We start from the raw sequence: 43,118 nt of genomic DNA, 5'->3' as shown, positions 1-43,118 counted from the left end.
GCGAACACTTTGGTGGTGTCCATCAGCCAGTCGGGGGAGACCATGGACACCCTGATGGCTGTCCGCTACGCCCGGGAACAGGGCGCGAAAACCATCTCCATCTGCAACACCAACGGCTCCACCATCCCGCGTGAATCCGATGCCGTGCTTTACACCCATGCGGGCCCGGAGATCGCGGTGGCCTCCACCAAGGCGTTCCTGGCCCAGATCACCGCCGCGTACCTGCTGGGCCTGTATTTGGCACAGCTGCGCGGAAACATCTTTGAAGGGGAGATCAAGGACGTCCTCGCGGACCTGAACAAGATCCCGGCGAAAATCCAGAAGATCCTGGACAACGCCGGACCCTTGCGCGAACTGGCCCGGTCCATGGCCAACGAGAAGTCAGTGCTGTTCCTGGGCCGCCACGTGGGCTACCCGGTGGCGCTGGAGGGTGCACTGAAGCTGAAGGAAATCGCCTACATCCACGCCGAGGGCTTCGCCGCCGGTGAGCTCAAGCACGGCCCGATCGCGCTGATCGATGATGGCCAGCCGGTGTTCGTGGTGGTCCCGTCCCCGCGCGGTAGGGATTCCCTGCACGCCAAGGTGGTCTCCAACATCCAGGAAGTCCGCGCCCGCGGCGCCCGGACCCTGGTCATCGCCGAGGAAGGCGACGAAGCCGTGAAGGCCTACGCCGAGTACGTCTTCTACGTCCCCGAAACCCCCACGCTGCTCATGCCCCTGCTGACCACCGTCCCGCTGCAGATCTTCGCCGCGGAACTGGCCCAGGCAAAGGGCTACGACGTGGACCAGCCCCGCAACCTCGCCAAGAGCGTCACCGTCGAGTAACGGCCTGACCGGGTTCCTAGTCGTCCGAGAATTGCTAATGCCCATCGGTACAATCGAGACCAGAGGGGACGAATTGCTCGCTAGAGGTGCGGAAAAATTGTCGGAATGGTTCGAAGTCTCCTGTTGAGTATTGCCAAGATCATTGAAGGTAGGTTTTGTAGCATCGGGCATGGCAAATATCGGGGTACTTACGGCGTTCATCATCACGGCAGGAATTGCGCCAGCGAGAGCTTTGGTTTACTTTCCTACGTTCTGCTGACTCTACTTGCTGCGGCAACTGTAGTCGTCATGCTCATGGCACTGATTTGATAAAGCGTAGCCTCGCCCGATCCCTGCATTGGGCAGTGCCTTGGTAAACAAGGCGATCAACACCCGGCAATTCCAGCCGCTCGTTCGGCTTGTAGGAGCCTGCCTTTTCGCCAATGTCCCGAGTCCTATTTGAACATGAAGGGAACGTTGCGGACGCGTCCAACGGAAAAGACCAAATGTAATCCCTGGCGTGACTTGATCCCGCTCTCCAGGTATGCAACATGGCAAGGAAGTACCCTTACTTCCTTGTGTTCCCGCGGAATGCCGCTTATGGCACGCTGGCCGGAAGGGAACGAAGAGCTGGTCGGGCTTTTGGCCCTGCTTGTCAATACGTTGACGGGCGGGTAGCGTCCGAAGGGATCTGACATGGGGGATCACTGCTCACCACCGGAGGTCTGTTGTGGCTCTAACCGACTATGTCTTGGCGCTTTGCATGCTGCTGGGCACCCTGCTGCTTCCTTTTGCCGTCCTATATCAGATGCTCCGGCTCAAGCGCCGCGCCATCCGAGTTTCGGCCACCGCCGCTCCACGAGGTGGCGTCCGCTAGCTATGCCGTACGTTGACATCAATCCCCACAAAGGCCGTCCCAAGTGGCAAGGCTACGCCGTCCTAGGGATTCTCCTGATCCTCACCGCAGCCGTAGTGGCTGCCGCGCTCACCCGCACCTGAGCCGGAATTCTCGCCTCACCCCCTAAACTTATTGTTGAATCAGTGCCGCAAAACCTTTTGTCGAGACGTCCTGGGGGACAGACATGCCCGATCCGGCGGATCAAAACGAACGCGCCCAAGCAGAGAATGCAGGGCAGCCGCAGCCTCGCCGTCGCCGCGACTTACGTCGCACCGACGGCGAGCTCACGGAGGCCCGGACAGGAACCATGCCAGTAGTTACGACCACCCCTTCCGGCCAACCTGAATCCGGCGCAACGCTGACGCGGTGGACTTCTTGGGCTGAGGCGGCCGCAGCTGCCGACGCAGCAAAGCCCACCCACGTACAGGGGCCCACCCGGGGGTCTGTATCCCGGCAGTCGGCTGCGGAAGACCCTGTTACCTCCGTCCCGCATGCAATTGCTGTGGAAGTCCCGTTAGCGCCTATGGCCTCTCCTTCTGAAACTTCAGCCTTCCGCCGTGCCCGGCCCACCACAGCGGATGTCATCGCCGATACGCCTATGCCGGACTTCATCAGCTCCCCAGGTCTCTTCGTGAAGGAACAGAAGCCTAGGCCGGTCGGGGGTTTTCGCGGCGCTATCTACAACCTGACTGGCGGGGCCTGGAATGTGGGGCCCGGCGCCAAGCAGCGCCAGGAGGAAGAATTGGGGCGCCGTATCTCACGCCAACTGCAGGGCAGCTACAACACCGCTGTGTTGAGCCTCAAAGGTGGAATCGGCAAGACCTCGACCACTGTTGGGGTGGGCCTCACGCTCGCAGAGTACCGAGGCGACGCGCCCTGCGCCATCGACGCGAACCCGGATTCTGGAGACCTGGTGGAGCGGGCACTGGGGGAAGGCATCTACCAGCAGTCCAGCCCGCGCACCATCTCGGACCTGCTCCGGAACATCGACTCTATTGACTCCCTCACTGCACTCGCACGTTACATGCATCATGCCGGCCGGCTGCACCTTATCGCAGGGGAGCAGGACCCGGAGGTTTCTGACTCTCTGACCGCTGAGGAATACCTCCGGATCCGCAGACTCATTTCCGCCTACTACTCCGTGGCCCTGACGGACTGCGGGACTGGGGTTACACACAACGCTATGCGCGGGATTCTGCAGTCCGCGGACAACCTGGTAATCGCCGCTGGCTACGCAGTCAGCGGAGCTAAGCGTGCGCGCAGCACGCTGCACTGGCTGGCCAGCCATGGATACGAGGAACTGGCCCGGAACGCGATTGTAGTCATCACGGACAAGGATGAAGTCTCCTCACGGGTGGACAAGGACGCGATCGAGGAGCACCTCGCTGGCATCTGCCGTGAACTCATCGCCGTGCCCCACGACCGCGGTGTGGCCGACGGTGACCTAGTAACGTTGGACGTGCTCAAGTCTGAAACTCGCCGCGCCTACAAAGAGATCGCAGCTGCGATTGTGGACGGGTACCGGTAGAACCCCTAGCCAAGAGTGGGTCCTACTCTCGCAGTGTCGAACAGCCAGTGGTAGCTCGGGTCTGCCAAAGGACGTTCCTTAATGTGTCTAAACCAAGGCCGAGGGAATCTCCGTATTAGCAGGACATATGAGCAGAGATCGCTGATTGAACTGGCAGGTGCAATACCTATGTGGGAGTTTTTTACTTGCAGGGTTTCACCTAGCTACTTGGTGAGCGGAGGTTCGCCAATTGCACCAGGCCGCAACTCCGCCTCTAGACTATGAGCGACTCTTTCTATTTCATTTGGGGGAAAGCCGTGCCCGGCGTAACTGCGCAATCCAAGAAGGCAGATAAGAAGCCTCAAGGCCCAGATCATTTCCGATTCGACATCCAGGGTCTGCGCGCTATAGCTGTCGGTATCGTCGTGCTGTACCACGCCGGCGTGCCTTGGCTGCCTGGCGGATTCGTAGGCGTTGACGTGTTCTTCGTAATCTCCGGATTCTTGATCACGTCAGGCTTGGTGCGCGAGCTGCGTAATAAAGGCCGCATCTCTCTGATGGACTTCTACGCCCGTCGGGCCGCTAGAATCCTGCCCGCGGCAACGGTGGCCATCTTAGGCACTCTCGGGCTCGTCTTTACCCTTCTGCCCCCGACCCGCTGGGTTCAAGCTGGCAATGATGCTGCTGCAAGTGCGCTCTACTACGTTAACTGGCTTTTTGCTAATAGTGCTGTGGACTACCTTGCAAGAGACCAGGCGCCGAGCCCGTTCCAGCACTTCTGGTCATTGGCAGTGGAAGAGCAGTTCTACATAGTCTGGCCGCTGCTGCTCGTACTGGTCGGTTGGCTTGCCTACAGGTACGGGAAGAGCCGTCAGAAGGCGGTGATCATAGCCTTCGCGGTAATCGCGTTGCCATCGTTCGTCTGGTCGATCTACATGACGGCGACCAATCCCGGAGGAGCTTACTTCGCAACAACGTCGCGCATGTGGGAGCTGGCCATCGGAGCGGGGCTGGCTATTGGCGCCACAACCTTCGCGTCAGCACCGAAAGCGGTTGCTGCAGTACTAGGTTGGGCAGGCCTCGGAGCTATCGCTGCGGCGGCCATAACCTTTAATCACACAACACCCTTTCCGAGCTACACCGCTTTGCTCCCGACCCTTGGCGCGGCTGCGATCATCTGGGCCGGGCAACGGGGAGGAAGCCTAGGCCCCGCCGCCCTTCTCCAGGTCAGGCCAATGGTGTGGGTCGGAGAGTTGTCTTACTCCTTGTACCTGTGGCACTGGCCACTGCTAGTGATTGCTGCTGCAGTCATTGGCCCATTGTCTCTTTGGGGAGGCCTCGCAGTTGCTGCCCTGTCCCTGGTCCCTGCGTGGCTCAGCCTCCGATTCATTGAAAAGCCCGTTCTGGTGTGGGTTAAGGATCAGCACATGGAGGGCGCAGCGCTGAAAATTGGCGGGCTACTTTCATTGTCCGGCGTAACCGCGGCCACTCTGCTGATCGCCATAGTCCCGCCAACTCCGCCGGCCTCCAGCATCCAATTCGTGCCGAAAACCATCCAATCTGAGGGCGCGGTCGCCCCGCCCGTGGGCGCCGAAGTGCTCTTCCGTTCGCCAGGCACACCGACAGCAGTGGACTCCTTCGCCTCGATCACACCTTCCGCGTTGACGGCGTCAAAAGACGTGGCGGCCGCCAACAACTCCGACTGCACACAATCAGAACTTGGCGTCGAAGCCTTAAAATGCTCGTATGGCGACTTCAACAGCACGAAGGTTCTCGCGCTGGTAGGCGACTCGCATGCTGCAATGCTCGTTCCCGGGCTGGAGCGAGTCGCCAAGGACAACGGGTGGCGCATTGACGCATACACCAAAGGTTCCTGCCCCTTCACGAAAGCAACAGTAGTTCTGGACGGTCGTCCTTACAGCAGTTGCCGAGAATGGGCAGACAACGTTACTGTCGCGCTCGAACAGTCGCCGCCGCAGATGATTGTCTCGGCCATGAGCCGTCGATACGCGGTTGTCGATGCTAACGGCCGCATGCTCGGGACGGACGCAAGCGTCAACCCGCTTGCGGCAGGACTCAGCGAGGCCTGGCAGCCCCTCTTGGACAAAGGGGTGACGGTTGTCAGCATTAGAGACATTCCTCGACCTGACGTTCTTGTTCCCGACTGCGTCGCACAAAATGAGAGGAACCTGACCAAGTGTTCATGGAAGAAGTCGGACATACTTCCCGAGGAGTCAGCCGAGACAGTGGCCGTCACCAACACAGGCGGAGCCCACCTACTGGACCTGACGAACGCGGTATGTCCAGAGGACGTTTGTCCCGCCGTTGTAGGTGGAGTCCTTATCTACAGGGACGGAAACCATCTGACGGCCACTTACGCAGAGACGATGCACGAGCACATGGCTGCGAGCTTGATCCCACTGCTCGCCTGACCTGGGCCAGGGCGCCTCTCCCAACTCAGTCAGAGGAGAGGCGCCCTTGAGCGTTGTTTACCGAAGCCGTCCTGCATTGGGGGCCGGCTTGTCAACATAATTGAGCAGGACACGCCGGAACGGACGTCATGATGTCCGGGTGTAACCGAGGAGGTCGCGGTCAACTGCATCGAATGAGCGCCGGACAGGCCGTCTTCCGGGATGGTTGCAACTCTTCCCGTCGTTGCGACGCCGCTGCTGGCGGAAACCCAAAACTTGCCGGGCGGTGACTAAAAAGGATGATCCAGCAGGTAGGACTCCTGGCCGAACGCGTCACGCGGGAGTACCCCAGAAACGTTTAGGTCATGGGCTAGCGAGGGATCGAAGGATACTGTGCATACCTGGGGTACAGGATCTACTCGCACAAGCACCACTCATCCAGCGCCGCCCTGTTGAACGGAAGAGCAAGACTTTCGGCCTGTAATTGCGGAGTTCCGACGCAGGCGTAGATCACCGCGTATCCAGATCTTCAAACACCAGGAACGTCTGGGTATCCAGCACGCCCGGCATGGACTGGAGCTGGTCGAAGATGACACGGCGCAGGTCGATGTTGTCCACGGCGCGGACCAGCAGGATCACGTCGAAGTCGCCGCCCACCAGGGCCACGTGGTGCACCTCCGGGATGGCGCCCAGCTGGTCACGCAGTTCGCGCCACGCGTCCTGCTTCAGCTTCAGGGTCACGTAGGCGGAGGAACGCAGCCCGGCCTTGATCGGGTCCACCAGCGCGGTGAACTTTGACAGCACGCCCTCGCCCGTCAGCCGGGCGATCCGAGTGTAGGCGTGCGCCCGGGAGATGTGGACGTTCTCGGCCACCTGCGTCACGGACATGCGGCCGTCCCGGGTCAGCTCCGCAATGATCCTGCGGTCAATGTCGTCCAACGGGACAGGCTCAGTCCCGGCATCCCTCGCTGCCACGTTGCCCAAGGCCCCCGTCAGTAAGCTGGCTCACATTTACAATTCGTCTCCCAGTGTAGGGCGAATTGTCCAGCTTTTGAGCGGTTCGGGCAGCTGTGGGATACGAAACCTGACCGGAGATGCAGCTAAGAGGACGTGTGGCTCTTGGCGTCCTGAAGTTCTGCTGCCCTGCGGATGAAGTCGCAGTCGCCGGGGGAGAGGGTACTTTCACCGTGCCTGTCCTGCTCCAGCTCGGTGCCGGTGGCCTTGGCAATTGATGCCACCACCGTCCGGGGAAGGATCCTGCAGCCGGGGTTCTCCACCAGCCACTGCCGCGTCTCTGGCTCCAGCCGGTCCCACAAGTTCTCAATGCCCATCACAGCTGCCCCACCCTTTGAAATTTCCGCATGCATGGATTGGCGCCCCCGAGGAACGGGCGGCGCGTGGTTCTCCGGTCCGCGGCAGCCGCAGGAAGGCCGGCCATGGAAAATGATTCAGGGGCGGAGGGAACCGCACTGTCCCCTCCGCGTCCATCGCCGCACCATGCGCCCCCAACACGGGAAAACCCTGCCACCTGGTACGGAGTCTTCTCCCCGCCTGAGGCGTGGAAAAGATCCCTTGTGATGCAACGGAGAGACCTTTCCGTCAATCGCGTCCCCCCGAGTGTGGTCCCCATGCGGATAGGGGTCAAGGGCCTTCCGTCCCTAGCCGATCAGCCAATTTGTCCACCGTACCTATCCGTAATCTGGCTTACACTGTCAAATCGTCTTCCAAAAGCGGCGTTACTGAGCAGCTTCTCCACGATTCCCTCAGGTGGTGGATACGAAACCGGCCACAGGACGATACTGGGAAGGAATAGTGGCAACAGAAGGACGGAACAATGACGATCTCCGCAGACCACACCGCGCACCCGGAGCCAGCCAGCCAGGCGCCCGCCGAGGACGCCCTCTCCGAGGCAGCGAAGAAGTTCGGCATCACCGCCGAGGACTACATGCTCCCCGCCCGGCACCAGATCGAGATGGTGGACCCGGACGGCCGGCTCAAGCCCCAGGGTGAGCAGGGCACCGAACCCGGCCACGAATACCCCCTGCCCGGTGATGAGGAACTGCTGGCCGCGTACGAGCAGCTCGTCGTCGGACGCCGCGTCAATGACCAGAACTCCGCCCTGGTCCGGCAGGGCCGCATGGCCGTGTACCCCTCCAGCCACGGCCAGGAGGCCTGCCAGGTGGCCGCCGCCCTGTGCCTCTCCGAAGGCGACTGGATGTTCCCCACCTACCGCGACGCCGTCGCCGTGATGACGCGCGGCGTGGACCCCGTGCAGGTGATGACCATTTTCCGCGGCGACTGGCACGGCGGGTTCGATCCCCTCCAGCACAAGGTGGGCATCCAGTGCACCCCGCTCACCACCCAGCTGCTGCACGCCGTGGGCGTGGCGCACGCCGCCAAGCTCCGCGGCGAGGACACCGTGGTGCTGGCCATGTGCGGCGACGGCGCCACCAGCGAAGGCGACTTCCACGAGGCCCTGAACTTCGCCGCCGTCTTCCACCTGCCCGTGATCTTCTTCGTCCAGAACAACAAGTACGCCATCTCGGTGCCGCTGGCACACCAGTCCGTGGCGCCGTCGCTCGCGCACAAGGCCGTGGGCTACGGCATGGCCGGCGAACGCGTGGACGGCAACGACGTCGTGGCCCTCCTCGCCGTCCTGGACCGCGCCGTGAAACTCGCCAGGGAAGGCTCCGGCCCCCTGCTGGTGGAAGCCAACACCTACCGCATGCAGGCCCACACCAACGCCGACGACGACACGCGGTACCGGGAAAGCTCTGAGGTTGCGGAGTGGCGGGCGAAGGACCCGGTGAACCGGATGCGGACCTATCTCACGGACCGCGGTTTATTGGACGACGACGGCGAGGCGCGGATCCGCGAGAAGGCGGAAGCGGTTGCCACGCAGCTGCGCGACGGGCTCAGCGAGGACGTGCCCGTGGACCCGCAGGAGCTCTTCCGGCACGTGTTCGAAAAGACCACGCCGCAGCTGAAGGAACAGTCCGCCCTGCTCGCCGACGAACTCGCCCGCGACGCAGCATCCACCTCTGATTCGAAGGAGGCCGGCAAGTGAGCCCCACCATCACCACCTCCTCCGAGGCCAACGGCAACGTTTCCGCTGCCACCGCCCGGGCGGCAGCCTCCGCCGCTGCCTTGTCTGAGGCTGCAGGCCCGCAGCCGGTCACCATGGCCAAGGCCCTGAACACTGCTTTGGCCGATGCCATGCACGCCGACCCCTCCGTCCTGGTGTTCGGCGAGGACGTCGGGATGCTCGGCGGCGTGTTCCGCATCACCGACGGACTTACCGCCACGTTCGGGGAGCAGCGCTGCTTCGACACCCCGCTGGCCGAGTCCGGCATTGTGGGCATGGCCGTGGGCATGGCCATCAACGGCATGCGCCCGGTGATCGAGATGCAGTTCGACGCGTTCGCCTACCCCGCGTTCGAGCAGATCATCAGCCACGTGGCCAAGATGCACAACCGCACCAAGGGCGCCGTGAAGCTGCCCATGGTGATCCGGGTCCCCTACGGCGGCGGAATCGGGGGAGTGGAGCACCACTGCGACTCCTCCGAGTCCTACTACGCCCACACCGCCGGCCTGAAGGTGTTCACCCCCGCCACCGTGGCGGACGGGTACCGGATGCTCCGCGAAGCCATCGACTCGGACGATCCCGTCATCTTCATGGAGCCCAAGAAGCTCTACTGGTCCAAGGACCAGGTGGACCTTGCCGAGCTGCGGAATGCCCACTCTGCTGCTGCTTCGGCGGGGCAGTCTTCTGAGGGGCGTGCCGCCGTCGCCCGCCCCGGCACCGACGCCACGCTCATCGCCTACGGCCCGTCCGTCCCCACCGCGCTCGCCGCCGCCGAGGCCGCCGCGCTGGAAGGGCGCTCGCTGGAAGTCATCGACGTGCGCACCATTGTCCCGTTCGACGACGCCACGGTGTGCGAGTCCGTGCGGAAGACCGGCCGGGCCGTGGTGATCGCCGAAGCCCACGGCTTCGCCTCCGTGTCCTCCGAGATCGTGGCCCGGGTCCAGGAGCGCTGCTTCCACCACCTGGCCGCCCCCATCCGCCGCGTCACCGGGTTCGACATCCCCTACCCGGCGCCCAAGCTTGAGAAGTACTACCTGCCCGGCGTGGACCGCATCCTCGACGCCGTTGACGACCTTCAGTGGGAGAACTGACCATGAGTGAAACACGCGTGTTTTTGTTGCCGGACCTGGGCGAGGGCCTCACCGAAGCCGAACTGGTGTCCTGGCACGTTGCCGTGGGCGACACGATCTCCGTGGACCAGCCCATCGCCGAGGTGGAGACCGCCAAGTCCACCGTGGAGGTGCCTTCTCCCTACGCCGGGATCGTGGCCGAGCTGCACGGGCAGCCGGGCGAGACCCTGGATGTGGGGAAGCCGCTGATTTCGGTGACGCCTGTTTCTGTTGGTGGGCCTGCCGCGGATGCTGCCGCCCCTGCCGAGCCGGAGACGGAGCCTGCCGAGACCGAACTGGGCGACGCCTTAGATGAGCCCGCCGGCACCCCTGCCCAGGCCGAAGCGGAGGCCTACCGCGAAGAAGAGAAGGCCGGGTCCGGCAACGTCCTGATCGGGTACGGCACTCCGGGCGGCCACGGCGTTGCTCGGCGCACCCGGGCGCGGAAGTCTCCTGCAGCCTCCGGCTCCGGGTCCGTCAGCACCCTTCCGCTGGAGGATGGGGCGGCCGACGTCGGCACTGCAGCGGATGCCGACGTGGACCTTTCGCTCCTGCGCACCAGGGTCCCCGGGCGGCTCGGCGCGGTGATCTCTCCGCTGGTCCGGCGCATGGCCCGGGAGCACGGCGTGGACCTCGGCGAACTCCCCGGCTCCGGCGAGGGCGGCCTGATCATGCGCCGCGACGTGGAAGCCGCCATCAGCACCCCGCAGGTGGAGGCCCGGACAATAGCTGAGCCCCGTCCTGTGGCTGCGCCGGCCCCTGTGGCTGAACCGGCCGAACCCCGTCCGTCTGAAGCCCAGGGCATCGACGCCCGGACGGGATTGCCGATCTCCGCCCGGACCCCGGTCAAGGGCGTGCGGAAGGTTGTTGCCACCACCATGGCCCGCAGCCGCTCCGAAATACCGGAGGCAACGGTCTGGGTGGATGTGGACGCCACCGGGCTGATGGAACTGCGTGGGGAACTCAAGTCCGGCGGCGCCCAGGTGCCGGGCCTGCTCGCGTTCATCGCACGATTTGTCACAGCCGGGCTAAAAAAATACCCGGAGCTGAACACGCGCATCGAAACCGCGGAGGACGGCTCGCAGGAGATCGTCTCGTTCGACGGCATCAACCTCGGGATCGCCGCCCAGACCGACCGCGGCCTCGTGGTCCCGTCCGTCCGCGCCGCAGAAAAGCTGACCGCCCGCGAACTGGACGCCGAGATCCGCCGGCTCACCGACGTCGCACGCCAGGGCAAGGCGACCCCTACGGAACTGGGCAGCGGCACGTTCACGCTCAACAACTACGGGGTGTTCGGCGTGGACGGCTCCGCGGCGATCATCAACCACCCGGAGGTGGCCATCCTGGGCGTGGGCCGGATCATCGACAAGCCGTGGGTGGTCAACGGAGAGCTGGCCGTCCGCAAGGTCACCGAGCTGACCCTGACCTTCGACCACCGCGTCTGCGACGGAGGCACCGCAGCGGGCTTCCTCCGCTTCGTAGCCGACGCAATAGAAAACCCAAAAGCCCTCCTAGTCGACCTCTAACCCAAACCCCCCATCCCCACCCCACCCACCCCACCTCAACCGACGCTCTCTCACTTATTACCGATAATTCCCAAACCCTCTATCACTTAATCCCGGTTTTACGGACACGCTCTCTCCTTTGATGTCGGTTTTCCGGAAACCCTCTATCACTTGATGTGGGTCTACCTGGAACCCTCTATCACCCGTTTTCGACGCGCATACGTTTTACCGACGCGCAGAGACGGTGGCGCTACCCGGATATGGGCCGCGCCATCCTCTTTGCGCGTCGAAGGCGCATGCGCGTCGCCCCTCGTCTGGAGTTTTTGTCCAGAAACGGAGGGTTGCTGGCTTAAGAAGTCTTCATATCTGGACAAAAACTCACCTGGGGGAGAGTGAGGAAACGCGTACGACGGCGGCCGCGTGCCGCCGTCGTGCCTTCCGTTGTTATTCGACGCGATTAAGTTTTGCCGATTCCCAAAAAGGCTGGCGCACCCCAAATATGGGCCGCGCCAGCCTTTTTGTGCGTCAAATGTGCTGTGCGCGCGGACTAGGCTCATCCGCAATGCGAGCCGCACGGCTGAGGGCGGCCGGCCATCGCAGCAGGCCAGTACTTTGCCAAAGTTGCCAAAACGATTCGTCAATAGGAATCAGGCCTCACGCTAAGGCCGGTATACATAAACCGTCAATAGAAAAAACTCTTCAAAGTGATGCTTGACACGTGCATGACAGCGGCCCTAACGTAAGTGCCAAGTCGTTTTGGCAAAACGATTTTTCACCCTGATCATTCTCATCCTTTCCGTTCGAGAGAAAGTGAGTCGACAGCGATGTCCACTCGTAAATACATCAGCAGGCTCGCCATCGGCGGCATCTGCACCGCCGTCGCACTGGCCGCCTCCGCGTGCGGCGCCGGGGGCCCCGCCAGCAGCACATCAGGAACAGCCGGCACCAACACAGTCAACGTCCTGGTGGAAGCCGGCGGCCACGCCGAGCTCACCGGCGTTGCCGAACAGTGCAAGAAGGACGCCGGCGTTGGCGTCAACTTCGTGGAACTGCCCTACGACGGCATGTTCAACCGGCTCTCCAGCGAGTTCTCCTCCGGCGCCGTCTCCTTTGACGTCGCAGCACTGGATTCCGTCTGGCTCCCCAGCTTCAAGGACGCCCTCCAGCCCATCGACGAAATTTTCACCGACGAGGCCAAGAAGGACATCTTCCCCTCCCTCGTCAAGGAAGCGAACGTTGACGGGCACTTCATCGGCCTGCCAGCGTGGACCAACGCCGAGATCATCCTCTACCGCAAAGACCTCTTCGAGGACGCCAAGAACAAGGCCGATTTCCAGGCCAAGTACGGCTATGAACTTGCTGCCCCCACTACTTGGAAGCAGTACCAGGACATCTCCGAGTTCTTCACCAAGGACGGCATGTACGGCACCGACGTCAAGGGCGGCGTGGAAACCGAATGGCTGGCCCACGTCCTGCAGGCCGGCGGACCGATGATCCTGGACGAGAACAACAAGGTTGTCATCGACAACGCCGCCCACAAGGAAGCGCTGGACTTCTACGTCAGCCTCACCAAGTCCGCGCCCGCCGGCGCCGCGCAGGTGGACTGGGCTGCCGCGCAGAACCTGTTCAATCAGGGCCAGACCGCCATGACCCGTTTCTGGGCCCACGCCTACCGGCAGATCCCCAAGGATTCACCAGTTGCCGGCAAGGTGGGCACCGCCCCCATGATCGCCGGTTCCGCCGGCGTCGGCGGCGTCCCCGGTCCCTGGTACCTCACGGTTCCCAAGGCCACCAAGAACACAGAGGCCGCCAAGAAGTTCGTCCAGTGCGCCTATGACCACAACAGTATGGGCATCGAATCCAGCCTGGGCCTGGCCTCGCGGATCTCCGCCTTTGAGGAGTACCAGGACAAGGAAGGCTACGAAAGCTTCGGTCCGCTGATCGAAACCCTCAACGGTGAGGCCACCGCCACCCGCCCGGCCACGGAGAAGTGGCAGCAGATCGTGGACACCGTCCTGGTCCCCATGCTGCAGAAGGCCGTGGCCGGCGGTGACTCCGCAACGCTGCTCGCTGAGGCCCAGAAGCAGATCGAGGACCTCCTCAAGTAAGACCCCCGCGGCCGGCACCTGGATCACCGGTGCCGGCCGCGGCCCCAACCAGCGGAAGAGAAAACCGTGCGCATTTCCGATCGCCGCTTCGCATTGTTCCTGATGACCCCAGCGGCGCTGTTCCTGGCAGTATTCGTGGCCTTCCCGCTGTTCCGCCTGGTGGCGGACAGCTTCTTCAAAATCTCCCCGATCGCCGGCGGTCCCCGCGACTTCGTGGGCCTGGACAACTACTTCCGGGCCTTCGCCTCCGAGGCCTTCACCGGCGCCGGGTGGCGGACCCTGGCCTACACCCTGGTTGTGGTCACCCTCGAGTTCGCGCTTGGCCTGGGCATGGCCCTGCTGTTCACCATGCTGGGCCGCAGTTCCCAGATCTGGCGGACCGTATTCATGTACCCCCTGATGATCGCCCCGATCGTGGCAGGCCTGTTGTGGAAGTTCCTGATGATCGACAACTTCGGCCTCATCGGGACCCTCCTGCACCAGGCCGGCATCCTGTCCAACCCCAACCAGATCGGCTGGCTTTCGGACCCGAACATCGTGCTGTACTCCGTCGCCATCCCGGACATCTGGCTGACCACCTCCTTTATGTGTTTGGTCCTCTTCGCGGGGCTGCAGAACATCCCGGGGGACCTGATCGAGGCGGCGCGGCTTGACGGTGCACGCGCCCCGGCCATGCTGTTCCGCATCATCCTCCCGCTGCTCCGCCCCGTCATCGCCGTGGCCCTGGTGGTCCGCGGAATCGACGCGGCAAGGGCCTTCGACACCATCCTGATCCAAACCAATGGCGGCCCACAGTCCGCCTCGGAAACCATGAGCCTGCTGATCTACCGCACCATGATCCGCTTCGGCGATCCCGGCCTGGCAAGCGCCATGGGCACCATCTACCTGCTGGCCATGCTCGCCGTCGCATTCTTCGCGGTGGCCACCATCTGGCGGCCAGGAAAGGACACCTGATGCGCGTCGCAGAAAAAACAACGCACGACGCCGGGGCCTCCGCTACGGCGGCCGCGGCACCTTCCGCACCTCCCGCCGTCGTCCGTCCCCGTAGGCGCCGCGGCGTGAACCGGGAAGGCCTGGAAGCAGGCCGGCGCGGCACCCGGACCCTGCTGTGGATCCTCCTCGCCGCGGCGATGGTGCTCTACGGTTTCCCGTTCCTGTACCTGCTGTTTACGTCCTTCAAGACGCCGATCGACACCATCGCCGTGCCGCCCACCATCCTTCCCCGGGAATGGACGCTGGAGAATTACACCAACGCGCTGGGCCGCAACGGGGTCCTGGCCTCCTTCATCAACAGCATCCAGACGGCCATCATCAGCACCCTGCTTTCGCTGGTGCTGGCGGTACCGGCGGCTTACGGCATCACCCGGTACAAAACCCTCAGCGGCAGGATCTTCATCATGGCCGCCCTGGTGACCCGCATGGTGCCCCCGGTGGCGATCGGCATTCCGCTGGCTTCGATGATGGCATCCATGGGGCTGTCCGATACTCCGATCGCGCTGTCCATTGCCCACACCACCATCTCGCTGCCGCTCTCCATCTGGCTGATGGCCAGCTTCTTCGAGGCGGTGCCCAAGGACCTGGAGGAAGCCGCCACCGTGGATGGCTGCAGCAGGCTGGGGGCCCTGTGGCGGGTGGTGATCCCGGTGGTGTCCGGCGGCATCGCGGTCACCGCGATCTTCGCCTTCCTGGCCTCGTGGAACGAATTCCTCTTCGCGCTCCTGATGACGGCCATCCGCTCCCAGACAACGCCCGTGGTGATCGCCAACTTCCAGACGCAGTTCGGCCTGGACTGGGGATCGATGACGGCACTGGCAGCCGTGTACTCCATCCCGGTCATCCTTCTTACCCTGCTCCTGCAGCGCAAGATCGTGGCCGGCATGACGCTCGGCGCGGTCAAGGGCTGAACCACCAACAACAGAACGAAGAAGATGAGCAACAGGAACATCGGCATCAAGGACGTGGCTGTGGCCGCGGGCGTCTCAGTAACAACTGTGTCCCACGTCCTGAATGAGGTTGCCTACGCCCGAGTCAGTCCCGAAACCCGGGACAAGGTCCGGTCCGCTGCCGAGGAGCTGGGTTATGGCCCCAACCGTCTGGCCCAGGCCTTGCGTACGCAGCGGACCGGGATGCTGGGGCTGGTGAGCGAGGACATCGCCACCACGCCCCACGCAGGCCGGATCATCCTCGGTGCTGACGAGGCCGCCAAAGCCCGCGGCTACAACCTCATGATCATCAACACCTCCGGCTCGGCCAGCCTGGAATCCCGGCAGGCAGACATCGAGGCCCTCCTGGAACGCCGGGTGGACGGCATCCTCTACGCCACCATGTACCACCGCAACGTGGAGCTGCCGGCCAACCTCGGCAGCGTGCCCTCGGTCCTGGTGGACTCGGTGGCCACCGGGGGAAGGATCACAGCTGTGATCCCGGACGAGGAAGGCGGAGCGCGGGCGGCCGTTGGCGCGCTCCTCGACGCCGGCCACACCCGGGTGGGCTTCCTCAACAACACCGATGACGTCCCCGCAACCCGCCAGCGGCTCCAGGCCTTCCGGGCGGCGCTGACGGAAGCAGGGCTCGACGGCGACGCGGCACCTGTGGAGTCAGAGGTCTCCGAGGTGGACGGCGGCTACGCGGCGGCCCTGCGGATCCTGTCACCCAGGGACCGTGCCGATATGCCGACGGCATTGTTCTGCTACAACGACCGGATGGCCATGGGAGCGTACCGTGCCGCTGCGGAGCTGGGGCTCAGCATCCCGGGCGACCTCTCCGTGGTGGGCTTCGATGACCAGGAACTGATTGCCGCCAACATGAACCCGGGCCTCACCACCGTTGCCCTGCCCCACTACGAGATGGGTGCCTGGGCCACCGAGCACCTGATTGACGCCGTCGAGGGAAAGACCGATCTTGCCCTCATGGCACTTCACCCGACCATCCTGGGCTGCCCCCTGGTGCGCCGCGATTCCATCGCAGCTCCCCGGCGCTGACCGCCAGTCCCTTCCACTCCCAAGAGGAACGCCATTCATGTCCAGCTGCCTTGACGCCGCAATCCCGGAAACAACCCGGCACGCAACCTCCAGGTTCCGGCCAGCCATCCACTTCACTGCAAGGGATACCTGGCTCAACGATCCCAACGGCCTGGTGTACTACGGCGGCCTGTACCACCTCTTCTTCCAGAACAACCCGTTCGGCAGCGTCTGGGGCAACATGTCCTGGGGCCACGCCACCTCCCGCGACCTGCTGCACTGGACGGAGCACCCTGTTGCCATTGCCTGCGACGAGAAGGAGGACATCTTCTCGGGCAGCGTGGTGGTGGACCACGGCAACACCTCCGGTTTCGGCACTGCGGACGCACCTGCACTGGTAGCCGTCTACACCAGCGCCTACAAGCCGGCGTCCGAACACTACGGGACCCAGGCCCAGTCCCTGGCCTACAGCACGGACGCCGGAATGACCTGGCGGAAGTACGAGGGGAACCCCGTCCTCAGCAGGAACTCCGCGCACTTCCGCGATCCAAAAGTCTTCCGCTACCAGGGGGACCAGGGCGCCTGCTGGATCATGGTCGCCGTCGAAGCGCAGCACCAAAAGGTGGTCCTCTACCGGTCCGATGACCTCAAGTCCTGGGACTTCCTCAGCGACTTCGGCCCGGCCAACGCGGACCAGGGCGAATGGGAGTGCCCGGACCTCTTTCCCCTGATGGTGGACGGGGACCCGGACAACGTTAGGTGGGTGCTGATCGTCAACGTCAACCCGGGGGCCGTGGCCGGAGGTTCCGGGGGCCAGTACTTTGTGGGGACGTTCGACGGCGTCCGCTTCGTCCCGGACGCCGGCTCACTTGCGGCGCCGGCGGGGGTCAGCGCCCTGGACGATTCCGCCGCAGCCGCTGCGGCGCTGCAGCAATGCCTGTGGCTGGACTGGGGACGCGACTGCTACGCCTCGGTGTCCTTCAGCAACGCCCCCGACGGCCGCCGCATCATCATCGGCTGGATGAACAACTGGGACTACGCCAACCAGCTGCCCACCGCCCCGTGGCGGTCCTCAATGACCCTTGCCCGCGAACTGCGCCTCACAGAAGCCAGCGGCTCCGCCCGCCTGATCCAGCAACCGGTCCTTCCCCCTGCCCCCGCGGAAGAAGCTGTCCACGCGGCCAACGGGCACATGGACGCAGGCCCCTTTGAACTGGGGGATTCAGTCTTCCGGCTGCCTGATGCGGTACCCGGCAGTGCCCATATCATCGAGGCGGAGATCCTGCCCGGAAGCGCCAGCCACGTGGCTTTCCACCTGTTCGGGGATAGTGAGCAAAGCGCGGGGACCCTGCTGACCTATCACGCAGCGACCAATCAGCTGGTTTTGGACCGCCGGATGTCGGGCAACACGGGCTTCCACGAGAAGTTTCCCTCCGTGGAAGCAGCCCCGCTGGTCCTCGAGGACGGCGCACTCAAGCTGCAGATCGTCGTCGACCATTGCTCGGTGGAGGTGTTCGCGCAGGGCGGCAAGGTGGTCCTGACCGACCTTGTTTTTCCTGAAGAAGGACATAGGGAGAACCGGCTGACCGTCAACGGCGGGCAGGCAACCATCCGGACGCTCACCGTCACGACACTTAATTAAGCCCACTCAGGGGAAGGCCCAGCAGAAGCATGTCAAGCAATAACTACTACGACGTCACGGCGTGGCCCGTCGGCAACCCGTCCAAGGATGTTGGCGAAGTCATCAACAGCATCATCGCCGACATCAAGGACCGGCAGTCCGCCACCGATGTGGACGACGGCGGAAAGCCCGGCGCGGTGATCTACCTTCCGCCGGGGGACTACCACCTCCGCACGCAGGTGGTCATCGACATCAGCTTCCTTCGGATCCAGGGCTCGGGGCACGGCTTCACGTCATCGAGCATCCGGTTCAATGTTCCCGAACACGAATGGCCTGATCTCCATGAGCTGTGGCCCGGCGGGAGCCGCATTATTGTTGACCTTCCCGCCGGCGGGGACGGGGAGGAATCCGGGGGAGCCGCGTTCTACGTTGAGCGGAGCGGGAGCCCCCGGATCAGTTCGGTGGAGTTCGCCAACTTCTGCATCGACGGGCTGCACTTCATGCCGGACGGCTCAGGACTGCCTGCGGAGAACACCTACGTCAACGGCAAAACCGGCATCTACGTGGCAAGCGCCAACGACTCCTTCCGCGTGAACGGCATGGGGTTCATCTACCTGGAGAACGCCCTCACCATCCACAACGCGGACGCGCTGTCCATCCACGACAACTTCATCGCCGAATGCGGAAGCTGCATAGAGCTGCGCGGGTGGGGACAGGCTTCAAAGATCACCGACAACCTGATCGGCGCAGGCTTCAAGGGCCACTCTATCTATGCCGAGAACCACGGCGGGCTGCTGATCACCGCGAACAACGTCTTCCCCCGCGGGGCGAGCAGCGTCCATTTCGACGGCGTCACGCGATCAAGCATCACCAACAACCGCCTGCATTCGTTCTACCCGGGGATGGTGGTTCTTGAGGGCAACAGCTCGGAAAACCTGGTGGCCACCAACCACTTCCTGCGGGACCACGAGCCCTGGACGCCCTTCCTGGGAGTGGATAACGGGCTGGATGACCTCACCGGACTCCTCAGCGTCAGCGGCAACAACAACTCAGTGGTGGGCAACCATTTCTCGCAGATCATCGACTCGCAGAGCATCCGTCCGGCGGGTGCGAAGCCTGTCATCATCCGGTTGAAGGCGGGTACCGGCAACTTCGTCTCCAACAACCACGTGGTGGCGCTGGACGTGGATTCCACGTCAAGTGATTCCTGCTTCGAAGCCCAGGTGGACGCCCTGCTGACCACAGCGGCTTCGGAGGGGCTCGCCGTTACCGCTGTGATGGTCGATCCAGGGTCAGCCCGGAACACCATCCTTGATACGGGAAGCGATGCCCAGGTTGTGGCAGACAGAGCAGTAAATGCCCTCAGGCCCACACCCACGGTAGGTTTCTAATGGCAGCTGCACTTGCGGCACGGAACGCAAGCTGCCATCACCGACCATGAGGACGTGGGAGACAGATGAGCAACAAGAACATCGGCATCAAGGACGTGGCACATGCGGCCGGGGTGTCCGTGACTACTGTCTCCCACGTCCTCAACAACGTCAGTTATGCCCGCGTCAGTCCTGAAACCAAGGACAAGGTCAGGGCGGCCGCTGAAGAGCTCGGCTACGAACCCAACCGGCTGGCCCAGGCGCTGCGGACCCAGCGGACGGGCATGCTGGGGCTGCTGAGCGAGGATATTGCCACCACACCACACGCCGGCCGGATCATCCTAGGCGCCGATGAGGCTGCCAAACGGCGCGGCTACAACCTCATGATCCTCAACACCTCCGCGTCCGCCAGCCTGGAGTCCAGGACGGCGGACGTCGAGGCGCTGCTCGAGCGCAGGGTGGACGGCATCCTCTATGCCACCATGTATCACCGCACCGTGGAGCTGCCCCCAAACCTGGACAGCGTTCCATCAGTCCTGGTGGACTCCGTGTCTGCCAGCGAAAATATCTGTGCGGTAATCCCGGACGAGGAAGGCGGTGCCCGGACGGCCGTAACTGCCCTGCTGGATGCGGGCCACAGCCGGATCGGCTTCCTGAACAACACCGACGATGTCCCAGCAACCCGCCTGCGCCTCCAGGGCTTCAGGAGGACCCTGGACGGGGCAGGGCTCGACGGCGGCAGCGCGCCGGTAGAGTCTGCGCCGTCCGAGGTGCACGGCGGCTATGAGGCGGCCCGCCGGATGCTCGGCCGCAGCGACAGGCCCACAGCCCTGTTCTGCTACAACGACCGGATGGCCATGGGTGCCTACCGTGCGGCCGCTGAACTGGGGCTGGCCATCCCGAATGACCTTTCCATTGTGGGGTTCGATGACCAGCAGCTCATCGCCGCCAACCTCCATCCGGGCCTGACCACCGTGGCCCTTCCGCACTACGAGATGGGCGCCTGGGCAACAGAGCAGCTCATCGACGCCATCGAAGGCAAGAACGAGCTTTCCAGGATGGCGCTCAGCCCGACCATCCTGGACTGCCCGCTGGTCAGCCGCGATTCCATCGCAGCCCCCGTAACCTGACCCCCAACTCCAGTCCCCACGAGGAGTTTTTGTCCAGATATGCAGGCTTACAACCACTAAAAGTCGGCATATCTGGACAAAAACTCACCCCCGGGGAGCAGGAGGTGACCAGTACGACGGCGGCCGCGCGCCGCCGTCGTACGCTGTCCTTCGCTGCCTGGCCGCCGCCGGGAGCCCTGCAGCGCCCCGTCCACCGCCCCCAGGTGACGGCCTGACGTCAACGATCCAATATAGGGTCGCTAAGCAGCTGCTCGTGATCGCGGCCACCGTAGAAGATTTCGCCGATCGCCACGGTCAAGACCTTCACAGAAGGCGACTATCGATTCAGTGAAGCCTGCCGCGGTGGCGGGAGACCCGGCATCGGCGATGAAATCGTAAAGCTCCTCAAGCTGTTGCAGTGCTTCCTGCCGGACTACAAGCCGGTAGTGATTCACTGCTGCTTGTTATGCTTCGCCGAAAGCCGCGCACGTACTTCGTCGGCGCTCACCACAGCGGAGGGATCGGCCGCAAGGGCGTCATAAGCACCGATAACCTCCTCGCGAAGCCACGACTCCAGCACCTGGTCACGCGCGAACAACGTGCGCAAGCCATCTCGGACAACTTCGCTCTCACTTGCATACGCGCCCGAAGTAACGCGCTGGCGCAGGGCGTCCGCCATCTCGTTGGGAAGGGTGATGCTGAGTTGCCGTGTTGTGCGCATGGTCGCTCCAGTGGTGTGAGTAGGACTAAATCCTACTCGTGCGTGTCGAGCCTGAGAAGGGATCCTGCAGAGCCCTATAGCGAGGAGTTTTTGTCCAGATATGCAGGCTTACAACCACAAAAAGCCTGCATATCTGGACAAAAACTCACGCCGGGGGAGCAGGAGGTGAGAAGACGACGGCGGCCGCGCGCCGCCGATGTCCTTGCCCGGCCTCCCGGGAACTCCAAGCAGTGCTGGGTACAATCGACCACTAAACGAACACTGCTTTTGCCGGAGGTACGGAGAAACAATGCAGGAATGGCTCGAAGTCGGCGCTGACAACTATGTTCTGGTCACCGAAGGATCGCTGCTCAACACCGGGCTGGTGGTGGGGTCCGAGCGGGCCATGGTGATCGATACCGGCTGCGGGCCCCGGCAGGGGCGGGAGATCCTGGACGCCGTGCGGGAAAAGACCCAGCTGCCGCTCGTCGTCGTGAACACCCACGCCCATTACGACCACTTCTTCGGCAACGCGGTGTTCGCCGAAGCCGGCGTCACGGAGTTCTGGGCGCACCAGAACTGCGCCACCGAAATCGAGGAGCGCGGGGACCTGCAGCGCCGTTTCGTGGGGACGCTGGAACCGGAAATGTCCGTGGGCGAAGGCCAGAACGTGGAACTCGTGGTCCCGAACGCCATCGTCAAGGACCAGCCGGTGCTGGTGGACCTGGGCGGGATGACCGCCACCCTGTTCTACCTGGGCCGCGGCCACACGGACGGCGACCTGGTGGTGGGCACCCCCACCACGCTGTTCGTGGGCGATCTCGTGGAGCAGGGCGCGCACCCGTCCTTCGAGGACTCCTACCCTGAGGAGTGGGCGGATGCGCTCCGGCACATCTCAGCGCTGCGCCACCGCTACGAGTTCCTGATCCCCGGACACGGCAAGCCCTGCAGCGACGAGTTCGTCAAAACTATGGCGAACACACTGAGCACCGCGGTCCGCCAGGCACGCCAGTCCATCCGGGACACCCCGGACGATGCCACCAAGGCCATCCCCGTCCTGCCGTACGGGCCGGAACAGTCCCGCTGGTTCATCAAGCGGCTGCAGGAGACCCGCCGGGAGCAGTAGCCGGGGGAGCGCCGGGGACGTGCGCTCAATCATCGAAGTGCGTGCGCACGTTGCGGCTCCCTGAGACGCCTGCCACCACTTCCTCGGCCACCGCAGCCAGTTTCTGGTTTCGGTTGCTGGACACCGCCATCAGGATCTTCATGGCCTCATCCTGTGTGCACCGGTTTTGTCCCATGATGATGCCCGCGGCCAGGTCAATGACGGTCCGTTTTTCCATGGCTGCCCGCAGGTCATTGGTGAGTTCGTCCTTGGCCGCCATTCTGACTGCCAGAGCCATCGCGTGGCCTGCTGACTCAGCGAAGGCTGTGGCCCGGGGGACCATCTGTTCGGTGATGGGGCCGGCGGGGGAGGCAAAGAAGTTCAGTGCCGCCGCCGCGTTTTCTCCGGGATCCAGCGGAACACCCAGGCAGCTGCCGCATCCGGCCGCAGCCAGCGCCTTGCGGTACGTGGGCCAGCGGGAGTCGGCGGAGACGTCCGCCAGTAGCACCGGCCTGCCGATCCGCAAAGCCTCAGTACACGGCCCGCCGCCAACAGCCTGCTCAATCTCGTCCAGACGAACGGCAAGCTCGCTGCTGCCTGCGATGGTGACCGGGCGTTTCTGCCTGAGCAAGGTGACCGCACACTCAACGCTTGCGCCCGCCGCTTCCGTCATCACCCCGGACGCGAGGCGTGTCAGGCCGTACAGGAAACTCTTGAGGTCACCACCCCCGGACAGGAGCCCCTGGAGCTGATCGTAATCGCTCTGAACTTGATTGAAGGCCATGGGAACACCATAGGAATCTGGCCACCTGGAAGCAATGAATGCTGCTGCGCTGAATTGGGCGTGTAGCCGGCGCCCCAGTGGTGTGGATTAGTAAAACGAGTAGCGATTACTCGGGCCCCCAGCTCCTGCTGCTGCCTAGGTTCGATGCATGGCAGAAGTTATCAACCGCAAGCACGGCCGCCGCAGGATGGCGAAAGAACCCAAACGCGGCGTCCAGCCGTACGTGATCGTCAACGTTGTCCTGGCGGTTGGCCTGGCCATCGCCGCGTTCGCCCTGACTCGGTAGGCGGAGCGGGGCTTTGGGCCCATCTTTTGGCGGCGCCGGAGTGGCAGGATAACCCCAGGTGGGCGGTACTGCGGCCGTCCTCCCGGGAGGCAGGAATTGATGGCGGCTGACAATCCCCGCAAACGGTCCCGCAAACCGTCCCGCACAAGCGGGCGCCGAGGCGGGACCGCAATCGGGCCCGCATTCGGGCGCCGGCGCGGTTCGATCGCGCTTGCCTGCATCACGGCGGTTCTCCTTGCAGCCTGCCAGGCCGCTCCAGGCCCGGCACCCGGCCCACCGGCCTCCGGGATCGCGGACGGTAAGTTCGCGGACGGAACACTGGGCCACGTGTTTGTGATCAACCTCGAGAACAAGTCCTACGACAAGGTGTGGGGCCCGGACTCGCCGGCGCCGTACCTCTCCAAGACCCTGCGGGCCCAGGGGGTGCTGCTGACGGAGTACTACGCAATCGGCCACGCATCGCTGCCCAACTACATCGCGCAGCTCTCCGGGCAGGGCCCCAACCCGGTGACCAGCAGAGACTGCCACAACTACGAGGCGTTCACCGTCACCGGGACGGCCAGCCCGGGCCAGGTGCAGGGCAGCGGCTGCGTCTACCCGGATTCGGTGCCCACCCTGGCTGGCCAGCTCAGCGCGGCAGGGAAGTCCTGGAAGGGCTACATGGAGGACATGGGAACACCGTGCCGGCACCCGGAAATCGGCGCGAAGGATCCCAACCAGAACGCCAGCGCCGAGACCCAGTACGCCACCCGGCACAATCCGTTCGTGTACTTCACAGCCATCACGTCCTCGCCCGAATGCCGGGAGAACGTGGTGGATTTCAGCAACCTGGACGCTGACCTCACCTCCCTGGACACCACGCCCAACCTGTCCTACATCAGCCCCAACCTGTGCAACGACGGCCACGACGATCCCTGCCGCGACGGGTCAAAGGGCGGCCTGCCCAGGGCCGATGCATGGCTGAAGAAGCACGTCCCGGACATCCTGGCCTCCGCGGCGTTCAAGAAGGACGGGGTCCTGGTCATCACGTTCGACGAAGCCAAAGGAAAGGAAAGCGCCGCGTCCTCGCTGCCCGGAGGGGCCGGCGGCGGCCGCGTGGGTGCGCTGGTCCTGTCCCCGCAGGTCAAAGGCGGCACAACATCACAGCGGGCCTACAACCACTACAGCCTGCTGGGAAGCATCGAGGACATCTTCGGCCTGCCCCACCTCGGCTACGCCGCCGCCCCGGGGCTGAACCGCTTCAGCACCGACGTCTACACCAACCGTTCCTGACTGTTCGGCACCACAATCGCGCGGCACCACAGGTGACCAGTACGACGGCGGCCGCGCGCCGCCGTCGTACGCCTTCCCTCTCGCAGGGCGCACCTTCCGCCCTGCACGTGCTGAGGGGGCGTACTCAGGGAGTTCCCAGCCCGCCCGGCCTAGGATGTTCCCCATGATGCTTGCCCAAGAGGCGAAGTCCGCTGCCGTGGTGATCAACGCCGGGGCGCGCCTGGGAGCGGCGGGGCCGGCGCTGGCAGTGGACACCCTGCGGAGTGCGGGCCTGCCCATCTCCGCCGTCCACCAGATCCTGTCCGGCGCCGAGCTGGCCGGGACCCTGGACCGGGTGGTTGCCGAGGGGCACGACCTTGTGGTTGTTGGCGGCGGTGACGGGACGGTGTCCTTCGCCGCCGGCCGGCTCGCCGGGACACAAATCGTGCTGGGGGTCCTTCCGCTGGGGACGGCGAACGACCTTGCCCGCACCCTCGAAATCCCGGCCGATCTGCCCGGAGCGTGCGCTGCCCTGGCCAGCGGGAAGGTGGTGGACATCGACATGGGGCGCGTGAACGGCCAACCCTTCCTGAATGTTGCGTCCGTGGGCCTCTCGGTGGGTGTCACCGAAACCCTCAGCCCCCGCCTGAAGCGGTACCTCGGGCCCGTGGCCTACGCCGTTGCCGCCGTCCGCGCCTATGCCCGGCACCAGCCGTTCCGTGCCCGCCTCGAGTTCCCGGACGGGGACCACGAAACGCTGGAACTGGACAACCTGCTGCAGGTGGCGGTTGGCAACGGCCGGCACTACGGCGGCGGCAACGCGGTCTCACCCACGGCCGGCATCGACGACCACCTGCTGGATGTCTACGCCATCCCCGGGGCGCCGCTCCGGGAGCACATCAGGATCGCCCGGATGCTCAAGAACGGCAGCTTTGTGGAGCGCGACGGCGTGTACCACCTGACCTGCCAGCGCGTCCGGCTGGTCACCGAGCCGCCCATGCCGGTGAACCTCGACGGCGAGATCGCCACCGCCACGCCCGCCGACTTCACCATCGAGCGCAACGCCGTGCACGTGGTGGTGCCGCACGGCAGCACCAGCGCCCGGTTCGACGGGTAATTCCCTGGTGAGCGCACGACGGCGGCCGCGCGCCGCCGTCGTACGCTTCAGTCCTGGAGGTGGTCAGGCGCCCATGCTTCCCGCCGGCATCTTCTCCTGCTCCTTGACGGAGGTGCCGCTGCTGCCCGCGGACTTCTTGGCGTCACCGTCCTGTGAACCGCCGTCCATGCTCCCGTCCGGCATGGAAGCGGCGGCGGGCTGCTGATGGCCGTTATGGGTGACGCTCTCCTCCATGGCGCCGGCCGGCATCTCCACTGTCTGCCCGAGGGCACCGGCGGTGTCCCCGCCGCCCTCCCCGGTCATGGAAGCGGCGCCGGACGCCCCTGTGGACTCCTCGGTCAGGAACGGCCTGGTCTGCCACTTGTGCCAGAGGGCGTTGTCCGTGCCACGGACAAAGACTTCCAGGCGGCCGTCGGCGTTGGTGCCCACCGCGATGTTGGACGTGAGGATGCCGCCCAGGGAATGCCAGTCGGACCAGCCGCTGTTCGGTGCGGTCTGCCATTTGTGCCAGAGCGCGTTGTCGGTGCCCCGGACGAAGACCTCCAGGCGGCCGCTCGCGTTCCTGCCCGCGGCGATGTCCGACGTCAGCAGCCCGCCCAGGGAGCGCCAGTCGGACCAGCCGCTGTTGGGTGCGGTCTGCCATTTGTGCCAGAGGGCGTTGTCTGTGCCGCGGACGAAGACCTCCAGGCGGCCGTCGGCGTTGCTGCCGGTGGTGATGTTGGAGGTGAGGATGCCGCCCAGGGAGCGCCAGTCGGACCAGTTGCCGTTGGGTGCGGTCTGCCATTTGTGCCAGAGGGCGTTGTCCGTGCCCCTGGCGAAGATCTCCAGCCGGCCGTCCGCGTTCCTGCCCACCGCAATCTCGGAGGTGATCACCCCGCCCAGGGAGCGCCAGCCGGCCCAGTTGCCGTTCGGCGCGGTCTGCCAGCGGTGCCACACGGCGCCGTCGTTGCCCCTGGCGAAGATCTCCAGCCGGCCGTCCGCGTTGCGTCCAACCGCCGCGGGGCCGGTGATGCCGCCGCCCAGGGAGTTCCAGCCGGCCCAGTTGCCGTTGGGTGCGGTCTGCCAGCGGTGCCAGAGGGCGTTGTCCGTGCCGCGGGCAAAGATCTCCAGCCGGCCGTCCTGGTTGTTGGCCGCGGCGATCTCGGAGGTGATCACCCCGCCCAGGGAGTTCCAGCCGGACCAGTCGCCGCTGGGGGTGGTCTGCCAGCGGTGCCACACGGCGCCGTCGGTTCCCCGGGCGAAGGTCTCCATCCGGCCGTCCTTGTTGTTGGCCACGGTCACGTCCGAGGTGATGACGCCGCCCAGCGAGTTCCAGCCGGACCAGGCCGCGGGGGCAGCCGGGTACAGGGCCCGGAAACCGTCGATGTCGTCCTGGGTGAGGGCACGCTTGGTGAAGTTGGAGGACACGGTGGGGGCCATCACGGCGTTCGCCACGCTGGTGTGCGCCAGCCCCACGATGTGGCCGAACTCGTGCAGTGCCACCGTCTCGATGTCGAAGGCGCTGGCCACGGCGCCGACGCTCCACACGTGCTCGCTGTCATCGAAGTGGACCGGCTTGGGCAGTGTGGTGGTGATGACGCTGCAGCCCGGCGGGAAGTCGGCGTGGGCCAGGACGCCGCCCACCATGGAATGGTCCGGGTCCGCGGCCGGCCGCCACCCGATGCGGATGTCCGGGCTGGAGCCCACGGCCACCTCGGTGAAGGCCAGCCCGCCCACGGCCTGCCAGGTCTGGATGGCTTGCCGGATCGCGTCGAACTCGGCGTTGCCGGCGACGTCGGCCGTGCCGGTGTCAAAGGCGTACGTCAGTGTCCTGTCCGCCCATGCGCACGTGGTGGAGAAGGCGAGTTCGCCCGGCCGCACGTCGGGCAGCCCGCAGCGTGGCCGCATCATGGCTTCGCGGGTGGCGTCGTCAAAAACGCCCGTGACCGGCAGGTGGAAGAACTCCTGGAAACTCCGGAGGGCCCCTTCGGTGGGGTCGTCCAGGACGCCCAGTTCCCGGGGCGTGGCTGGGCCCAGATAGCCGAACCGCTCGAGGTACGTCTGCACTTTGCTGAAGCCGGCATGGCGCTCGCCGGGGGAGGTGTTTTCGACGGCGGCCAGGTACGGGGCCCCGCGGTACTGCTCTTCAGGCATTGGATTCTCCTTGATCTGTTCTGATGCTTCGCAGGATCTGCAGGGCGACGTCCCGTTGGGCGCCGGCGGGCAGATGGACGACGGCGGTGGCGCGGCCGGGGATGGTGGCGGCAACGGTGCGGGTGCCGCCTTCCTCGAACACGACAAAGTCAGCGAGGTTGCTGCCTACGGGTTCCCGCCAGTGTTCGTAGCCGGGTTTGGCTGCATAGCGGGTGAGGGGATCGGCGAAGAGGCTCGCATCAACGGTCAGGCGCATGCCGGCACCCTCCAGGACAGCGGCGCTGCCCTCGATGCCGCGTTCAGGCGAGGGGGCCAGCGCGCTGGGAACGTCCAGCGCCAGGCCCGCCACCCGGAGGGAACTCCACCCCTGTTCCATAACCCCGTCCTCACATGCGAGGGAACACAGGATCGAGTTGACCAGACGCGCGTTACTGCGCCGTTACTGCTTTCGGAGGCAGTGCCCTCACTTATTGTGCGGGCCCCCTACTTCACAGTTAGTGCTTCCCAGGCGCGAAAATGGAGGACTAATATCCTCCCATCTAGTGATCGCGAAATAGCCGACACAGAAGCTGAACTTACTGCCAAGTGAGAAATGATGCGGGAGGAACGGGCGCTTGAACGGCCCACCCCGCAGTCCGTCCGCCGATTTACCTAGTGCGGTAACGACGCCGATGCTGAACATTCAACGCCGAGTATTTAGCAAGTTCCCAGCGCGTAATGCATACCGACTTTTCTGCCTGCGCGCCCATATCAATTCTTGAATGGAGTTTCTGATGAAGAAACTGATGGTTTTGTGCGCCCTGTTTTTGCCTTTCTCGCCAGCGCCACGCCCGCCGTTGCTGCTCCCCCCAGTGACGATGTACTACTGGACGTTACTTTTAAGGCCAACCAGCTTTGTAAGTACCCGGTCCAGTTGGTCGTGACCGGAAAATCCAAATTTGTTGATCTTCCCGGTGACCGCTTTTTCATCGCTTCTCCGGGTCAGGAACTAACCGTTACAAATGTCAAGACCGGGGAAGAAGCAACCTTCCTCATTACGGGCAGCACTCATGCCGAGGTGCAGGCTGACGGCACCACCGAGGTCAAGGTGACCGGACTGAATGTTGTGGCCAATCCACGGGAGTCCAAATCAGACCGGCCGGGACTCTTCCTGCTGGAAGGAAACTTCACCTTCGCCCTCAAAGAGGACGGGACTGAAGAGAGGGTGTTCAGCGGCACTGGAGAGGTAACGGACATCTGCGCCTTGCTCGCGTAGAACAGCCCCGAGCCCTCACTCCAGCCGAACGACGGCGGCCCCGCGCCGCCGTCGTTGTGCCCGCCCCAAGAGACCAGCAGTTGGCGAAGCAGGCTGCTGAGCTGTTCCGGCAGACCCAGTGGACCCCGCTGCGCCGTTACTGCCTTACCGGTGCCGGGACCAAGCGGTGCTGGCGGGCCAGCCGGAGCTTCGCGGCGCGTTCAACCAGGATGGGGACGTAGTCCCGGACGCGGCCCTCATCAAACAGGCTGTGTTCATGGGCAACCACGTCCTCGATCACGGAGCGCGGCTGGCCGGGGAAGTGCGCGGCGAGCCGGTCCACCACGTCCGTGAGTGCCTGCGTTTCGGTCTTCTTGAGCATCATCACCGTTCCTGCTGGAAGGAGAACTGGCTACCACCTGTACGTTCCTGAGCCGGACGTGCATGGATGAATCATACGAACGCGGGTCCCCGAGGGAAACCACTAATTGGAAGTCTGCGGATATCCGCAGCCAGCTTTGGTGCCGGCCCGCGGAAGCCAGTAGTGGACTCTCAGGGGACAAGTAGGCAATACGCGGGCGCCTGTGTACGGGGCTCCGTAGAGTCGGCGCATGGCAGATGCAATGAACCGGAAGCACGGACGCAGAAGAGGGCAGGGGCCCGCGAAGGGCAGCAGGCGGCTGGCTGTCCTTGTGGTCTTTGTCCTGGTTGTCCTGGCGGTGGCCGCCTTCGCCCTGACACGCTAGGCAGGTGGGGCACGCACGGGCGGCTGACCTGCGATGATGCTGCGGCTGCCCGGGCGGAGTGTTCCCTCGTTTAGGATGTTCTCATCCTTTAAGTTTCCGGGCCGGGGGAAGCCAGGACAGAGCACACCGAATGGCCCGCAGTGACATCCAGCAATAATTCCCCCGCACTTTCGTCAGCAAGAATCCCCCACGATGACTTTCTGGACTGTCCCACGGGACTTGTCGAGTACTACTTCGCAGAGGGCATCTTCCACTGGTCGGAAGGCCTGTACCGCATCTATGGATACGAACGCGGCGACGTTGTCCCTTCCATGGATATGGCCTTCGCCCACATCGAGCCTGCAGACCGGCCCGCTGTCCAGGCCTACTGGGACCGGGTTGCAGCGGTCGGCGGCCCGTCGTCCATCTATGTGTCCATCCGCGACCGCAAGGACCGGCAGCACAAACTGCTTTACTCTGCGGACTACATCCTTGAGGGTGGCGCGCCTGTGGGCGTGTGGGGCGTGGTGGTTGACCTCACCCAGTCAATCCATTCCGACCGCCACCAGCTCGCAACCGAGGCCGTGGCTGCGTCGGCTATTAACCGGGCCGTCATCGAACAGGCCAAGGGCGTCCTGATGGGACGCCTGGGTGTCACCGCAGACGAGGCCTATGAACTGATGAGCCAGCAAAGCCAGGAGACAAACAGGAAGGTCTACGCAATCGCCCACGAGATCGTAGAACGCGCCACCCGCCGATAAGGTGGCGGGCTCCGGCTGCACCTGCTGGGACCAGGCCCAGGCCAAAGGTGAGGCGTACGACGGCGGCAAGCGCCGCCGTCGTACGCGTTGCTTTGAGTGCGTGGAGCTTACGTCCAGCTTCCGCCCAGCGCAGTTACCGAAACGTTATATATGCTGGATGGGTGGTTTTTAGGTCAAGCAGTGGAAATATGTCAGCTCCGGAACGCCCGGCCGCGCCCGGCCGCGGGCTCATCTCCGGACGAAAGCACGCCCTGGACGGGCTCCGGACCATCGCCGTGGCGGGGGTCTTCTTCTTCCATACCGTCACCGAACTGGTCCCGGGCGGGTCCATCGGCGTGGACGTGTTTTTCACCCTCAGCGGCTTTGTGATCACCCTCCTGATCATGAAGGAGTACCTGGCCACGGGGCGGCTGCGGCTGGGGATCTTCTACGCCAAGCGGCTGGCCAGGCTCTGGCCGGCGCTGCTGGCGCTGTGCGGCGTGATCGTCACGGTGGGAGTGGTGTTCCGGGCGTCCAAGTGGGCCGGCCAGGAAGGCTATGTCCTCCCTGCCGCCGGCTACGTGATGAACCTGGCGCGGATCGGCCTGTTCGGCGAGTCCATCGCCGGTGAAACCCTCGGCCCCGCCTGGACCCTGGCCGTCGAGGAGCAGTTCTACCTGGTGTGGCCGGTGCTCCTGCTGGTGCTGCTGCGGTTCTGGAAGGTCCGGACAGTCGCCTGGATCACCGCCGGGCTGGCTGTGGCGTTCCTGCTGGAACGGTTCGTCCTGGTGCTGCTCGGGGCCCCGCTGAACCGCCTTTACAACGGCCCGGACACCCGGGCCGACGAGCTGCTGATCGGGTGCACCCTGGCCCTCGTCTTCACCACCGTCACCCCCGGATCCCGGCCCCACGAATCCCTCCGGAACGCTGCGCGGTGGGCCGGGCCGCTTGCCGGAACCGCCCTCCTGGCCGCCGTGCTCCTGCTGAAGGAACCGGACACCCCCGGCCTCTGGTTCAGCGCCTTCTGGACGGCCGGGCCCACGGTGCTGTCCCTGCTGTCCGCAGTGCTGATCGGATCGCTCGTCCTGCAGCCGTCCGGGTTTGCGGGACGGGTCCTCAGCCACCCGTGGCTTGCCGGGCCGGGCCGGGACCTGTCCTACGCGATATACCTCTGGCACCTGCCGGTCTACCTGCTGCTGATGCCGCTCGTTCCCTCGCTGTGGCTCCGGGTGGCGCTGGCTGCGGCTCTGACGGTGCTGCTGGCCATCGCGTCCCACCGCCTGGTGGAAACGCCCGTCCGCCGCTGGGCCAACGCAAGGCTGGAGTCCGCCGTCGTGCCTTCTTCCCCCGGACGCGCCGCGGAACGCACCGGCGAACGCTCCTCGGAACGCGGGCGTGAACTTGTGGCAGCCGGCCACGCGCCCGCCGGTGACCAGGCATGACAATGTGGATGGATGGGTTGGGTAATTTACTTGGCCCGAACCCCTTTACTTGACGGAATCCAGTTACTAAAGTCAGTTCTTGTCATAGTCCGGATGGGCGCCAGGGGGCGTCCGGGAAGGGGGAGTGCATCACCGCTGACCTAGACCGTAAGACAATTGACCACTACGTTGAAGGCCCCTCCTAGGAGGGGCTTTCCCTTTGTCCGGCGTAGAGCTGGCCGGCCAGGCCGGAGAGCAGGATGGCGAGACCCTGGTCCAGTTCGGCGGCGCCGTCGTAGTCGGCAAGGACCGGGCCGAGCGCCCGGAGGTGCGGAAAGCTTTTCGCGGGCAGGCGGTGCAGGCCAAGGCGGAGGATGGCCTCGTTTTCCTCCGGGTCTACGATGTATTCCTGCAGTTCGTTCAGGATGTGGCCGTACAGGAAGCCGTAGTAGGCGCGGTAGACGTGCAGGGCCGCGGCCGGCGAGAAGCCTGCCTCGATCAGCAGGGCAAGGATCTGCTCCAGTGGACGGAGTGTTCCCAGCGGCCGCAGTCCAAGGGGTGTGGAGAGCGGGCGGGTAACTAGCAGCGGCACAACGTTGGGGTGCCGCAGTGCCAGGAGTCGCAGATCGTGGGCGATTTTGCGGAGCTGGGCCTGCCAGTCCGGATCGTCAGGGAAGATCGCCAGCTCGTCCAGGACCAGTTCGGAAACGCCGTCCAGCAGGGCCGCGCGGTTGGCCGCGTAGCGGTACAGGCTCATCGGATCCCGGTCCAGCTCCTGCCCCAGGCGCCGCATGGTCAGGGCATCCAGGCCTTCAGCGTCTACCAGGGCAAGTGCCGTTGAGAGCACAAGCTCTTTGCTGAGGGGCGCCTTCCGGGAACCTGTTTGATTGCCGGCACTGTCGGCCATAAGAAATCCCTTCCGCTGGGCGCCGGGCGGTCCCTGGGTGGACGATTCCTCAGCTTGCTTATCATCTAGTCTACGCATAAAGTCTACAGCGTAGAGAATGTGTCAACATGGTTTCAGAAGAGGGATCAGAGTTTGCATGGCCGCCACGGCCGCTCACGCCATCCCGGGATCCTGGCGCTGCACCTTGCCGGTGCTGCGCAAACATCATCCCGTTCCCCCTTTTTGTTTGCACCCTCGTTGAGAAGAGCCACCATGGCAGCAGCACACTCTACCGTTTGCCCAGGGACGCCAGCTCGCATGTCGCGGCCTGACGCTGTGACCGCTCCCGCCGCCACCAGTTACGTGCCCCGGGAAATGCACCAGCCGCGCGGAAAGCGCCCCTGGTGCGCAAACTGCGATACCGACCTCCACCTGGTGGTCGAGTTCCCCGGCATTACCGGCAGGAAGGCCGGCTCGATCGCCGTCGCAGTCCACTGCTCGCAGTGCAGCATCTCGCGGGTCCTGGACACCACCCTGGACCACGTCGCAGCCCTTCCCTCCCGGTTGTACCCGGCCCCGCCCAGTGAAGCCAAGACCGGCGCAGCGGAGGACGCGGCCGGCGCAGCGGAGGGCACGGCCGCCGGCATCAGGGCACTCGCCGCCGGCTGAGCAGAGCGAGCTCAGCCGGAGGCAGCGGCCGAGCGATGAGGTAGCCCTGGGCGGTGTCGCAGCGCAGCTCGCGCAGGACTGCCAGCTGCGATTCCCGCTCCACGCCCTCGGCGGTGGTTCGAAGGCCCAGGGCCCTGGCGGACGCCATGACGTTGGCCACGAGGACAGCCGAGGTGGGATCGGTATCGATGGTGTCGATAAAGGACTTGTCCAGCTTCAGCCCGGTGAGGGGAAGCTCCCTGAGCAGTGAGAGGGACGAATACGCCGTCCCGTAGTCGTCCAGGGCCACCCCAATGCCCGCCCCGATCAGCGTGCGCAGCTGGGCCGCCGCAGATGAAAGATCCACGATGGCGGCGCTCTCCGTGATCTCGACGTTCAGCAGCGAGGGCGGTACCCCGTGCCGTTGCAGGGATCTGTGGATGACCGTGGCCAGGTTTCCGGCGGCCAGCTGCAACGGCGAAATATTTACCGAAATGGCCCGCGGCGTGCCGGCGTCCGCCCATAGCCGGGCCTGCGCGCAGGCTTGGTCTATCACCCACTGGCCCATGGCGTGAATCATGCCGGTGTGCTCGGCCACGTGGATGAACTCGGTGGGGGAGACGGCGCCCAGTTCAGGGTCGTGCCAGCGCAGCAGAGCCTCCACCGCGGGGCAGTCGCCGGTGGGAATGTCCATCAGCGGCTGGTAGTGGAGGCTGAACGCTGCGCTGCTGAGGGCGTGGGGCAGCCGACGGCGGATCAGGGCCTGGCGGGCGAACCGGCTTTCCGGCCGGGACGGATCGATGCGGCCCAGCCTGCGCTTGCCTTCGTGCTTGGCCTGCAGCATCGCCGCATCCGCCTGGCGCAGCAGGTCTTCGAGCTGCGTCCCGGGCGCCCGCCAGCTGGCCCTGACACCTGCCCCGCCGTCGCGTGCCCCCGTATCGCGTGCCCCAGTATCGCCTGCCCCGACATCCGCGGCCATGGCCAGCCCCAGGGTGGCGGAGACGTGGAGCAGGTGTCCGTCATGGACGAACGGCTCATCCAGGACACGGAGGATCCGGTCCGCGAGGGCGCGGGCACTGGCTTCATCGACGTCGGCCAGCAGCACGGCGAACTCGTCCCCGCCCAGCCTGGCCACCCTGTCCGCAACCCTGGTGCAGGCCTTAAGCCTCGCCGCGAAGGCCGTGAGCACACCGTCCCCGGCCCTGTGCCCGAACGTGTTGTTGATGACCTTGAAATCGTCCAGGTCCACGTAAAGCGCCGCCGTCCGGGCAGAACCGGAGCCGGCCAGCAGGGCCTGCCCCGACTCTTCCAGTCCCAGCCTGTTGGCCAGGCCCGTGAGCGGGTCATGGAACGCGGCATGCCGGAACACATCCGAAAGGCCCTCCAGGACCTGCGAGACGGGCACCACGCGCGGGGTCCCCGAGGCGGGAATCACGAGCACATCCTGGTACCTGCTCTCCTCAGGCCGGTCCAGCAGCGCGGCGGCGGCCGCCCGAAGGTCCAGGGACGGCGGCAGGCTGAAGGTGGTGCAGGGCACCAGCGCCTCGGCCGTCACGCGGGCGTTCAGCGCGCGCCCGTAGCCCAGCCGCCCGGTCATCTGGTGGTCCAGCTGGTCCCGCGTCAGCAGGGCGGGGATTCCGCGGACCTCAACCACCACGGCCCGGAGCCCGCGGTCCTCACGGAACAGCGCCTCGATCTCTCCCGAGGGCGTATCGCCGCTCAGGACCATCGCCTCGAAACCGAGGTCACCTAGCGTGGGCGTGGACGGCTTCACAGCGGAGACGGGACGGAGGGGAGGAGGCCACGCGTCCTGCATATCAAGCGAAAGCTAACGGAAGGTGAACATTTAGGCGAGAGGTACGACGGCGGCGCGCACCGCCGTCGTGCATTCCCGCCTGGAGTCCGTGGCAGGGAACTGCACAGATCTTGACCAAACACGCGGGCGATCCTTCACGCAATCCTGAGCATCCGGGCATAGTTTGGGCACCCAGGCAGTACGGAAGGGGAGTGGAGACAATGACCATCACCGAATACGTTGCAGCCCTTGGCGGGATGCTGGCCTCTCTTGGCGGAGCGGGCCTCCTGGCGGCGGGACTGATCCGGTTCAGGGCGCGCCACTAGGCGGGCGGCCGCGGGCGGCTGCTCAGTCCGCGTCTGCTCAGTCCGCGTCTGCGGGCCGGAAAGTCATGCCGCCGTCCGTGGACACCATGACCCCGTCCGCCGTGGCCGCCCAGATCCAGGGGCGGCCATCCTCGCCCTTGAGGGCGGCGATTGCCATGACTTCGGCGTCGATGCGGCCGTGTTCGGTCCACGTTTCGCCGGCGTCTGCAGAGTAGTGGACAGTGCCGTCCGGTTCTACGCCCACGGCTTCCGCCGGGTGGGCGAACGCCGCGAACTGGATCACCGGGCCGTTCTCCAGCTGGGTCCAGGTGCTGCCTGAGTCCGTTGAGCGCTGGATCCCGTCCTGGGTGGTGGCCAGGACGGTGGTGCTGTCCGGGTGACTGGCGAGGACGGCCGGGGCGAAGTCTGCGGCGACGGTGGTCCAGGTTTTGCCGTCCGGGCTGGTCCGCAGTACACCGTCGAAGGCAACGATTCCCGACTGGGTGGCGGTCAGTGCGTGGAAGTCGGATTCGCCCTGCCGTGAGAGCGGCTCCCAGGTTTTGCCGCCGTCGGACGTTTTCAGCAGGCCCAGCGGGTTGGGGAGGTCCGAGCCCGGTCCGGGGTGGCCGGAGGCGTAGAAGACGCCGTCTGAGGGGCCGGGGGTGAAGCCCATGAGGTCGTTGGTCGCGCCGATTTTGGTGGCCGGGGCGGTGGTGACGTCGAACAGTCCGTCGTGGGTGGCCAGGAGCACCTGGCTGGTTTCGCCGCTGACGGCGATCCCGTGGACGTGGGAGCCGGGAAGCGTACTGTGGGCGCTGCCAGTGCCAGTCGCAGTGCCGTTGGTGTCCGGTGCCGGGCTTGAGGCGGGAGCGCAGCCTGCAAGGGCGAGCAGCGCGGCCGCCGCGGCGGAGAGCACTGCACGGTGTTTGGTGCTGCTGGCGGGCTTACGGACCATTACTGGATCAGGTAGTGGCGTTCTTCAGCTTTGGGAGTCTTCGGGAAGAAGGACTGGCCCAGCGCCTTCAGGCCGATCGCGGGCAGCAGGACCAGCGCCACGCTGACGGAGAGAGCGGTCCAGCCCAGGTCCTCGAGCGGGCCAAGGGTGCTCCCCTGGGGAGAAGTAGTGTTCACGACTGCGCCTTATGTGAGACCGATGGGAAACGGATGCCTGCCCTGGTGCCCGGACAGAACCCTCCCAGGTGTGTGTCCGCCAGCGAAGCAGGAATCCCTACAAGGTTACGGCACCCGCGCGGACCCGCGGACATGGCGGGCGCCGCCGGCGTCGCCGGAGGACATCCGCCCTGGTCACTAATGGTGCTTCAACCCACAGACATCAAAAAAGGGCTGCTTCCCAGAGTCCGGAACGGAATATCCGTCCGTCCTCCGGGAAGCAGCCCTGTGATGCTTTTGCTATAGCGAACCCAGTTTGTCGTTATAGCGGTACATGAACGCCGCCATGACATCGCGGTTAACCGACACGGACGGGCGGTAGGTCTTGCTGCCGTCCGGCTCCGTCCAGCCTTCGGAAATTCCTTCCTTAGCCAGCCACGTCATCTCCTTGTAAAACACCATGCCGGGAGTGACGTCCGTGAAGGGCGACACGGCAGGCGCAGTGAAGGCAGGCTTACCGGCATGCCGGTACATGAACGCCGCCATGACATCCCGGCTTACCGAAGCATATGGGCGGAAGGTCTTGCTGCCGTCCGGCTCCGTCCAGCCTTCGGAAATTCCTTGCTTAGCCAGCCAGGTGATCTCCTTGTAGAACAGGGTGTTGGGTGTGACGTCCGCGAAAGGCGACACGGCAGGTGGGGTGAAGTCCGGCTTCCCGGCGAGGCGGTACAGGAACGCCGCCATCGCATCACGGTATACCGGCTCAAAAGGGCGGTAGGTCTTAGTGCCGTCCGGCTCCGTCCAGCCATTTGAGACCCCCTTCTCCGCGAGCCAGGCCATTTCCTTGTAGAAGACCTGGTCTGATGCCACATCAGCGAAGGGTGAAACTGCCGGCGGTACATACTCGCCACCGTCGTCGCCGTCACCCTCGATGCCAAAGTCAGCGAACCAGTAGCGCTTGTCGTCGTCGTCGCTGGCCAGAACCACCATGCCGCTCTTGCTGGTAACAGGCTGCTTGCTGGTGGTCACGTTGTTGACGCTGGGGGTGGAGTCCTGGATAACGGGGGTACCGCGGCCGTCGGCGAAAACGGGGTCATCCATGGAAGCCGTCTTTTGGTAGATGGCGCCGGACGTCCCGCTGTAGGGGCAACCCGACACCGTTGTTGCCGGACCCGACTGGAAGGCATGAATCTTGTTGTTTTCCGGGTCGAGCACAATCTGCGGGCGGGTGTGGCAGTCGCCGATCGTGGAGATGGTGAACTTGTCGAAGGCTCCCGTGGCCGGCTTGAACACCAGCAGCTGCAACTGCGGGTCCGACTTCTTTGCCGTGGAGTTCATATCGAAGCTCGTCTTGACCGCAGCAAAGACGCGGCCGGTGGTGTCTGCCTGCAGCGACTTGATGTTGAGGTGGTCGTCAGCCTGGTTTGGCCCGCGGACGGCGGACTGGACCTTCCACGAGGTGGGGGACTGGCCGTCAGTGCGGCTGGCCCACCAGACGGAACCCGTTGTGTGATCAGACCACATGACGCCAATCTTGTTCTTGCCAAAGGCAACGAGGGACGAAATGTCATCCGGAGCAACGGTGGCGTCCACACCAGTCAGGGACTGCGGCGTGCCCCAAGACTTTCCGCCCTCTGACGAGTTGTTGACCATTACCTTGCTGGCGTAGCCACCGGTCTGGACTCCGGACACCTGGGTCCAGGTGGCCCAGATTGCGCCGGTGCTGTCCTTGTCGATGGTCATCGATTCGCTGCTGTTCGTGGTGATAGTGGTGGGAAACCCGCTGCTCCGCGTGTATTTTCCGTCGGCATAGCTGTAGCGGTACAGCCTGGCCGGGGAATCCGGGCGGGACGCCTTTGGCCCGTCTTCAGTAGAGATGGTGACCACATGGTGGGCTATGTAGAGGTAGGTGCCGTCCCAGAGGGTGTCCGCAGACGTGTTGGCACGGTTGTCCACCCCCACGCCGGTATCCACCCACTTTTTGGCGGCCCTGTCCAGCTTGTGGATCTTCCAACCTCCTGAGGTCCACATATCGGCCCACCAGGCGCCATCGTTCCACCACAGCTTGCTCTGCGGCTTGTCGGCGGTGGGGGGATTTCCCACACCTGTGTAATCGGAGCCGGCGGTGCCAAAAATTGGCGCTGGCGGCGGCGGGGGCGGTGGCGGCACCGTGGCGCTCGCAGGTCCCCCAAATGCTCCTAGCCCGGCGACGACAAGGACTGTTGCCAGCCCTTGGCCCAGGGCTCGTTTGATCGATTTCTTCACGGTACTCCTTAAACGTTCCGCCCCAACGCTGTCGCGTCCAGGTCCCTGAGGAAGCTGGTGCCCCCGCTGATTTATTAACCTCTTGTGCAACACATGCCGCCCGAGTACCCGTTACTCGCCTTTGCCAGGTAGGGCACTGAGATCATGCTTCCGGTACTCACGTCAGACCGCCGGAACGCCGTGGGATTTCCATAGCGGGGCGGGCATGTGGTTTTCGGCGGGAATACCCGGTTGCGGGCACTCAGCACAACGTGCGCTGGCAACAAGCGTGCCGGCGTCGTCCTTGTGAAAGTGAGTCACGTGATGGGTAGTCCTGCCGCATGCGGGGCAGAAGCTCTGGCTCTGTTTGGTCCACATGGAGGAATCCTATGGAGAGCCGCTCCCCAAAAAAGGCAAAACACTGGAAATATGTGGGTGCCCGCAGGCATTATGTGCCAATCCCTGTCCGGAGCGATTCGGGATGGCGGCTCAGATGGACCCAGGCGCGCTGCCGACCATTTGCACGGGTCCGGGATATTTGCCGCTGCCCCTTCTTCCCCCTCCTGCTTGTGGCTAGAATCGGGGCGGGGGTGAGTCTGTCCGCGCGCCGGCACCCAGCGCTTGGCGCCTGTCCTTGAAGGATGCCCGCCCATGACCCACCGCTTCAGCCCCCGTACCGCCGTCGCCCTCGCTGTGGCTGCTGTCCTGGCGAACACAACCCTGGCCCTTCCTGCCCGGGCCGACGGCGAACTGGACAACATCCGGCCAACCCCGCAGCGTGCGGCGCCCGCTGCATCCCCCGCCACCGACCAGTTCATTGTGGGGATCCAGGGTGGTCCCGGCATCGGGTCTGAGGCAGCGGCAACCTCCGAGGCAGCGCGGATGGCAGCAGGCAGGGTGGGCATCGCTGCCCAAAAGGTCAAAGGCACCGCCGCCGGCGCACAGGTGGTGAGAACCAGCCGGCCCCTTCCGGGCGCCGAAGCCGAGGCCTTCCTGGCAGCACTGCGTTCCGCCCCGGGCGTGGCCTATGCCGAGCCGGACATCATCATGCACCCGGCCGCCGAGGCCCCCAACGATCCCGGGTACCAGTTTCAGTGGAACCTGTGGGATGACGCCGCCGGCATCCGGCTCCCCGGCGCCTGGGACGTGAACCGCGGCGAGGGGACAGTGGTGGCGGTGGTGGACACCGGAATCACCAGCCATTCCGAACTGAATCCCCGGGTGCTGCCCGGCTACGACATGATCGTTGACGCCGCCAACGCGCGGGACGGCGACGGGCGTGACGCCAACCCGCAGGACGAGGGGGACTGGTTCGCCGGGGAACTGTGCGGCATCGGCGGCGAGAGCGGTACGTCCTCCTGGCACGGGACCCACGTGGCCGGGACCATCGCCGCCGTGGCCAACAACAAGGACGGCGTCGCTGGAGTGGCGCCCGAAGCCAGGCTGCTTCCCGTCCGCGCCCTCGGGGCCTGCGGCGGCTACGAATCGGACGTGGCCGATTCCATCATCTGGGCCGCCGGCGGGCAGGTGGCCGGCCTGCCGGTCAACCCCAACCCCGCCCGCGTTATCAACCTCAGCGTCGGCGGGGACGGCCCCTGCTCCGTCACGCTGCAGAACGCCATCAACCTCGCCCATAAGGCCGGCGCCGCCGTGGTGGTGGCCGCCGGAAACTCGAACCGCCCGGCCTCCGGCATGAGTCCGGCAAACTGCAAGAAGGTCATTACGGTGGCTGCCTCCGGACGCACCGGCGCCCGCGCCTCCTACTCAAACTACGGGGACGACGTCGATGTAACGGCACCGGGCGGCGACATCACCAGCCAGTTCACCGAAGGCATCCTCTCCACCTCCAACTTCGGTGCCACCACCCCCGGGCTCGAGGCCTACGCCTTTATGCAGGGCACGTCCATGGCGGCCCCCCACGTTTCCGGGATCGCCGCCCTGCTGATGTCCGAGGTGGGCAGCAGCTACACGCCCGAGATGGTGGAGAAGAGGCTCGAGGCCACGGCCCGGCCGCTGGCCGTTGACTGCCCCGAAGGCTGCGGCCACGGACTGGTGGACGCAGCGGAGGCCCTGGACCTCTCCAATGAGGACTTGCCGGCCGGCGTTGTGCTGCCCAAAGCCGTGAAGTTCACGGACAAGGACGGCACCAAGAAGGACACCTTCACCGTCCCATCCTCCAGGGGCGTTGAATACGTGCGGGACGGAGCAGCCGTCAAGGCCGGCGAGTATCCCGGCTCCGGCACAGTCGCTGTTTCCGCGCGTTCCCTTCCCAAGTACTCGCTGGCGGCCGGGGCCACCACCCAGTGGACGCACACGTTTTCACCGGACAGCGAGCCTGCGGGATAGCCTACGCCGGGGCAGGCGGATCGAGCCGCGCTGCCGGGGCCGCGCCGGCCAGTGACTTCACCACATTCTCGGCAACGCTGCGCACCTTCAGGTTCCGCTGGCGCGACGCGCCCGCCAGCTTGCTGAACGCCTCGGCATAAGTGCAGCTGTTCTGGGCCATGATCACGCCGCACGCCACATCGATGGAGGTGCGGCTCTCCAGGACGGTCTTCAGGTTGTCCCCGGCTGACCGGACGCTGCGCACCTCGAGGGCCAGCTTCATGCTCTGGGCGGCCACTTCCGCGAACCACCGGGCCTCGGCCACCAGGTCCGGCGTCAGCCCGGTGGTGCCGCGGACAAGGAACAGCAGCGCGCAGGACGTGCGGTCCTCCAGCTCCAGCGGAAGAGCCAACGCTGCGCCGAATCCGGAAGCCGAGAGCCGCCGTCGGTATGCCTGCCACCTGGTGGATGTTGTGCGGTCCACCTTCACCACTTCGGCCGTGCCGACGGTATGGGTCAGCGGCCCGTCGCCGTTCCGGTCCTCGGAGGTGGCCAGGGCCTCGGCGGCAGTGCTGTTGCCCGCAATGACGGGCGGGCCGCCGGGCCGGATCAGCAGGGCAGCGCAGTCCGCGGACCCGGCGAGGGCCTGCGCGCCGGCCTCCGCCAGCCGCCGCACCGAACCCAGGTCAGTGTCCGCACCCGTGATGAGGTCCAGCAGGAACCCCGGGCGCTCTGTCCGCATGGTTCCGTCCGCCGGTTGTAGTGCCACGCTTCGTCCCCCGTAAGCTTCGGTCCCGCCCCGCACCCGCGCGGGCTTTCCCCGAATCTATGAGTACAGCCCGCGGAGGGCACGAGTAGCCGGTACTCTACTTTTTCCGGCGCGGCGGGAGGACCACTTGCTTTTGCGTTACCGGCGGGCGGCCAGTGCCTGTTTGAAGGCGTCGGCGGACGAGGTGCTGCTGTTGATCCGCCAGTCGGTTTCCTTGTTGTAGTGGAACCAGGTCACTGCGGTGATGTCCGGCTGGGCGGAGAGGTAGCTGACCAGGGCGGTGATCCAGTCTGCCTTGGAGCCGCCCTGCTCGGCCGAGGATGTTTCGGCGATGAGGATCTGCTTGCCCGGGGCCAGGGTCCGGAGCTGGGACAGGCCGTCGCCGAAGAGCTGGGACGGGGACACCCAGGAGCTCCAGGAGGCGGAGGTGCCCCAGTTGTAGCCGTCCAGCGCCACGGCATCCACGTACGCCGCGCCGGGGTACAGGCCGGCCAGCGGCACCGACCCCCAGTACGGCACGTTGGGGTTCCACACCCAGGTGATGTTGGTGGCACCGGCCGCCGTCACCACGCCGTGCACGTGCTGCCACGCGGCCACGTAGTCGCCGGACCCGTTGCCGTTGACCTGCTCCGACCATGGGTACCAGTTGCCGTTCATTTCGTGCCCGAAGCGCAGCATCACCGGGTGGCCCCAGCCGGCCAGCGCCTGGCCCCACTGGCGCAGGTAGGGGTCGAAGTCCCCGGCGGCGATCCGGTCCAGGGAGTACGCGGGCTGCGCTGTCCCGCCGCCCCACGCCCAGGGTTCCCAGGTCAGCAGGGTGAGGGCGCCGCGGGTGCGGACTGCCTCCAGTTCCGTGATGGGGGGAGCCTGGTTGAAGTCCTTGTAGGACAGGATGATGGACGGCGCCTCGCCCGCAAGGGCGGTGACCTCGTTCAGTTCGGCCGCCGCGAGCGGGCCGCCGGGAGTGCCGACGCCGAAGCGCAGGGTTGCCCTGAGAAGACCGACGAGGAGAAGGCTGCAAGCGTTCTCGACGAGGTCCTGGCTTCCTAAGAA

Annotated in this window: 37 protein-coding genes; 23 read left to right on the top strand and 14 right to left on the bottom strand. The window is 65.1% G+C overall.

Annotated elements, in window-relative coordinates; all coding sequences use genetic code 11:
• From ACKAE7_RS11200 to ACKAE7_RS11190, 3 genes are all read left to right on the top strand, one after another.
• Window positions 1-825 (top strand): isomerizing glutamine--fructose-6-phosphate transaminase (locus ACKAE7_RS11200; protein ID WP_408979216.1); only part of this gene is annotated, 825 nt, incomplete at its 5' end.
• A 1,184-nt stretch (window positions 826-2,009) separates the two neighbouring features.
• A complete protein-coding gene (locus ACKAE7_RS11195; protein WP_408979215.1) occupies window positions 2,010-3,230 on the top strand; it encodes a MinD/ParA family protein in 1,221 nt (406 codons plus the stop codon).
• 260 nt (window positions 3,231-3,490) lie between these two features.
• A complete protein-coding gene (locus ACKAE7_RS11190; RefSeq protein ID WP_408979214.1) occupies window positions 3,491-5,641 on the top strand; it encodes an acyltransferase family protein in 2,151 nt (716 codons plus the stop codon).
• Between the two features lie 489 nt (window positions 5,642-6,130).
• On the opposite strand, the gene ACKAE7_RS11185 is transcribed toward ACKAE7_RS11190, so the two are convergent.
• The gene (locus tag ACKAE7_RS11185; RefSeq protein ID WP_231456735.1) at window positions 6,131-6,508 is read right to left on the bottom strand and encodes an Lrp/AsnC family transcriptional regulator; all 378 of its coding nucleotides are present in this window, start codon (window positions 6,506-6,508) and stop codon (window positions 6,131-6,133) included.
• A 212-nt stretch (window positions 6,509-6,720) separates the two neighbouring features.
• Window positions 6,721-6,951, bottom strand: coding sequence for a hypothetical protein (locus ACKAE7_RS11180; protein ID WP_408979213.1), 231 nt, complete (start codon window positions 6,949-6,951; stop codon window positions 6,721-6,723).
• 503 nt (window positions 6,952-7,454) lie between these two features.
• Here ACKAE7_RS11180 and pdhA point away from each other — a divergent pair.
• The 10 genes from pdhA to ACKAE7_RS11130 all read left to right on the top strand — a co-directional run bounded on the left by pdhA (window position 7,455) and on the right by ACKAE7_RS11130 (window position 20,508).
• Window positions 7,455-8,687: a pyruvate dehydrogenase (acetyl-transferring) E1 component subunit alpha gene (pdhA, locus tag ACKAE7_RS11175; RefSeq protein WP_408979212.1), complete on the top strand. Its 1,233-nt coding sequence runs from the start codon at window positions 7,455-7,457 to the stop codon at window positions 8,685-8,687.
• The gene (locus ACKAE7_RS11170; RefSeq protein ID WP_408979211.1) at window positions 8,684-9,796 is read left to right on the top strand and encodes an alpha-ketoacid dehydrogenase subunit beta; all 1,113 of its coding nucleotides are present in this window, start codon (window positions 8,684-8,686) and stop codon (window positions 9,794-9,796) included. Before pdhA ends, ACKAE7_RS11170 begins: the two co-directional genes overlap by 4 nt.
• 2 nt (window positions 9,797-9,798) lie before the next feature.
• Window positions 9,799-11,340, top strand: coding sequence for a dihydrolipoamide acetyltransferase family protein (locus ACKAE7_RS11165; protein WP_408979210.1), 1,542 nt, complete (start codon window positions 9,799-9,801; stop codon window positions 11,338-11,340).
• A gap of 803 nt (window positions 11,341-12,143) precedes the next feature.
• Window positions 12,144-13,427, top strand: coding sequence for an ABC transporter substrate-binding protein (locus ACKAE7_RS11160; protein ID WP_408979209.1), 1,284 nt, complete (start codon window positions 12,144-12,146; stop codon window positions 13,425-13,427).
• A gap of 66 nt (window positions 13,428-13,493) precedes the next feature.
• The gene (locus ACKAE7_RS11155) at window positions 13,494-14,381 is read left to right on the top strand and encodes a carbohydrate ABC transporter permease (protein ID WP_013602050.1); all 888 of its coding nucleotides are present in this window, start codon (window positions 13,494-13,496) and stop codon (window positions 14,379-14,381) included.
• On the top strand, window positions 14,381-15,331 hold the full coding sequence (locus ACKAE7_RS11150) for a carbohydrate ABC transporter permease (protein WP_408979208.1): 951 nt from the start codon (window positions 14,381-14,383) through the stop codon (window positions 15,329-15,331). Before ACKAE7_RS11155 ends, ACKAE7_RS11150 begins: the two co-directional genes overlap by 1 nt.
• 24 nt (window positions 15,332-15,355) lie before the next feature.
• Window positions 15,356-16,408: a LacI family DNA-binding transcriptional regulator gene (locus ACKAE7_RS11145; RefSeq protein WP_408979207.1), complete on the top strand. Its 1,053-nt coding sequence runs from the start codon at window positions 15,356-15,358 to the stop codon at window positions 16,406-16,408.
• Between the two features lie 37 nt (window positions 16,409-16,445).
• Window positions 16,446-18,029 (top strand): glycoside hydrolase family 32 protein, encoded by a 1,584-nt coding sequence (locus tag ACKAE7_RS11140; protein WP_408979206.1) that lies wholly within the window; start codon window positions 16,446-16,448, stop codon window positions 18,027-18,029.
• Between the two features lie 29 nt (window positions 18,030-18,058).
• On the top strand, window positions 18,059-19,399 hold the full coding sequence (locus tag ACKAE7_RS11135) for a NosD domain-containing protein (RefSeq protein ID WP_408979205.1): 1,341 nt from the start codon (window positions 18,059-18,061) through the stop codon (window positions 19,397-19,399).
• A 65-nt stretch (window positions 19,400-19,464) separates the two neighbouring features.
• A complete protein-coding gene (locus tag ACKAE7_RS11130; RefSeq protein WP_408979204.1) occupies window positions 19,465-20,508 on the top strand; it encodes a LacI family DNA-binding transcriptional regulator in 1,044 nt (347 codons plus the stop codon).
• A gap of 430 nt (window positions 20,509-20,938) precedes the next feature.
• Here the strand turns inward: ACKAE7_RS11130 and ACKAE7_RS11125 are convergent, their stop codons facing one another.
• The gene (locus ACKAE7_RS11125) at window positions 20,939-21,208 is read right to left on the bottom strand and encodes a type II toxin-antitoxin system ParD family antitoxin (RefSeq protein ID WP_408979203.1); all 270 of its coding nucleotides are present in this window, start codon (window positions 21,206-21,208) and stop codon (window positions 20,939-20,941) included.
• A 289-nt stretch (window positions 21,209-21,497) separates the two neighbouring features.
• Here ACKAE7_RS11125 and ACKAE7_RS11120 point away from each other — a divergent pair, with 289 nt between their 5' ends.
• Window positions 21,498-22,313, top strand: a complete 816-nt coding sequence (locus ACKAE7_RS11120; RefSeq protein ID WP_188809449.1) for an MBL fold metallo-hydrolase — start codon at window positions 21,498-21,500, stop codon at window positions 22,311-22,313.
• 25 nt (window positions 22,314-22,338) lie between these two features.
• Here the strand turns inward: ACKAE7_RS11120 and ACKAE7_RS11115 are convergent, their stop codons facing one another.
• On the bottom strand, window positions 22,339-23,076 hold the full coding sequence (locus ACKAE7_RS11115) for a GAF and ANTAR domain-containing protein (protein ID WP_408979202.1): 738 nt from the start codon (window positions 23,074-23,076) through the stop codon (window positions 22,339-22,341).
• Between the two features lie 148 nt (window positions 23,077-23,224).
• Here ACKAE7_RS11115 and ACKAE7_RS11110 point away from each other — a divergent pair, with 148 nt between their 5' ends.
• The 3 genes from ACKAE7_RS11110 to ACKAE7_RS11100 all read left to right on the top strand — a co-directional run bounded on the left by ACKAE7_RS11110 (window position 23,225) and on the right by ACKAE7_RS11100 (window position 25,730).
• Entirely contained in the window at window positions 23,225-23,362 is a 138-nt protein-coding gene (locus tag ACKAE7_RS11110) for a hypothetical protein (protein ID WP_408979201.1), read from the top strand.
• A gap of 327 nt (window positions 23,363-23,689) precedes the next feature.
• Window positions 23,690-24,634, top strand: coding sequence for an alkaline phosphatase family protein (locus tag ACKAE7_RS11105; protein ID WP_408979200.1), 945 nt, complete (start codon window positions 23,690-23,692; stop codon window positions 24,632-24,634).
• Window positions 24,635-24,788: 154 nt separating this feature from the next.
• On the top strand, window positions 24,789-25,730 hold the full coding sequence (locus ACKAE7_RS11100) for a lipid kinase (protein ID WP_408979199.1): 942 nt from the start codon (window positions 24,789-24,791) through the stop codon (window positions 25,728-25,730).
• Window positions 25,731-25,793: 63 nt separating this feature from the next.
• Here ACKAE7_RS11100 and ACKAE7_RS11095 read toward each other — a convergent pair whose 3' ends face one another.
• Together ACKAE7_RS11095 and ACKAE7_RS11090 are read right to left on the bottom strand one after the other, a co-directional pair.
• On the bottom strand, window positions 25,794-27,863 hold the full coding sequence (locus ACKAE7_RS11095; RefSeq protein ID WP_408979198.1) for a matrixin family metalloprotease: 2,070 nt from the start codon (window positions 27,861-27,863) through the stop codon (window positions 25,794-25,796).
• A complete protein-coding gene (locus tag ACKAE7_RS11090) occupies window positions 27,856-28,239 on the bottom strand; it encodes a hypothetical protein (RefSeq protein WP_408979197.1) in 384 nt (127 codons plus the stop codon). The genes ACKAE7_RS11095 and ACKAE7_RS11090 overlap by 8 nt, the downstream gene beginning before the upstream one ends.
• Before the next feature lie 381 nt (window positions 28,240-28,620).
• On the opposite strand from ACKAE7_RS11090, the gene ACKAE7_RS11085 reads away from it, so the two are divergent.
• Window positions 28,621-29,118, top strand: a complete 498-nt coding sequence (locus ACKAE7_RS11085; protein WP_408979196.1) for a hypothetical protein — start codon at window positions 28,621-28,623, stop codon at window positions 29,116-29,118.
• Between the two features lie 136 nt (window positions 29,119-29,254).
• Here ACKAE7_RS11085 and ACKAE7_RS11080 read toward each other — a convergent pair whose 3' ends face one another.
• Complete coding sequence (locus ACKAE7_RS11080; protein WP_408979195.1) at window positions 29,255-29,482, bottom strand: three-helix bundle dimerization domain-containing protein; 228 nt, start codon at window positions 29,480-29,482, stop codon at window positions 29,255-29,257.
• Window positions 29,483-29,708: 226 nt separating this feature from the next.
• Between ACKAE7_RS11080 and ACKAE7_RS11075 the strand changes: the two genes are divergently transcribed.
• The 3 genes from ACKAE7_RS11075 (at window position 29,709) to ACKAE7_RS11065 (ending at window position 32,004) form a co-directional block, all read left to right on the top strand.
• On the top strand, window positions 29,709-29,843 hold the full coding sequence (locus ACKAE7_RS11075; RefSeq protein ID WP_408979194.1) for a hypothetical protein: 135 nt from the start codon (window positions 29,709-29,711) through the stop codon (window positions 29,841-29,843).
• Between the two features lie 140 nt (window positions 29,844-29,983).
• Complete coding sequence (locus ACKAE7_RS11070) at window positions 29,984-30,583, top strand: ANTAR domain-containing protein (protein WP_408979193.1); 600 nt, start codon at window positions 29,984-29,986, stop codon at window positions 30,581-30,583.
• Between the two features lie 188 nt (window positions 30,584-30,771).
• The gene (locus ACKAE7_RS11065) at window positions 30,772-32,004 is read left to right on the top strand and encodes an acyltransferase family protein (RefSeq protein ID WP_408979192.1); all 1,233 of its coding nucleotides are present in this window, start codon (window positions 30,772-30,774) and stop codon (window positions 32,002-32,004) included.
• Between the two features lie 181 nt (window positions 32,005-32,185).
• Here ACKAE7_RS11065 and ACKAE7_RS11060 read toward each other — a convergent pair whose 3' ends face one another.
• Window positions 32,186-32,890, bottom strand: a complete 705-nt coding sequence (locus ACKAE7_RS11060) for a TetR/AcrR family transcriptional regulator C-terminal domain-containing protein (RefSeq protein ID WP_188809458.1) — start codon at window positions 32,888-32,890, stop codon at window positions 32,186-32,188.
• A 315-nt stretch (window positions 32,891-33,205) separates the two neighbouring features.
• On the opposite strand from ACKAE7_RS11060, the gene ACKAE7_RS11055 reads away from it, so the two are divergent.
• Window positions 33,206-33,538 (top strand): hypothetical protein, encoded by a 333-nt coding sequence (locus ACKAE7_RS11055; RefSeq protein WP_408979191.1) that lies wholly within the window; start codon window positions 33,206-33,208, stop codon window positions 33,536-33,538.
• On the opposite strand, the gene ACKAE7_RS11050 is transcribed toward ACKAE7_RS11055, so the two are convergent.
• From ACKAE7_RS11050 to ACKAE7_RS11035, 4 genes are all read right to left on the bottom strand, one after another.
• Window positions 33,516-35,291, bottom strand: coding sequence for an EAL domain-containing protein (locus ACKAE7_RS11050; protein WP_408979190.1), 1,776 nt, complete (start codon window positions 35,289-35,291; stop codon window positions 33,516-33,518). The genes ACKAE7_RS11055 and ACKAE7_RS11050 overlap by 23 nt on opposite strands.
• Window positions 35,292-35,675: 384 nt before the next feature.
• On the bottom strand, window positions 35,676-36,572 hold the full coding sequence (locus ACKAE7_RS11045) for a F510_1955 family glycosylhydrolase (protein ID WP_408979189.1): 897 nt from the start codon (window positions 36,570-36,572) through the stop codon (window positions 35,676-35,678).
• Window positions 36,572-36,748 carry a hypothetical protein gene (locus ACKAE7_RS11040; protein ID WP_172801451.1) on the bottom strand — a complete coding sequence of 59 codons (177 nt, stop codon included), beginning with the start codon at window positions 36,746-36,748 and terminating at the stop codon, window positions 36,572-36,574. The genes ACKAE7_RS11045 and ACKAE7_RS11040 overlap by 1 nt, the downstream gene beginning before the upstream one ends.
• A gap of 279 nt (window positions 36,749-37,027) precedes the next feature.
• Window positions 37,028-38,830: an S-layer homology domain-containing protein gene (locus ACKAE7_RS11035; RefSeq protein WP_408979188.1), complete on the bottom strand. Its 1,803-nt coding sequence runs from the start codon at window positions 38,828-38,830 to the stop codon at window positions 37,028-37,030.
• A 792-nt stretch (window positions 38,831-39,622) separates the two neighbouring features.
• Between ACKAE7_RS11035 and ACKAE7_RS11030 the strand changes: the two genes are divergently transcribed.
• A complete protein-coding gene (locus ACKAE7_RS11030) occupies window positions 39,623-41,317 on the top strand; it encodes a S8 family peptidase (protein ID WP_408979187.1) in 1,695 nt (564 codons plus the stop codon).
• A 1-nt stretch (window position 41,318) separates the two neighbouring features.
• On the opposite strand, the gene ACKAE7_RS11025 is transcribed toward ACKAE7_RS11030, so the two are convergent.
• Both ACKAE7_RS11025 and ACKAE7_RS11020 read right to left on the bottom strand, forming a co-directional pair.
• A complete protein-coding gene (locus ACKAE7_RS11025; RefSeq protein ID WP_408979186.1) occupies window positions 41,319-42,065 on the bottom strand; it encodes an ANTAR domain-containing protein in 747 nt (248 codons plus the stop codon).
• Between the two features lie 138 nt (window positions 42,066-42,203).
• A partial coding sequence (locus tag ACKAE7_RS11020) for a glycoside hydrolase family 26 protein (RefSeq protein WP_408979185.1) occupies window positions 42,204-43,118 on the bottom strand: 915 nt, incomplete at its 5' end.

This window comes from Pseudarthrobacter sp. NKDBFgelt (assembly GCF_046097905.1).
Lineage (GTDB): Bacteria > Actinomycetota > Actinomycetes > Actinomycetales > Micrococcaceae > Arthrobacter > Arthrobacter polychromogenes.
This window is presented reverse-complemented; position numbering and strand designations above follow the sequence as displayed.

Bases quoted from the DNA above. Each gene is read 5' to 3' on its own strand.
- ACKAE7_RS11190 (WP_408979214.1), top strand. From the start codon at position 3,491: ATGAGCGACTCTTTCTATTTCATTTGGGGGAAAGCCGTGCCCGGCGTA.
- ACKAE7_RS11060 (WP_188809458.1), bottom strand. From the start codon at position 32,890: ATGGCCGACAGTGCCGGCAATCAAACAGGTTCCCGGAAGGCGCCCCTC.
- ACKAE7_RS11110 (WP_408979201.1), top strand. From the start codon at position 23,225: ATGGCAGAAGTTATCAACCGCAAGCACGGCCGCCGCAGGATGGCGAAA.
- ACKAE7_RS11100 (WP_408979199.1), top strand. From the start codon at position 24,789: ATGTTCCCCATGATGCTTGCCCAAGAGGCGAAGTCCGCTGCCGTGGTG.
- ACKAE7_RS11030 (WP_408979187.1), top strand. From the start codon at position 39,623: ATGACCCACCGCTTCAGCCCCCGTACCGCCGTCGCCCTCGCTGTGGCT.
- ACKAE7_RS11045 (WP_408979189.1), bottom strand. From the start codon at position 36,572: ATGGTCCGTAAGCCCGCCAGCAGCACCAAACACCGTGCAGTGCTCTCC.
- ACKAE7_RS11195 (WP_408979215.1), top strand. From the start codon at position 2,010: ATGCCAGTAGTTACGACCACCCCTTCCGGCCAACCTGAATCCGGCGCA.
- ACKAE7_RS11075 (WP_408979194.1), top strand. From the start codon at position 29,709: ATGGCAGATGCAATGAACCGGAAGCACGGACGCAGAAGAGGGCAGGGG.
- ACKAE7_RS11065 (WP_408979192.1), top strand. From the start codon at position 30,772: ATGTCAGCTCCGGAACGCCCGGCCGCGCCCGGCCGCGGGCTCATCTCC.
- ACKAE7_RS11165 (WP_408979210.1), top strand. From the start codon at position 9,799: ATGAGTGAAACACGCGTGTTTTTGTTGCCGGACCTGGGCGAGGGCCTC.
- ACKAE7_RS11160 (WP_408979209.1), top strand. From the start codon at position 12,144: ATGTCCACTCGTAAATACATCAGCAGGCTCGCCATCGGCGGCATCTGC.
- ACKAE7_RS11090 (WP_408979197.1), bottom strand. From the start codon at position 28,239: ATGGAACAGGGGTGGAGTTCCCTCCGGGTGGCGGGCCTGGCGCTGGAC.
- ACKAE7_RS11140 (WP_408979206.1), top strand. From the start codon at position 16,446: ATGTCCAGCTGCCTTGACGCCGCAATCCCGGAAACAACCCGGCACGCA.
- ACKAE7_RS11125 (WP_408979203.1), bottom strand. From the start codon at position 21,208: ATGCGCACAACACGGCAACTCAGCATCACCCTTCCCAACGAGATGGCG.
- ACKAE7_RS11080 (WP_408979195.1), bottom strand. From the start codon at position 29,482: ATGATGCTCAAGAAGACCGAAACGCAGGCACTCACGGACGTGGTGGAC.
- ACKAE7_RS11180 (WP_408979213.1), bottom strand. From the start codon at position 6,951: ATGGGCATTGAGAACTTGTGGGACCGGCTGGAGCCAGAGACGCGGCAG.
- ACKAE7_RS11130 (WP_408979204.1), top strand. From the start codon at position 19,465: ATGAGCAACAAGAACATCGGCATCAAGGACGTGGCACATGCGGCCGGG.
- ACKAE7_RS11120 (WP_188809449.1), top strand. From the start codon at position 21,498: ATGCAGGAATGGCTCGAAGTCGGCGCTGACAACTATGTTCTGGTCACC.
- ACKAE7_RS11185 (WP_231456735.1), bottom strand. From the start codon at position 6,508: ATGTCCGTGACGCAGGTGGCCGAGAACGTCCACATCTCCCGGGCGCAC.
- pdhA (WP_408979212.1), top strand. From the start codon at position 7,455: ATGACGATCTCCGCAGACCACACCGCGCACCCGGAGCCAGCCAGCCAG.
- ACKAE7_RS11145 (WP_408979207.1), top strand. From the start codon at position 15,356: ATGAGCAACAGGAACATCGGCATCAAGGACGTGGCTGTGGCCGCGGGC.
- ACKAE7_RS11115 (WP_408979202.1), bottom strand. From the start codon at position 23,076: ATGGCCTTCAATCAAGTTCAGAGCGATTACGATCAGCTCCAGGGGCTC.
- ACKAE7_RS11095 (WP_408979198.1), bottom strand. From the start codon at position 27,863: ATGCCTGAAGAGCAGTACCGCGGGGCCCCGTACCTGGCCGCCGTCGAA.
- ACKAE7_RS11150 (WP_408979208.1), top strand. From the start codon at position 14,381: ATGCGCGTCGCAGAAAAAACAACGCACGACGCCGGGGCCTCCGCTACG.
- ACKAE7_RS11135 (WP_408979205.1), top strand. From the start codon at position 18,059: ATGTCAAGCAATAACTACTACGACGTCACGGCGTGGCCCGTCGGCAAC.